The sequence below is a fragment of the Streptomyces sp. NPDC002156 genome (assembly GCF_053593675.1).
On the sequence record NZ_JBSFDA010000017.1, the window covers coordinates 1 to 56,362 of the forward strand.

At 67.8% G+C, this 56,362-nt stretch carries 56 protein-coding genes and 1 pseudogene (1 of these 57 cut by a window edge); 34 read left to right on the forward strand and 23 right to left on the reverse strand.

Annotation, left to right across the window (positions count from 1 at the left end):
- Positions 1-174 precede the first annotated feature (174 nt).
- Positions 175-4,746, reverse strand: coding sequence for an FtsK/SpoIIIE domain-containing protein (locus tag ACWCRB_RS10315; protein WP_450995639.1), 4,572 nt, complete (start codon positions 4,744-4,746; stop codon positions 175-177).
- Positions 4,747-5,061: 315 nt separating this feature from the next.
- Here ACWCRB_RS10315 and ACWCRB_RS10320 point away from each other — a divergent pair, with 315 nt between their 5' ends.
- Positions 5,062-5,361 carry a WXG100 family type VII secretion target gene (locus ACWCRB_RS10320; RefSeq protein ID WP_006380729.1) on the forward strand — a complete coding sequence of 100 codons (300 nt, stop codon included), beginning with the start codon at positions 5,062-5,064 and terminating at the stop codon, positions 5,359-5,361.
- 128 nt (positions 5,362-5,489) lie between these two features.
- On the opposite strand, the gene ACWCRB_RS10325 is transcribed toward ACWCRB_RS10320, so the two are convergent.
- Positions 5,490-6,170: a hypothetical protein gene (locus ACWCRB_RS10325; protein WP_450995640.1), complete on the reverse strand. Its 681-nt coding sequence runs from the start codon at positions 6,168-6,170 to the stop codon at positions 5,490-5,492.
- Positions 6,171-6,244: 74 nt separating this feature from the next.
- Between ACWCRB_RS10325 and ACWCRB_RS10330 the strand changes: the two genes are divergently transcribed.
- The 7 genes from ACWCRB_RS10330 to ACWCRB_RS10360 all read left to right on the forward strand — a co-directional run bounded on the left by ACWCRB_RS10330 (position 6,245) and on the right by ACWCRB_RS10360 (position 10,961).
- Positions 6,245-6,556 carry a type VII secretion target gene (locus ACWCRB_RS10330; RefSeq protein ID WP_319211967.1) on the forward strand — a complete coding sequence of 104 codons (312 nt, stop codon included), beginning with the start codon at positions 6,245-6,247 and terminating at the stop codon, positions 6,554-6,556.
- Positions 6,553-7,845, forward strand: a complete 1,293-nt coding sequence (locus tag ACWCRB_RS10335; RefSeq protein WP_450995641.1) for a putative T7SS-secreted protein — start codon at positions 6,553-6,555, stop codon at positions 7,843-7,845. The genes ACWCRB_RS10330 and ACWCRB_RS10335 overlap by 4 nt, the downstream gene beginning before the upstream one ends.
- A 29-nt stretch (positions 7,846-7,874) precedes the next feature.
- Positions 7,875-8,507, forward strand: coding sequence for a hypothetical protein (locus tag ACWCRB_RS10340; protein WP_450995642.1), 633 nt, complete (start codon positions 7,875-7,877; stop codon positions 8,505-8,507).
- Between the two features lie 61 nt (positions 8,508-8,568).
- Positions 8,569-9,168, forward strand: a complete 600-nt coding sequence (locus ACWCRB_RS10345) for a hypothetical protein (protein WP_450995643.1) — start codon at positions 8,569-8,571, stop codon at positions 9,166-9,168.
- A gap of 65 nt (positions 9,169-9,233) precedes the next feature.
- On the forward strand, positions 9,234-9,803 hold the full coding sequence (locus ACWCRB_RS10350; protein WP_450995644.1) for a hypothetical protein: 570 nt from the start codon (positions 9,234-9,236) through the stop codon (positions 9,801-9,803).
- A 39-nt stretch (positions 9,804-9,842) separates the two neighbouring features.
- Entirely contained in the window at positions 9,843-10,187 is a 345-nt protein-coding gene (locus ACWCRB_RS10355; protein ID WP_450995645.1) for a hypothetical protein, read from the forward strand.
- Between the two features lie 96 nt (positions 10,188-10,283).
- On the forward strand, positions 10,284-10,961 hold the full coding sequence (locus tag ACWCRB_RS10360; RefSeq protein WP_450995646.1) for a hypothetical protein: 678 nt from the start codon (positions 10,284-10,286) through the stop codon (positions 10,959-10,961).
- 119 nt (positions 10,962-11,080) lie between these two features.
- Here the strand turns inward: ACWCRB_RS10360 and ACWCRB_RS10365 are convergent, their stop codons facing one another.
- From ACWCRB_RS10365 to ACWCRB_RS10420, 12 genes are all read right to left on the reverse strand, one after another.
- Positions 11,081-11,695 (reverse strand): hypothetical protein, encoded by a 615-nt coding sequence (locus ACWCRB_RS10365; RefSeq protein ID WP_450995647.1) that lies wholly within the window; start codon positions 11,693-11,695, stop codon positions 11,081-11,083.
- 16 nt (positions 11,696-11,711) lie between these two features.
- Complete coding sequence (locus tag ACWCRB_RS10370; protein WP_450995648.1) at positions 11,712-12,302, reverse strand: hypothetical protein; 591 nt, start codon at positions 12,300-12,302, stop codon at positions 11,712-11,714.
- A 116-nt stretch (positions 12,303-12,418) separates the two neighbouring features.
- On the reverse strand, positions 12,419-13,012 hold the full coding sequence (locus ACWCRB_RS10375; RefSeq protein ID WP_450995649.1) for a hypothetical protein: 594 nt from the start codon (positions 13,010-13,012) through the stop codon (positions 12,419-12,421).
- Complete coding sequence (locus ACWCRB_RS10380) at positions 13,009-13,644, reverse strand: hypothetical protein (RefSeq protein WP_450995650.1); 636 nt, start codon at positions 13,642-13,644, stop codon at positions 13,009-13,011. The genes ACWCRB_RS10375 and ACWCRB_RS10380 overlap by 4 nt, the downstream gene beginning before the upstream one ends.
- Positions 13,637-14,017 carry a hypothetical protein gene (locus ACWCRB_RS10385; protein WP_450995651.1) on the reverse strand — a complete coding sequence of 127 codons (381 nt, stop codon included), beginning with the start codon at positions 14,015-14,017 and terminating at the stop codon, positions 13,637-13,639. Before ACWCRB_RS10385 ends, ACWCRB_RS10380 begins: the two co-directional genes overlap by 8 nt.
- 30 nt (positions 14,018-14,047) lie before the next feature.
- Positions 14,048-15,364, reverse strand: a complete 1,317-nt coding sequence (locus tag ACWCRB_RS10390; protein ID WP_450995652.1) for a hypothetical protein — start codon at positions 15,362-15,364, stop codon at positions 14,048-14,050.
- Positions 15,361-15,669 carry a WXG100 family type VII secretion target gene (locus tag ACWCRB_RS10395; protein WP_450995653.1) on the reverse strand — a complete coding sequence of 103 codons (309 nt, stop codon included), beginning with the start codon at positions 15,667-15,669 and terminating at the stop codon, positions 15,361-15,363. The genes ACWCRB_RS10390 and ACWCRB_RS10395 overlap by 4 nt, the downstream gene beginning before the upstream one ends.
- Before the next feature lie 401 nt (positions 15,670-16,070).
- Entirely contained in the window at positions 16,071-17,291 is a 1,221-nt protein-coding gene (locus ACWCRB_RS10400; RefSeq protein ID WP_450995654.1) for a hypothetical protein, read from the reverse strand.
- A 147-nt stretch (positions 17,292-17,438) separates the two neighbouring features.
- Positions 17,439-18,530 carry a hypothetical protein gene (locus tag ACWCRB_RS10405; protein ID WP_450995655.1) on the reverse strand — a complete coding sequence of 364 codons (1,092 nt, stop codon included), beginning with the start codon at positions 18,528-18,530 and terminating at the stop codon, positions 17,439-17,441.
- On the reverse strand, positions 18,521-19,192 hold the full coding sequence (locus tag ACWCRB_RS10410) for a hypothetical protein (protein ID WP_450995656.1): 672 nt from the start codon (positions 19,190-19,192) through the stop codon (positions 18,521-18,523). Before ACWCRB_RS10410 ends, ACWCRB_RS10405 begins: the two co-directional genes overlap by 10 nt.
- 237 nt (positions 19,193-19,429) lie before the next feature.
- On the reverse strand, positions 19,430-20,572 hold the full coding sequence (locus tag ACWCRB_RS10415) for an acyl-CoA dehydrogenase family protein (RefSeq protein WP_450995717.1): 1,143 nt from the start codon (positions 20,570-20,572) through the stop codon (positions 19,430-19,432).
- A 215-nt stretch (positions 20,573-20,787) separates the two neighbouring features.
- Entirely contained in the window at positions 20,788-21,504 is a 717-nt protein-coding gene (locus tag ACWCRB_RS10420; RefSeq protein ID WP_450995657.1) for a hypothetical protein, read from the reverse strand.
- A 510-nt stretch (positions 21,505-22,014) separates the two neighbouring features.
- Here ACWCRB_RS10420 and ACWCRB_RS10425 point away from each other — a divergent pair.
- From ACWCRB_RS10425 to ACWCRB_RS10465, 9 genes are all read left to right on the forward strand, one after another.
- The gene (locus tag ACWCRB_RS10425) at positions 22,015-22,743 is read left to right on the forward strand and encodes a hypothetical protein (protein WP_450995658.1); all 729 of its coding nucleotides are present in this window, start codon (positions 22,015-22,017) and stop codon (positions 22,741-22,743) included.
- A 16-nt stretch (positions 22,744-22,759) separates the two neighbouring features.
- The gene (locus ACWCRB_RS10430) at positions 22,760-23,650 is read left to right on the forward strand and encodes a hypothetical protein (RefSeq protein ID WP_450995659.1); all 891 of its coding nucleotides are present in this window, start codon (positions 22,760-22,762) and stop codon (positions 23,648-23,650) included.
- Positions 23,647-24,957 carry a CpaF family protein gene (locus tag ACWCRB_RS10435; protein ID WP_450995660.1) on the forward strand — a complete coding sequence of 437 codons (1,311 nt, stop codon included), beginning with the start codon at positions 23,647-23,649 and terminating at the stop codon, positions 24,955-24,957. Before ACWCRB_RS10430 ends, ACWCRB_RS10435 begins: the two co-directional genes overlap by 4 nt.
- A 68-nt stretch (positions 24,958-25,025) precedes the next feature.
- Positions 25,026-25,985 (forward strand): type II secretion system F family protein, encoded by a 960-nt coding sequence (locus ACWCRB_RS10440; protein WP_450995718.1) that lies wholly within the window; start codon positions 25,026-25,028, stop codon positions 25,983-25,985.
- Entirely contained in the window at positions 25,982-26,905 is a 924-nt protein-coding gene (locus ACWCRB_RS10445) for a type II secretion system F family protein (RefSeq protein ID WP_369033606.1), read from the forward strand. The genes ACWCRB_RS10440 and ACWCRB_RS10445 overlap by 4 nt, the downstream gene beginning before the upstream one ends.
- A 58-nt stretch (positions 26,906-26,963) precedes the next feature.
- The gene (locus ACWCRB_RS10450; protein WP_235475647.1) at positions 26,964-27,215 is read left to right on the forward strand and encodes a hypothetical protein; all 252 of its coding nucleotides are present in this window, start codon (positions 26,964-26,966) and stop codon (positions 27,213-27,215) included.
- Positions 27,216-27,270: 55 nt separating this feature from the next.
- On the forward strand, positions 27,271-27,774 hold the full coding sequence (locus ACWCRB_RS10455) for a TadE family protein (protein WP_235475646.1): 504 nt from the start codon (positions 27,271-27,273) through the stop codon (positions 27,772-27,774).
- The gene (locus ACWCRB_RS10460) at positions 27,774-28,211 is read left to right on the forward strand and encodes a TadE family protein (protein ID WP_450995661.1); all 438 of its coding nucleotides are present in this window, start codon (positions 27,774-27,776) and stop codon (positions 28,209-28,211) included. The genes ACWCRB_RS10455 and ACWCRB_RS10460 overlap by 1 nt, the downstream gene beginning before the upstream one ends.
- Positions 28,212-28,216: 5 nt before the next feature.
- Complete coding sequence (locus tag ACWCRB_RS10465) at positions 28,217-28,690, forward strand: pilus assembly protein TadG-related protein (RefSeq protein WP_450995662.1); 474 nt, start codon at positions 28,217-28,219, stop codon at positions 28,688-28,690.
- Between the two features lie 42 nt (positions 28,691-28,732).
- Here ACWCRB_RS10465 and ACWCRB_RS10470 read toward each other — a convergent pair whose 3' ends face one another.
- Complete coding sequence (locus tag ACWCRB_RS10470; protein ID WP_450995663.1) at positions 28,733-29,065, reverse strand: hypothetical protein; 333 nt, start codon at positions 29,063-29,065, stop codon at positions 28,733-28,735.
- A 122-nt stretch (positions 29,066-29,187) separates the two neighbouring features.
- Here ACWCRB_RS10470 and ACWCRB_RS10475 point away from each other — a divergent pair, with 122 nt between their 5' ends.
- The 6 genes from ACWCRB_RS10475 to ACWCRB_RS10500 all read left to right on the forward strand — a co-directional run bounded on the left by ACWCRB_RS10475 (position 29,188) and on the right by ACWCRB_RS10500 (position 36,812).
- Positions 29,188-29,835 carry a hypothetical protein gene (locus ACWCRB_RS10475; protein ID WP_450995664.1) on the forward strand — a complete coding sequence of 216 codons (648 nt, stop codon included), beginning with the start codon at positions 29,188-29,190 and terminating at the stop codon, positions 29,833-29,835.
- A gap of 88 nt (positions 29,836-29,923) precedes the next feature.
- Positions 29,924-34,561, forward strand: a complete 4,638-nt coding sequence (locus ACWCRB_RS10480; protein WP_450995665.1) for a DUF6531 domain-containing protein — start codon at positions 29,924-29,926, stop codon at positions 34,559-34,561.
- A 35-nt stretch (positions 34,562-34,596) separates the two neighbouring features.
- Positions 34,597-35,028 carry an SMI1/KNR4 family protein gene (locus ACWCRB_RS10485; protein WP_450995666.1) on the forward strand — a complete coding sequence of 144 codons (432 nt, stop codon included), beginning with the start codon at positions 34,597-34,599 and terminating at the stop codon, positions 35,026-35,028.
- 26 nt (positions 35,029-35,054) lie between these two features.
- Complete coding sequence (locus tag ACWCRB_RS10490; protein WP_450995667.1) at positions 35,055-35,780, forward strand: hypothetical protein; 726 nt, start codon at positions 35,055-35,057, stop codon at positions 35,778-35,780.
- Between the two features lie 47 nt (positions 35,781-35,827).
- Positions 35,828-36,295 carry a hypothetical protein gene (locus ACWCRB_RS10495; protein ID WP_450995668.1) on the forward strand — a complete coding sequence of 156 codons (468 nt, stop codon included), beginning with the start codon at positions 35,828-35,830 and terminating at the stop codon, positions 36,293-36,295.
- 88 nt (positions 36,296-36,383) lie between these two features.
- Entirely contained in the window at positions 36,384-36,812 is a 429-nt protein-coding gene (locus tag ACWCRB_RS10500) for a hypothetical protein (RefSeq protein ID WP_450995669.1), read from the forward strand.
- Positions 36,813-36,853: 41 nt separating this feature from the next.
- Here the strand turns inward: ACWCRB_RS10500 and ACWCRB_RS10505 are convergent, their stop codons facing one another.
- From ACWCRB_RS10505 to ACWCRB_RS10515, 3 genes are all read right to left on the reverse strand, one after another.
- On the reverse strand, positions 36,854-37,195 hold the full coding sequence (locus ACWCRB_RS10505) for a hypothetical protein (protein WP_450995670.1): 342 nt from the start codon (positions 37,193-37,195) through the stop codon (positions 36,854-36,856).
- 308 nt (positions 37,196-37,503) lie between these two features.
- Positions 37,504-37,707: a DUF397 domain-containing protein gene (locus ACWCRB_RS10510; RefSeq protein ID WP_450995671.1), complete on the reverse strand. Its 204-nt coding sequence runs from the start codon at positions 37,705-37,707 to the stop codon at positions 37,504-37,506.
- Positions 37,708-37,717: 10 nt separating this feature from the next.
- Positions 37,718-38,569 carry a helix-turn-helix domain-containing protein gene (locus tag ACWCRB_RS10515; RefSeq protein ID WP_450995672.1) on the reverse strand — a complete coding sequence of 284 codons (852 nt, stop codon included), beginning with the start codon at positions 38,567-38,569 and terminating at the stop codon, positions 37,718-37,720.
- A 239-nt stretch (positions 38,570-38,808) separates the two neighbouring features.
- On the opposite strand from ACWCRB_RS10515, the gene ACWCRB_RS10520 reads away from it, so the two are divergent.
- Positions 38,809-39,249 carry an ATP-binding protein gene (locus tag ACWCRB_RS10520; protein WP_450995673.1) on the forward strand — a complete coding sequence of 147 codons (441 nt, stop codon included), beginning with the start codon at positions 38,809-38,811 and terminating at the stop codon, positions 39,247-39,249.
- 40 nt (positions 39,250-39,289) lie between these two features.
- A complete protein-coding gene (locus ACWCRB_RS10525; protein WP_450995674.1) occupies positions 39,290-40,180 on the forward strand; it encodes a hypothetical protein in 891 nt (296 codons plus the stop codon).
- Between the two features lie 39 nt (positions 40,181-40,219).
- Here ACWCRB_RS10525 and ACWCRB_RS10530 read toward each other — a convergent pair whose 3' ends face one another.
- Together ACWCRB_RS10530 and ACWCRB_RS10535 are read right to left on the reverse strand one after the other, a co-directional pair.
- Positions 40,220-41,251: a hypothetical protein gene (locus ACWCRB_RS10530; protein WP_450995675.1), complete on the reverse strand. Its 1,032-nt coding sequence runs from the start codon at positions 41,249-41,251 to the stop codon at positions 40,220-40,222.
- A gap of 50 nt (positions 41,252-41,301) precedes the next feature.
- Positions 41,302-41,967 (reverse strand): hypothetical protein, encoded by a 666-nt coding sequence (locus ACWCRB_RS10535; protein WP_450995676.1) that lies wholly within the window; start codon positions 41,965-41,967, stop codon positions 41,302-41,304.
- Positions 41,968-42,294: 327 nt separating this feature from the next.
- Here ACWCRB_RS10535 and ACWCRB_RS10540 point away from each other — a divergent pair, with 327 nt between their 5' ends.
- The 4 genes from ACWCRB_RS10540 to ACWCRB_RS10555 all read left to right on the forward strand — a co-directional run bounded on the left by ACWCRB_RS10540 (position 42,295) and on the right by ACWCRB_RS10555 (position 47,915).
- Positions 42,295-45,339, forward strand: a complete 3,045-nt coding sequence (locus ACWCRB_RS10540) for a BTAD domain-containing putative transcriptional regulator (protein WP_450995677.1) — start codon at positions 42,295-42,297, stop codon at positions 45,337-45,339.
- 39 nt (positions 45,340-45,378) lie between these two features.
- Complete coding sequence (locus ACWCRB_RS10545) at positions 45,379-46,176, forward strand: prepilin peptidase (RefSeq protein WP_450995678.1); 798 nt, start codon at positions 45,379-45,381, stop codon at positions 46,174-46,176.
- A gap of 67 nt (positions 46,177-46,243) precedes the next feature.
- Positions 46,244-47,458, forward strand: coding sequence for a cyclic dehypoxanthinyl futalosine synthase (gene mqnC, locus ACWCRB_RS10550; RefSeq protein ID WP_450995679.1), 1,215 nt, complete (start codon positions 46,244-46,246; stop codon positions 47,456-47,458).
- A gap of 7 nt (positions 47,459-47,465) precedes the next feature.
- Positions 47,466-47,915 carry an imidazolonepropionase-like domain-containing protein gene (locus ACWCRB_RS10555; RefSeq protein ID WP_450995680.1) on the forward strand — a complete coding sequence of 150 codons (450 nt, stop codon included), beginning with the start codon at positions 47,466-47,468 and terminating at the stop codon, positions 47,913-47,915.
- 105 nt (positions 47,916-48,020) lie between these two features.
- Here ACWCRB_RS10555 and ACWCRB_RS10560 read toward each other — a convergent pair whose 3' ends face one another.
- The gene (locus ACWCRB_RS10560; RefSeq protein ID WP_450995681.1) at positions 48,021-49,082 is read right to left on the reverse strand and encodes a chitinase; all 1,062 of its coding nucleotides are present in this window, start codon (positions 49,080-49,082) and stop codon (positions 48,021-48,023) included.
- Between the two features lie 430 nt (positions 49,083-49,512).
- Between ACWCRB_RS10560 and ACWCRB_RS10565 the strand changes: the two genes are divergently transcribed.
- The 4 genes from ACWCRB_RS10565 to ACWCRB_RS10580 all read left to right on the forward strand — a co-directional run bounded on the left by ACWCRB_RS10565 (position 49,513) and on the right by ACWCRB_RS10580 (position 54,456).
- Positions 49,513-49,875 carry a hypothetical protein gene (locus ACWCRB_RS10565; protein WP_450995682.1) on the forward strand — a complete coding sequence of 121 codons (363 nt, stop codon included), beginning with the start codon at positions 49,513-49,515 and terminating at the stop codon, positions 49,873-49,875.
- 18 nt (positions 49,876-49,893) lie between these two features.
- A complete protein-coding gene (locus tag ACWCRB_RS10570; protein ID WP_450995683.1) occupies positions 49,894-52,365 on the forward strand; it encodes a bifunctional polysaccharide deacetylase/glycosyltransferase family 2 protein in 2,472 nt (823 codons plus the stop codon).
- A complete protein-coding gene (locus tag ACWCRB_RS10575; protein WP_450995684.1) occupies positions 52,365-53,693 on the forward strand; it encodes an acyltransferase family protein in 1,329 nt (442 codons plus the stop codon). Before ACWCRB_RS10570 ends, ACWCRB_RS10575 begins: the two co-directional genes overlap by 1 nt.
- A gap of 67 nt (positions 53,694-53,760) precedes the next feature.
- Positions 53,761-54,456 (forward strand): demethylmenaquinone methyltransferase, encoded by a 696-nt coding sequence (locus tag ACWCRB_RS10580; RefSeq protein WP_450995685.1) that lies wholly within the window; start codon positions 53,761-53,763, stop codon positions 54,454-54,456.
- A gap of 36 nt (positions 54,457-54,492) precedes the next feature.
- Here the strand turns inward: ACWCRB_RS10580 and ACWCRB_RS10585 are convergent.
- Both ACWCRB_RS10585 and ACWCRB_RS10590 read right to left on the reverse strand, forming a co-directional pair.
- Positions 54,493-54,834: pseudogene (locus tag ACWCRB_RS10585) on the reverse strand (PASTA domain-containing protein); the annotation flags it as partial.
- 128 nt (positions 54,835-54,962) lie between these two features.
- On the reverse strand, positions 54,963-55,469 hold the full coding sequence (locus ACWCRB_RS10590; RefSeq protein WP_450995686.1) for a GNAT family N-acetyltransferase: 507 nt from the start codon (positions 55,467-55,469) through the stop codon (positions 54,963-54,965).
- A 99-nt stretch (positions 55,470-55,568) separates the two neighbouring features.
- Between ACWCRB_RS10590 and ACWCRB_RS10595 the strand changes: the two genes are divergently transcribed.
- Positions 55,569-56,362: the 5' portion of a geranylgeranyl reductase family protein gene (locus tag ACWCRB_RS10595; protein WP_450995687.1), read on the forward strand. It continues 490 nt past the right edge of the window; only the first 794 of its 1,284 coding nucleotides appear in the window; it begins with the start codon at positions 55,569-55,571; the stop codon falls past the right edge of the window.

The following is a 56,362-nucleotide window of genomic DNA, read 5'->3' on the forward strand; positions in this document are numbered from 1 at the left end:
GGCTAAAAGACCAACCCCGGCCCGCGTTCGAGGACGAGGGCCACCCCCAGCCCGTCCGGCGTTTGAGGACAAGGCCCGTTCAGGCCGAAAGGGGGGTCTGGGGGCGCAGCCCCCAGAAGGATGGGACGGGTAGGGGCGGCGGGGGCGAAAACCCTTACCGCCCGCACCCGCACCTCACCCAGGGATGACAACCGTACGCAACTCCCCATCCCCCAGATGCAACATCCCCTTGCCCGGCGCGACCTGCCCACCCACCATGCTCCGGTTGATGCGCAACCCGATCAGATCCCCGCTCGACGACTCCTGCGGAGACAGCAGAATCCCCCGCCGCCCCTTCTTCGCATCGACCTGCCAGCCACTGAACCCGCTGCAGACGTCCTCCTCGTCACCAGCAATGACCAGCCCAAGACCCCGCTCCGCGCCGCGCGACACGATCTTCTTCATCTGGCTCGCCGCGTCGCAGTCCTCCAGGATCTCCCCGTCGTCGATGAGGACCACGATCGGCTCCTCCAGCGACGCCTGGTCGATGATCTCCTCGAAGTCGTCCTCGTCGATGTCGTCGCCGGTGTACATCTTCAACACGCCATCCGTACCGTCCAGTTGACGGAGCGGCGACTGACGCGGCGCAGCGATGACCAGACGTACACCCTGCGACAGATACGACTGCGCGAAGTTCATCAGCACCGTCGAGCGGCCCGACTTCGCCGGACCCGCGATGACGAACGTAGGCACGCCCGCCGCGAGATCGGGCCCGAAGCCCGTGATGTCGTCGCCGCCGATGCCCACGAGGCCCCACAGGCGGGAGCCTGACGTCTCCGGGTCGCGCATGCCCCACGCGTCCGCGAACGAGATCCGCGACGGCAGGCTGTCGACGCGGAACGGGCGCCGGGAGCGCGGGACTTGGGCGTCCCGGGTCGCAGCCGCCTCGCCGATTGCTGTGATCGCCGCCGCCTGGCCCTGCCCCGTCGTGTCCTCCGACAGCAACGCGAACTGGGTCTCGATACCGGACTCGTTCTTGTAGCCACGGCCCGGCGGAATCTCCTCCGGAACCTTGCGGTGCGGGATACCGAGCGTCGAGAAGTCGCTGCGGTCGGCGAGCCGCAGCCCGTACTTGTCCTCGGTGAGAGTCGCGATCCGGCCGACGAGCAGTGTGCGGTCACCGGTCAGGACCAGGTGGATACCTACGCTCGCACCCTCACGCATCATCGTCGTCAACTCGTCGGTCAGCGACCCGTGGTCGACCTCGCCGAGCGTGGGCACCCAGCCCTCCCACCGGTCCAGCAACACCACGATGTGCGGCAGGCGCTCCTGCTCCGCCGACGCGGCCCGCTGCTCGCCGATGTCCGCGAAGCCCTTCTCCGCCAACAGGTCCTGGCGGCGCGCCATTTCACCCTTGAGCCGGTTGACCAGCCGGATCACGCGCTCGGTCTGGTTACGGCTGACCACGGCACCGCAGTGCGGCAGCCGGCTCAGCGCGTTGAGCGCGCCGTTGCCGCAGTCGATCCCGTACAGGTGGACGTCGGCCGTGGAGTGGGTGCGGGCCAGGGAAGCCGCGATCGTACGGAGGATCTGTGAGCGGCCGCTGCGCGGGGCGCCGCCGATCATCAGATGGCCGAAGGTGGAGAAGTCGACGACGACCGGGCGGCGCGCCTGGGCGGCCGGCAGGTCCTCGATGCCGTACGGGACGGGCGCGAGCTTGCCCGTGCCGTGGTCGGCGAAGGCCGGGACCTCGATCTCGTCGAGCAGCAGCGTCTCGGAGAGCGCGGGCAGCCAGGGGCTGTGCTGGGGCGGGATACCGAGCGACCGGTTGGCGTCGCGTACGGCGTCGACGAGCACCTTGAGGTCGGTGATCTCCTCTTCCTCCCGCGCCTCGACCTTGGGCTTCTTCAGCGCGGCCCGACCCAGATCCTCCCAGGCCAGCGGCCCCGACCAGGGCATGAGCACTGCCGGGTCCGCCGCTCCGGGGCGGCGTCCGCCGACGCGTCCGGACTGGAACGGGACGAGGGAGGCGTGGCCGAGTCGGACGTACGCGCGACCGGGGGTGTTCTTGGAGATGTGCCCGGCTTCGGGGGAGTCGATGACGTCCGACGACTCACCGCCGTCCGTCACCCGTAGCGCGATACGGAGGTTGGTGTTCGCGCGGATTTCCGGGGACACGACACCCGACGGCCGCTGGGTGGCCAGCAGCAGGTGAATGCCGAGGGAACGGCCTCGCTGGGCGATGTTGACGAGTCCCGTGACGAAGTCGGGCAGGTCACGCACCATGGACGCGAACTCGTCGATGACGATGAGGAGTCGGGGGACGGGAGCGTGGGACGACGGATCCCGACGCACGAGATCCTGGTAATCCTCGATGTCCTTGGCGTCGGCTGCGGCCAGGATGTGCTCGCGGCGGTGCAGCTCGGCGCCCAGCGATTCCAGGGCGCGCTCGACGAGGTGGGCGTCGAGGTCGGTCACCATGCCGACGGTGTGCGGGAGATGCACACAGTCCTTGAAAGCGGCGCCACCCTTGTAGTCCACGAGCACGAACGTCATGTTCTCGGGGGTGTTGGCGACGGCCAGCGCGGCCACGATGGTCTGCAGCAGCTCCGACTTACCCGAACCGGTCGTACCGGCGATGAGCCCGTGCGGCCCGTCTTTTCGGATGTCGATGCCGAAGGGCCCGTCGTACGACTCCCCGATGACCGCCATCGTCGACTGCCCGCCCATCCGCCAGCGCGCGGAGATCGCGTCGGGCGTCGGCGGCTCCAGCTGAAGCACGTCGAGCAGCCGACTCGACCCGGGCAGCGCCGAGTCCTCGGTCTCGCCGCTGATGTCGCGCAGCGCGGACAGGGACCGGGCCAGGCGCAGACACCAGGCGGCGGAGACGAAGTCGGGCCGTACGTCGGCCAGTCGCTCCGCGCTCTCCTCCTCGACGCGCAGCCGCAGCTTGTCGGCCCGGGCGCGCTGATCGGGCTCGCTGCCGGTGTTGTGCCAGGCGTGGAAGGAGGGGAACCCGCCCGCGACCTGCGGCTGAGCCTGCCCCTGGGGCTGGTACGCCTGATCGGCGTGCTCCTCGGGCTTGGGCTCCGCCACGACGAAGGCCTGGCACTCACCGGGCAGGAACCGCTCTTCGGCGTCGAGGCAGAGGGCGTACATCGCCACGTCCGGCCCCTCGCGCAGCAGCTTCACCACACCCGGCAGCGACCGCAGCCGCCGCGACCCGTCCCACACCACGACAATGTCCGGGTCGCTGAACGACGCCCGCTGTCCCTTGTTCTGCTCCAGGGCCTTCTTGCGCGCGTCGAGGATCTGCGTCAGTTCGCCGATGCGCGCGCCGACGGTTTCGGCATCCGTGCCGATGAGGACGTTGACGTCCTGCCCGCCGGACGGCCTGGTGTGCGGCAGCCAGCGGACCCAGTCCCAGCTCTCCTGCGCCGTACTCTCGCTCAGCACATAGAACTGGACGTCCATGGGGCTTTGGAGGGCGGCGGTCTGGGCGATGGCCCACCGCCCGAGAGCGCGCGCCGAATCCCCGGGGCCCGCCATACCAATAACACCCAGTGACCGCAGCGACAGCGCAACCGGCGCGTCCTCGATCTTCCAGGTCACCTGACGCCGGTGCTCGTCCTGCTCCGGGTCGTCGAGCACGACCTCGGACGGCATCTGCCCGGTGCCGACCCGCAGCAGCAGATGGTCGCGATCGGTACGCCGCCGCTCCCACAGGCGCGTACGGGGCCCGGTGCCGAGGGAGAGGACGGTGGCCGGGTCGGGAATGGCATGCCGCCGATCCTGCCTTTCGGCCACCAGGGCGTCCTGGGCGTCCTTCTCGATCCGCTCCTTCTGCTCCTTGTACTCCTTGACCTGCTTGGCATGGGACTTGCGCCCGTGCTTCTTGTCCATGAAGTAGTTGGCGAAGAGCATGATCGGGCTGAGGCCGGCCATGATCAGGTAATACCAGCGCCCGAAGATGGCCACGGCCACGATCGCCCCGACGAGCGGCGTCAGCGCCATCAGCCAGGGCAGCGGCCGGGCCTCGAAGTCGCGCGGCGGCGACGGCAGCCGGAACTTGGTCTGGCGGTCGGGGGAGCGAAGGCGGGGCGGCCGGTTGTAGTCGAGGCCGACGCCGTCCTCGGACCACTTGAGGGCGGCGTTGGGCGGGGTGTAGCGGGCGAGTTCGACGAGGGAGTTCCCGATGGCGATCTGGCCGCCGAGGGGCCAGGAGTCCCCCTCGATGTCGGCGATCGCCTTACCGTCGAGAGTGACGCTTTCCTTCTCCCCGTGCACGGCGACTGAGCAGGTGCCATCGGTTGCAACTGACAACGTGAGGGCGCGGGCGGCGACCTCGGGATCGTCGATCCTGATGTACGCGGCAGGCCCGCTGCCGATGTCGTACCGCCCGACCCCCAGCCGGTGCACGAACCCGGCGACGGGCCCGCCGACGACCCGCAGTTCGACGAGCCCGGTCGGCTCCCCCGGCAGACATCCGGCCGGATCCTGAAGGCTGACGACGGCACCTTCGCGCAGCGGCGACCCGAGGACATTGGCGGCCGGATCGACGGCGTACCCGTCCACGTACACAAGGGGGGAGTTGTTGGCGGGCACCTGTCCGTGATGCCCGAGCGGAATGATCTGGGCACCGCTGTGGCCGACCTGTTTGGCCAGTTCCTGTGCGATGTCCCCGACGGTGGACTCGGGATCCGCGTCGAGCACGACGTCGGCGGTACCCCCGCCGAACGGATCGACGACGGTCAGAGTCAGGCGCACGGTTGTCCTCCCCAACGGCCCCCGTGGCCGCTTCCGCATCGCCGGCCACCGTAGGGAGTGACGATATCCGCTCGGTATGACAGAAGGGCAACGGGTAGGGACTGGGCTCTTCCCTATGGTGAATCGGTGACGGAACGGTGTTGAACAGTCTTGTTCCAGAACCGAGATGTCTCCACTCGTGCCACACCCGTAAGCTGCTGCCTCAAGAACGGACGATCACACCGGTTCTGTATGTGTGTGGTCAGTCGGTCGGAACGTTGGAACAGGGAAGCCACGGGGGTTGGCCCTGCGGCACTTTCACGAGGGAGCGGCTTCATGGCCAAGGACCTTGATGTCACATATCAGGACATGCGGGATGCTGCCAAGCATGTCGTGAAGGAGAAGGAAAAGCTCCAGGAGAAGCTGGACGGCCTGCGCAAGTACATCGCGAACCTGGTCGAGTCCGGCTACGTCACGAAGAGCTCGTCGAAGGCCTTCGACGAGAACTTCGAGGAGTTCACGCGCGGCGCCAAGGACACGCTGGACGGTCTGGACGGCATGGGCGACTACCTGACCATGGCCGCGGACAAGTTCGAGCAGATCGACGAGGAACTGGCGAAGTCGGCGAAGAAGTAGCCGAGGCGCAGTTCGGCGGCGCTGTTCAGAGGCGCTGTTCAGGGGCAGGGCCTGCGAGGCGCCCGCTTGGTGCGGCAGCGGATGCTGTACGCACCGGGCGGGCGCGCCCGGTAGCCGTGCTGTCCCCGTCAGTTGTCGGGGAGAGGCTGGCGGAGCACGTGCATGTGAAGCTCGCTGCGGAGCTCCTCCGTATCGACTCGCAGCCAGGATCCGTCACGGAACCGGATCAGCAGCACCCTCGTCTCGAACTCCCCGGAGAACGGGTCGACGAGGGTCGCTTCGGCGGCGGGGATGCGGGCGACGATCTGCATGTGCTTCTCCCGCCCCACGCTGACCCGCTTCGGTGGTGCCGCCAGGACGATCCCGTCCTCGGTGGCGAGCAGCAGTCGCTGGTGGTGGGTGGAGTGGCTGTACCAACGCAGCAGGAACTGCCCGGCGTTGGCGCCCCAGTTCCCGTCGAAGACCTTGTCGAGGCCTTGTTGGACGATGGCGGCGTCCCGGCGCTTGTCCTCCGCCTTCTTGGCCTGCCAGCGTTCCTTCTCCTCCTTCGAACCGAGGGAGCGCTCGACGGCTTGCTCCGCATCGGACAGAAGGCTCAACAGCATGATGAGCGGCATGAACGGCGCCCCGAGCACCGCCCCGACCATGCCCAACGGGGGCAGCCTGGCAGGACGGAGCCGAGGGTTGCCCGCGGCCTGGAGCACGTCCGCCGGCGGCTGCGGGATCTTCTCGATCCAGCACCATTCGCCGGCTTCGGCGTGGATGCCGAGGCGGTCCGTTATCAGGCGCTGCTTGCCTCTGGATGTCACGTCGGGACTCTCCTTGCCGATGCGGAACGGAATCGGTCCGGCGAGAGCGTATCAACTACTGGGAGTTAACACTCATGGGGGACCATATCAAGGCGGATCTTGCCGCCATCAAGAAATGTTCACGTGACCTGGGCAAGATCCATGATGAGTTCGAGCGGAACGGTAATCCCGCGGACGAGTATGGCCAGGCTGTGGGACATGGCGGGCTGAAAGATGCCTTCTCGGAATTCGGGGACACCTGGAAGAAGACCCGAAAGAAACTGATGAAGGAACTTGAGCAGCTGGCCGAGTTCACCTCCACCGCCGCCAAGGCGTACGAGGAAGTCGACCACAAGCTGGCAGAGGCCATCCGGGACGCCAAGGCGCAGGGTAAGGGGAAGAAGTGAGCAGGACGGATGCCGACTGGCCGCCACTGTGGCATGACGACCCGACGCCGGGTGACCCCGAAGAAGTGGCCGAACTGGGGCGCAAGTTGCGCAAGATGGCCGAGATGATCGAGGAACAGTCCCGGGTCATCAAGGCACTTGCTTCCGTGGAGGGTTGGGACAGCGAAGCAGGGAAGGGCTTCCATGAGATAGCCGGCGACACGGCGGACAAGCTGAAGAAGTCCTTCGAGCGCTACGACGAGGCCGCCAAGGCCGTCGGGGAGGACGTACGCGAGGGGAGCTCGGACGAGTTCGCCAGCGAAATGCGTCGGGCGCAGCGGAAGGCGGACAAGGCGCTGAGCGATTATCTCGACGCCAAGACCGACCACGACCTCGCGGACCGCGAGGTGCAGAAGTACGTCGCCAAGTACCCGACTCTCAACATTCCCCCGGCGGAGAAGGACGAGTACGAGCGCTGGGAGAAGAAGCGCGACGACGCTCTTCACCGCATCGGCGGTTCCCGAAAAGCGGTGAAGGAAGCCCGGGAGATCTATGACGATGCGGGGGACAAGGCCGCTCGTCATATCAGGAACGTCGTGCACCACGACGCGGTCCGGGACCCGGGCGGTTTCATGAACTTCCTGGCGGACTGGGCGGACATGTTGTCGAACATCTCGGCCGTGCTGTCCGTGCTCGCGGTGATCTGTGCGTTTGTCCCGCCACTTCAGTTCCTGGTTCCCATTTTCGCGACCCTCGCCGTGCTGGCGAGTGCGGCCGCACTCGCCGGCCATGCGTACGACATGACGGCGCGCGGCGGGAAGGTCGACTGGCTGAAGCTGGGCGCCGACGCGCTGGGAGTGCTGCCCGGGCTCGGCGCGCTGAAGGGGTTCAAGGCACTCAAGGGTCTCAAGGGGCTGTCGAAGTTCAGGGTCAGCGGCTTGGCCGCACTCGACGGTGTCGGGCACAACTTCCTGAACGGGGTAAGCGTCAAGCTGGTCAACAAGGTGCTGGGCAGGACGGCGCGCAATGCGGCGATCGAGGGCAGGAAGATCACCGGCGTGATCAAGGGGGCGGGGCTCGGGAGCGCCCTGCACAGGATGTTCACCGGTGAGAACGGTGAGAGGACCGGCTACCAGGAGCCGCCCAGGAACCCCGCACCCACTGGGACTCCCGTTCCCACACCGGCACCTTCACCCAGGCCCACCCCGACCTCCGTTCCCGGCCCGACTCCCGTTCCTGCGCCGGCACCTTCACCCCCGCCTGCCCCGACTGTCTCGCCGAAGCCGTTCACCGCGGCCCTGGCTGCCTAGAAGAAGGAAGGCAGGTGCCCACCAGCGATATGAGTGACACAAGCGACACGAGCGGCAGCAGTGATTTCGGCGAATGGGAGTTCATCGGACGCCGGGGCGGCGAGGTCGTCACCTTGGTCAGTGGCTCGGTGATCTCCGCTGTCCCCGAGGCGAAACAGGCCGCGGAGAAGGCCCGCCGGGAGCTTCGGTTCGACTTCCTCGACGACCAGGCGGTGCTCGCACTGCTGCATCGACGGCACTCCGACGAAGAGGACATGTTCAAGGCGGGTCTCGTGCACGGAGTGCCTTTGGCGCTCGTCGGCTCCGGGGCCACGGTCTACTGGGGCGGAGTGGCGCAGTACTGGGAAAATTCCGCCGCCCGCACGGTCTTTCTCGCGGTCGCGGCGGCCGTCGTAGGAGTTCAGTTCCTCTTCTTCGTACGAAGCGCGCTGTCGGTCTGGGGCGATCCGGTCCGGCAGAACCTGCGGGCCCGTGCGCGCAGTTACCGGGAGATCGCGCACATCGCCCGACGCAGAGGCGCCGACGTCCCGGCGCACTACCCGCACTACGGCCCTTATCCCTTCGCGGCGAAATTCCATCCCGAGGCGGACGACCTCGGACAGCCGGAGGGCTCTGAAAGCTCTGGACGTTCTGGGAGTGAAGGTTCGGATGACGACCGCTGACACCGTAGACGAAGCCCGACGCAGCCTCGCGGGTAATGGCGGCGTGGAAGTTCGGTGGATCATGCCCGAGGAGGGTTTCTTCGAGCTGCCCTTCGAGGCGGACGACCTGGACGAACTCGCGGACCAACTGGTCGAGTTGGCCAAGCGGACACTGCCCGGTGCCGATGAGGAGGTGCAGCTGCAGTGGGCTGCGATGTGCGCGGCGAACTACGACGACTTCGTAGAGGCGGGTGTGCAGTACGCCGGCTTCGTCACGACGGAAGTCGACGGTGTCCGCTGCACGGCCACGGTGAACGTCAGCCTCATGGACCTGGATGAGCGGGCCGGCAGCAATCCCGCGGGTTTCATAGCATCCACGATGCGGCACCTGGGGCTCGGCCAGATCGGCGAAGTGCAGCTCCCCTGCGGGCCAGCGGTGACGTGTGTCGGCAACCGGTCCGCCGACGTTGACGGCAGCCTGACGGAGTCGGGCCAGAACGAGCCGATATGGACCTCCTTCATACAGGTCCAGGTTCCCCTGGACAACGGGACCGCGTTGGTGCTGGAGATGGGAACGCCGACGATCGAAGGCTGGGACGTCTTCTCCGCCATGTTCGCCGGCATCGTGAAGAGCGTGCGCTTCTTCGACGACCAGGGAGCCATGCTGGTGATGCCGGGGTGAAGGAGTCACCGGAGGCCGATGCCTCGACCTCGGTGAGTAGTTCCTCGAAGGATTCCTCGCCACCGGTGAGTAGTCCCTCGGGGGACGCACCGGTGGGCCTTCCCCGGGACTACCGGCTGCTGGTTCCGCGGGAGTGGTTCCGCATCGACCTCACGCAGGACCGCTGGCGTGGTCAACTCAAGACCTTCGTGGACCATCAGGCGGAGGGCCGACATGTCTCCGCAGAGCTCACACGGAACGTATGGACCACACTCCGCAACACCGCGGAAGCCGGCCGGGCGCGCGGCGCAATGGAGTTCTTCCTGCTGACGACCTCCCAGGACGGCAGCATGCCCGCGTCACTCCTGGTGTCATTGATGCCGCTGGGCGAGACGCCGGCCGATCCGCGGAAGTACGCGGCATGGCTCGACATGCGCCGCCCCGAAGGCCGCGCACGGGACCAGGTGTCGGTGGTCGATCTCCCGGCGGGCCCTGCCGTACGGGTCCTCGGCGCCACAACACTGAACGTCCATGTCTGTATGCCGGGCGGGGTCGGCTACTTGACGCTTTCCTTCTCGGCGCCGGTCACTGGGATGGTCGGCCCGATGGAGCGGTTGTGCGATGCCATTGCGGGGTCACTGACGTGGGTGGTGTGAGGGGCTGGAAATCAGTACCCCGATGGCTTTGACAACGCGTTGGGGACCCTGGAGATCGACCTCATCCATCCCGATGTGTCGGTGCCCCGGAACACCCTGGACTGGCTGACCGAGACCTTCGGCGCCCACGACTTCGGGCCCCCGCTGATCACCCGTACGGAATTGCCCACCGGGCCCGCGGTCCGAATCCGGCAGGGCTTCGCTTCGGATGGAGCCTCACCCTGCAGCCTGGGCGTCCTGCTGGAGACACTCACGTACGGAGTGCTGCCGACAGGTGCCGATAGTGCGGTGGTCTTCCTCATGTCCTGGACCGTGCCGGGAATCGCCGACGACATGGAGGAGGCCGCGGCCGGAATGGTGAAGACGCTGTCGGTGGCGTTCTGAACCCACCGCCTGCCGCTGCTCGGACGAGAAGGCGCCGGTGGCGTGACAGGCTGGCGCGATGACCGGCGAAGGACCGGTCCGAGTGCGGGGAAGAACATGGCGGCGAACGCGTCCCGGGCCGACGTACAGCCAGGGTCTGTGGATGAGGGTTCCTGGCGGCGGATCGCGATGATCCGCTGGTCGCTCTGCAGCCTTGCTTGCGCCGGCGGCTCCGCAGGACTGGCCTGGCTCGTCCCGGTGGTGCCTCTGCCGAAGCTGTTCGGCGGCGTGGCTCTATTGCTTGCCTGGCTCCTGCTGCCGTTGGCGACGGTCCTGGTCCCCGTGCTCTGGCTGCGCAGGGTTCCGCGCAAGCGGCGAAAGGTCGCGTGGCAGTTCCTCGTGCCTGTTGTCGCGGGGGTGGTATTGGGCGTGCTCGGCAAACAGGCGGGCGATCAGGCCGCTCTGGCGGACCGCGGCCGGTGGACCGAGGCCGTGGTCGTGCACAAGGACGAGCGCAAGACCGACCAGTGCACGATGCGGGCGTCCGGCGGGCGTGAGATCTCGCCCTCGCTGTCGGAGGGAGACGGCTGCGCAGAGTGGGTGTCGGAGGGGGACACCCTGCCCGTCCGGTACGACCCCGAGGGCGTCGCGAGCCCGGTCGAGGACGTGGACACGACCTCGTACGGGATGCTGCTCGTCTATCTCATCGTGGCGGCCGTGGTGATGGGTACGTGGGGTGGCGTACGGCAGAGCCGATGGGACCGGGAGTACGACGCCACGGGTGAGCGGGAGTGACGCGCTTCGCGCGGGTGATGGCGGCGCGTGCGAGACGTCGGGCGGAGCGGCGGGTAACTCAGGCCGGACCTTCACACACGTCCGCCTGACCGCGCCCTACCGACGCGCGTTCTCTCAGTTCAGGGAATCCAGATCGCCAGGGAGTGCGCGAGGTTCTCCAAGTCCTCGGAGGCACTCATGAGGCGCGGGATGTCCTCGATCGCCGTCCACATCACGACGTCGGCCCCGTGCTCCTCGACCTGCCACGCATAACGCACGCAGGCGAGCAGATGCGGCGAGTCCTCCTGGGGGACATACCGGAAGGTCGTCAGGCCTTCCCCCAGCCGCTCCGCCTTGAAGGGCTTGACGACCGGAGGCTCGACGGCATCCGGGTCGTCCGCCAGGGTCAGCGCCCGAAGAGTCTCCTCGCGGGGGCGCTGCGCCGGCCCGATGGCCACGCAGACCGGGATCGGGAGGTCGGTGGGGTGGTCGAGGTGGAGGAAGAGCCAGTGCTCCGAGTCGGGTGGGCAGAAGGATTCGGCGCAGCGGGTGAGGGTGGTGGCGACGAAGTCCACGCCGTTGGGACCGGGGTCGAGCTCGCGGTCCAGCCACAAGTCCTCGGCTGCTTCGTGGCACCACGCCTGGATGTCGTCCCACTCTTCCATCGGCGCCAAGGGCCCGCCGCGCGGCGGAAGAATGACCCACGGATAGGCATCGACGTGCTCGATGTCGATGATCGGCCAGAATTCGCTCATCCCCGCCTCCACACGGTCACACCTGCTTGTTGATTCGGATACTCCGGGCGAAGTCGTCGATGGCGTCGAAGGAGGCTTCAAGGAGCGTGGGGTCGTCGTAGTGGCCTTTGAGGACCAGGTCGATGTTGTGGGCCGGGTCGTTCCAGGCGTAGGTCACTGAGAGCATGAGCGCGCCATCCGGGCCGGTCCAACTGCGCAGGCAGCGCAGGCCTTCGCCGAAGTGCGGCGAGACGAAGGGGACTGTCTCCACGCGGTCGCCGGCGATGGCGCCGGTCGGGTCGGGCTCGGCCAGCATGCTCAGGTGTAGCGGGCTGTGCTCCTCGTCGCAGGCGAACTGTTTGGTGAAGAAGACCAGCGGAGCGGCCTGAGGTGGCATTGGGCCGAAGACGAATGCCTGGTCGGCGCCCACGCGGTCGTGCAGCATCGCGGCCGAGCCCTCAAGGAACTTCTTCATCTGCCGCTTCTCACGCCAGGTGAGTTTGCGCCGGTGGAGCAGTGCGCTCGCGTTGAGTTGGAGGTCCAGCCACTGCGCGAACTCCAACTTGGTGACGCCCAGCGGCATGTGGAACCAGAGGGCCGGATCGGAGTGGGTCTCGACGATCATCATGTGTAGCTCCAACGGAATGTCAGCCACTGGGCGGGGAACGGTGTGCGGGATCGGCACGGTGTACCGCACCCGCCAAAGGGCGGCACCTCGACGCCCTTCTCCACATTCGGCTGCACTCACTCAGGGTTCGGGTCGAGCCAGACCGTGCCGGCGAATTCGTCCCAGACGTCGATGAGGGACGTGAGCCAGCCGATGTCGCTCGTCACGGTGCGCAGGGACGCGTAGAGCTGGAGGTCTTCCAGCCACCAACCGTAGTTGAGCGACACGCTCAGCTGATCTCCGTCACCGAAATACCGCAGGCAACGGACGCCTTCGCCCAGACGATCAGAGTGGAAGGTGTCGAAGTCCGGCGGGCGGGCAGGGTTCTCCTCGTCCGCCTGGACGAGTTTGAGGAGACCTGAATGGTGGTCCTCGCCGCTGGGCTGGGCGGCCAGCGCGTAGAAAGGCTGGGGGATGCGGCGCGGGTCGCCCCCGTAGAGAAAGACCTGATCCGCCGGAATGGCCGGATGCGGATGCGCCTCAAGGAGTTGTCGGAAACGAGCCGTGAGTGCCTTCTTGTTCGGGCTGTTCCACCACTTCTTGTGTTTTCGGAACATGATCTCGGCACAGGTCTCCGACCAGTCCTCGATCTTGTCCTGGTCGAGTTCCGTCCAGTGCAACGGCATGAAGAACCACTCGGTGGGGTCGGCCTCGGTCTCGAAGAAGATCATGCGTAGCTCCAGCGGAAGGTCGTCATCACGGCATCGAAGACGTCCACGAGAGCCTCCGAGAACTCGCTCTCCGGATTCCCGTCGCCAACGGTACTGAAGGCGATGGTCAGCCACCCGGGCGTGGGGTTGCCGGGAATCGGCAGAACGTACTCCACGCGCCGCGAGGGATATTGCACCTCGGAGTCGTCCGGAGGCGGCACGATCCGCTCGATCCGCTTGCCTTCTGAACCGTCGACGTCGACGGATTCGTTGTCACCACGGTCGGCGGCGAGGAGGTTCAACACCTGGTCGGCGTCGACACCAGCTCCTGCACCCGCGATCGGCGCGGAGATGACGAACGATGCCGGTACGTAGGTGCCGTAGATGCGTTCCACCGGCAGATACAGCATCAGGCCATTCGCCTTGGCGGCCTGCTGGGCGACAAGCTTGAGCTGCTTGAACAACTCCATGCGGGCCTTGCTGATGTCGTCCTTCGGCAGATCCTGGGGGAGATTCTTGATCGAGCGGTCGATGATCTTGAGGATCGCGTCGTTCGTGGAGTCGCTCCGGAGCGGGATGTGATCCCAGCCGGGCGGCGGAACGAGGTTGTATCCGACCGCCGTCGAACTGCTCCGTTCATCCAGTTCAGGCATGGCTCGACCTCCCCGTCAGCCAGGCTCCCAGCACGAGGAGCGGGGTCACCAGCGCTGCGAAGACGCCTGGCCAGAAGCCGGTGGCCAAAGCGGCGAGGGTGAGGACGACCGACAGTGCCAAGGGCTGCGTCAGGCCTTCCGGGCGGTCGGAGTGCCGTGGATGACGGATGAAGATCCACAGCAGCGTGAGGATCGCTACGGACACGATGCCCCGCTGGAGCCAGTAGAGGGATTCCTTCGCGGGGTCCGAGAGCCTGGCCGCCATGGCGACGATGACGATGGATGCCAGGCCGCCGATGATGCACAGCTTGGCGACGGCGATCACTCCACCACCGAGGCGTTCCAGGAATCCGGTTGATGCGTTTGAGTTCATGGGTTGCGGCTGTCTCTTCCGGTGGGCTCGCTACCAGTGCGTGTCTTCGGGGAGCTTCCAGAGTTCGCCCTTGCCGTCTTCGTACGGCGCGTAGAAGGGCTTGTCCGGAAGCACGGGACTCTGGCCGAGTGCCTTGTCGGTGGCGTCCGCCGCGGCACCGAAGCTGGCCGCGCCGACCGCCACTCGATAGTAGTTCTCCGACTTGCCGATGGCGCTCGCGGCATCGGGGAAGGTGTCGGCGTTACGGCGAATGTTCTCAACCAACGCACGTGCGTCGGAGTCGCCAAGTCCCAGACGTTCAAGGCGATTGAGAGGCGTCGCGGCCTCGTCGGACACTCGGCCGGCGTTGTCCAGGATCTCGCGCCGCATCCGGTTGACCGTCTGACGGCCGAACTCTTTCAGGCCGTCGTCAGAAGTCTCGGCAATTGCTCGCTGGATGCCTTCCCGAACTGCTTTGTTCGCGCGTACCGCGTCTTTGAGGCGGTTCGTGCGCTGGGCGCTCGATGCGACCTTGACGAGCTTGTTCGCGTTCTTCAGCTTCGACAGCATCCCGAGACCGGCGCCGAAGGTGACGAGGCCGATGCAGTCGATGAAGACCTCTGCGAGGCTCGCCTCGCCTGCCAAATACATGATGAATCTGGAGGCGGCGATGAAGATGCCGATACCGAGGACAAAGAGGTTGAGTCCGGGCACGAAGAGAGCGATGAAGCCGGCGACCGTGGCAGCCCAACCCATAAAATCGAGCACCCACTTGATGGCTTCGATATTGTCGTGGATCCACCCCTTGGCATCGTCCCACCAGCTGTCTTCGATGACATCGTCCAACTGATCGCGAATCTTGCCCGCATAGTGCCCTGCGCGGTCATCGCGATCACCCTTGATGCGATCGAGCTGATTCCGGAACCTCTGCAGGGGATCTTCTCCTGCCTCGCTTCCGGAGGTCTTCTTTGCGTCCTTTCCGTCGGACCCCTTCTTGGCCTTCTCGGCGTCGAGTTCTTCCTGCTCCCTCTTCGCGTTTGCCAGGACCTTGTCGGCCTCGGTCTGGAAGTCCTCGAGTTCGTTCGCCCAGTTGGCCAGATGCCCGTGCACGCGCTCGTAGCGTCCGGCTAGCTCGCGCATGTGCTTCTCGAGTACTTCCGATCCCTCGCGAAGCTTGCTGGCGTACTTTCCCTTGAGCTCGTTGTCGTTCTTGATCTCCCGAAGCAGCTTGGCCTGTGCGCGGAGGTTTTCCGCGACGCCGACCATGTGCTTCACCTCGTCGCGGATCTCCTCCGGGTCGCCGGGAACGGGATCGGAGTCCGCGAGCGGGTGCCAGTCGCGGGGGCGGGGCTTGGATGTCGCACTCACTTTTTCTTCTTCCCGGCCTTCCGCAGCTCATTGGCAAGCTGGGCATCCGCTCCTGTGAACCCGTCGATCGTGGACTTGACCAGCTCGCCGACCGTCTCGACGCTCTTCAACATCTTTGTCCGGTAGTCGTCCCAGTTGTCCACAAACTTGCCCATGGCGTCGGCTACTTCACCACTGCCCCAGTACGGCCGCATGTCGTCTTTGCGGTTGTCGAGGTTCGTGAGCTCTTTTTGGATCCCCTTGAGTCGGGTTTCCGACTCCACGAGGAGGTCGACATTGACGATGAGATCCGAGTCGTTTGCCATCCGAGTCGTTCAGCTCCTCCGAGGTCGAAGCTTCAGATCAGGCATGGGAGGAGGGGTGCGAGGTGGCGGCACCGCAGGTAGACGGCAGTGGTGGTGCTGTTTCGGCGGGCGCGGCAGCAACGGGCAAAGAACAGTGCTTCAAGGTGGGCTCCCCGTGAGACAAAGTTTCAGTCAAGAGCACTGACGGTAGCGGTGGGGCTGGAGGTTTCGCCAGTGCGAACCTGCCTGAGAACGTGGGTGATTCGGGATGAAAGGGGTTGCTTGGTGGTGGGCTCTGTTTCCTGATCGTGATCGTGCGCAAACGGGCGACGACCACCGGGTGCGCTGGAGTGTGCCGCGTTCGGGCTGGCGCTGCTGTGAGTTCCGATTCGCTATCGCGGCGCCTCGGGGCGACGCCGCCGTTATGACGTCAGCACCTGCACGCCGGCACCGGCGAGTGAGTCCGCGATGGCTCTGACCTCGGTTGACCTGAACTCGACGGCTTCTCCCGAGTGAAGGAGTACGTCCACCGAGGGGGCCAGCCATGCGACACCGCTGGCGACGAGGACCGCCCCCTGTACCTCCGCGACCGGCAGGTCGAGCGCGGCTCCGTCCACTCCGCGAAGGTGCAGGGTCCCGGTATCGACTACCAGGGCGCCCGTGCGCGAGGGGCCGACGTCCCAGGCTGCTGCGGTCGGTGTCGCGTTCTGGTCCTCCGGCTCGCCCAAGCCGTAGCGCACCGGGTGCACGACGGCTCCTGCCGCGAAGGCTGCGGTGAGGGAGTTCGCGGCGGAGTCGAGTTCGGCTCGCTCACGCCGGCGGGTGAGAGCCACCTTGGGCAGTCCCAGCGCCAGGACGGCCAGCGCCACCAGGCCCGCAAGGGCAATGCCGAGGGCGTTCTCGGGGCGTACGGCGACGAAGACGAGGGTGACGATGATGGCGGGGCTGAGGACGGCCGCGTAGAGCAGCGCGGGGTGGATGCGTACGCTGCCCAGGAAAGTCGCCGGCGACTCGGTAGCGGACGATGGTGCCTGTGTGAGCTGCGTGCGATGCAGCTCCCGCCTGTGCGCACGAGCGCGGATCACTCGCTCCCGCTCGGACCAGCCGTACCGTCCCGCGTACTTTCTGATCGGGCTCCAGACGAAGACCCCTGCGACGATCAGGACGGGCAGGGTCGCGAAGGCATTCCGGTCGGGCAGACCGGCGAGGACAGCCGCTGCGAGGACGACCAGGAGTACGAGCGCAATGCCCGCGTAGAAGAAGCGCCCGTGCGGATAACCCTGCGTGCCATAACGCGCGGGGAACTCCGAGTCGTGCCCTCGGTCGACGGCCGCCCACTGTCGCAGCAACTCGAAGCGTCGGGTGGATCGCTGGCGCAATGAGCGCAGGACGAGCAGGGCCGGTACCGCGAGGACAATGATCAGGATCACGCCCAGTACGGCCGCCACCGCGATGTCGGTGGCCTCGCTGGTGTCAGAGGCGGCGGCATCGATCACCATCGCGGGAACCGCCCCGGCGACGAGCGTCACCACGCCGGCGCACAGGAGGAAGAAGAGAGCGCGGCCCCGCGAAAGATCCTCACGGATCAACACGCCGAGCGCGTCCGCCTGCTCGCGCAACCGGGAAGCGGGATCCGGCCACATGTCCGCAACGCTGGGGGACTTCGGCAGAGACGATGCGGCTCGCGGTGATGAGGTGCGTGAGTTCATTGCGTGGCGCCTCGGTTCAGCCCCAGAAGGGAATCCGCGGCCGGTTCCAGGAAGGCGAACCGGCCGCGTCTGTCCGTCCGTTCAGCGGTTGACGGCCTGGATCTCCTGGACAGTGATCGCCTGTTCACTGCCGAACGTGCCGTTCGGGAGGTCGCCGCCCGCGCCGCCGGTTCCGGTCCAGGCGATGTCCCAGGTGATGGTCGCCCGCAGGTTGTACGTTCCGTCGCCCGAGGAGCGGAGGTACTTGAGCCCGCACGGTGGGGTCTGGCTCGCCTTGCCCTGGGCGTAGGGCTCGCCGATGGAGCCGTCCGCGTTGATGACGCACTCGCCGGAGGCCGGGTAGGTCTCGGCGTCAGTCGTGCCCGGTTCCAGCTTCAGGGACACCGGCTTGGCTGTGGTCGTGGCCTGGATGTTGAAGCCCGGGACGTTCAGGGCCGCCGTCGCCTGGACCTCGTCGAAGACGGCCTTGTCCAGCCAGGCCCAAGTCGGCAGGTTCACCTTGGTGTTGGCCGCCGGGGCGAGGGTGACCTTGGTGTCGGGGAGCTGCATGTGCTGGTAGGCGAGGCCCGCGAGTATCTCCGGGCTGATGGCCTGTTCGTGCTGGGGCGGCGGGGCCTCGCCGTTGTCGACCCAGAAGGGGAGGTCCGTGCAGGATGTCCGCTTGAGGACATCCGGCTCGTTGGGGTTCTCGACAGCGGCCCAGAACATTCCCTCGCCGTCCTTGTCGACGTTGTAGTCCTTGTAGCCGGGGGTGTCGGTCCAGCCGTAGTCGTCCTCGTAGTGGCGCTGGACCTCGCCGATCGCCGAGCTGGCGGTGCCGCCCATGCCGGGCTTGTTCAGGGCTTCGTCGAGGCTCCCGGACATTTCTTTTTTGAAGTCCTTGGCGCCGAGGTACGGGGCGTACCAGCAGGGCGGGGGCGTCCAGTTGACGTCGGCCGACGTCACGTTGCCGGTGGCGCCACCCTTGGCGACGGATCCGGAGTACTGGATCTTGGCGGCGGCGTAGATGCCGGTGTCGTCGCTGCCGCCCGTCTGCTCCGTGTCGCCGCCCTTTCCGTCGCCCACACCCGTTCCCGCGTAAGCGGATCCTGTGAGGGTGAGGGTGAGGGTGCTGAGAGCCAGCGTCAGCGCTGCTGCGGCGAGGCGTGGACCACGTGAAGCCTTCACTGGCACTTCGCCGCCTTCTCCTCGACGTACACGTTCGACGCCTGCCACAGGTCGGTACCCGTAGGGTGCTTGACCATGATGATTTTGAAGTAGCTGAAGTCTGTGATGCTGGGGTCGGTCGTGAGGACCTTCCTGGTCCTGATCTCCCTGCCGTAGAACTTGGTCGAGTCGGAGCAGAACGCCACTTCCACCGACTTGCCGTTCGCGGCGGACCGAGTGGTGGCGTCGTAGTGGCGCCGTGTGCCGGTGACAGTCCAGCCACCTTCGATATAGGCGTCGATCTGGGTGTTCGCGTACTTGAGACCGTCGCCGCTCGCGTAGGCGGCGACGGCTGCGCTCTTGGTCGTGCCCTTGTCGACGCCCTGGTAGATGGCCCGGATGTAATTCGCGGCGTCATCCATCGCCGCCGCCTCGTTCTTGTCCTTCGGCTTGTCCCAGTCGAAGACCAGATCGATGTCCTTGGGCAGCGACACGTCTACCCCGTCCGGCTTGTCCTCCGCCGGTGCTCCCGAGGGCGACGCCGACTCCTTCGGCAAAGCCGACGCCTGGTCAGCTCCGGCGATCTTGTCGTTGGCGGTGGACTTGTCGTCACCGCCGCCGCAGGCCGTCAGCAGTAGGGCTGCGGTCGCGGTTAGCGCGGCAGCAACGGGCAAAGAGCGGCGCTTCAAGGTGGGCTCCCCGTGAGATGTCGATACAGCTGAGAGCCCTGACGGTATCTGGGGGGCTTGTGGTCCTGCCAGGCAGGACTTCCTTCAGAGGGTGGGTGTTTGTGAATCTTTTAGTGCAAATTCCATGCGTCCTGTGTCCTGATTGTGTCCACCTGGAGATGCGCCTGGCCCCGGACCGTGGGCAGCGTCCGGGGTCGCGTGTTTCGTCCGTCTTCGCGGCAGCTATCGGGTATCGGGCTAGAGGAACGGCGTTCCCGCGTCCAGCCCCGACAGCACCCGTCCGTACAGCTCCAGGTTGGTCGTCGGGTTCACGAACGAGTGGAGGCTCAGGGCGTGGATGTCACGGACCGTTCGCTGGATGGGGACCTCGCGGTGCAGGGAGGACGCGCCGGAGGCGGAGGCGAGGAGGTCCACGGCCTCCTTGCAGAGGCGGGTCGTGTAGCCGCTCTGGGCTCTGATCCTGGCTCGTTCCTCCGGGGTGTACGGCGTCCCTGTCGCTGCCCTTGACTCGATCTTCGCTACGAAGTCGGCCGTCAGGAGTTCGGCGCACGAGATCTTCATCGCCGCCTCGGCCGCCTGGAGGTGAGTGACCGTCGCCTCGCTCTGGCGTTCGTGGAAGGTGTACGTGATACCCCGGCGATGGATGCGTTCCGTGAACTCGGTCAGTGCCGAGCGGGCCAGGCCGAGGGCGTTCGGGGGTGTCCAGGCGCAGAAGAGGAGCAGTACCGGCATGCCGTAGAAGGGGTCGTCGGCGTTGGTCTTCGACGCGATCGTGCCGTCCAGGAGGGGGCCGACGGGTAGGACGCGGTGCGCGGGGACCACGACTTCTCGGGCGACCACGCTGTTGCTGCCGCTGCCGGCCAGCCCCGACACGTACCAGTCGTCCAGGATCTCCAGGTCGGTCATGGGGATCGCGGTCCAGAGGAGGGTGGGAGGCCGGGGTGGGGTCTCGGACGACGCCCTGGAATCCGGCTCGACTCGGACCGTCAGCAGGTGCCAGTCCGCGTCCTGGCAGCCCGTCGCGAAGGCCGAGGTGCCGTTCACGACGTAACTGCCGTCGGGGCGCGCGACCGCCGTCGCGTCCGGGATGAGGGTGCCGCCGACCCGTACGTCGGGGCTGGTGAAGATCTCGTCCTGGGCCTCGTCCGGGAAGAGCGCCGCGATGTACGCGCAGCCGACCTGGATCAGGGCCATGAAGGCGGCCGAGCCGCACGCGGCGGCTATCTCGGTCAGGGCGTCGACCTGGGTGTGCAGCGGGGACTGGTAACCGCCGTACCGCCGGGGGACGTTCATCCGGTAGACGCCGGCGTCCGTCAGGGCCGCGACCACCTCGGGTGTCACCCGCCGCTCCTGCTCCGTGCGGGGTGCGTGCTCGCGGATGAGTGGCTGTAGCGCCCGTAGGCGGTCTACGAGGCCTTCTGCGGGGCCTTCTGCGGGGCGAGGGGGAAGGGGAGGAGGGCGGGTTGTTGGCGGAGCCATGGCTTACCTCCGGGCGCGACGAAGTCTTCACCGTCGCGCGGCGCGGATTGGCTGTCAACAGGCCTTGCTGTAGCAGGAGTTGTGGTTCGTGGAGGGGGCGTGACCGGTGTGCCGGATCAGGCGAGTTTCGCGTTCTGTGCCTTCACCAGGGCCGCCGGGATCACTCCGTTGCCCAGGCTTCCCTGTACGAACGCGGTGGTGTTCAGCGTGAAGTAGTTGGCGATCGTGTCGCCGAAGCGGAAGGTCTGGGTGCGGAGGGTCTGGGTGGCACCCCGGTACGTGAACGTCGTGGCCGTGGCCAGGGATTCGTCGCCGCCGGCGGGGGCCGTCTCCACGGTCACCGAGTCGTACGTCGTGGCCCCGGCGGACGACTTCGCGGTGAAGCCGCCGCCGCATGCGCCGGCCGCCGTGGTCAGCCCCTTCATCGCCGCTTCCGCCTTGCCGGTGGCGTAGGTGGCGAGCGTGATGTACGTGAGCATGCCCTTGTCCGAGTTCGTGACCCGTACGAGTGAGGCCTCCGGGGTGCCGATGGGCAGCTCGTTCAGCGCGTACGCCAGAGGGGCGCAGTTCGTGCTGTCCGAGGTCAGGGCGGACTGGGACTTGGCGAGGGCGTCGTTGGCGGCGGGCTCCGTGATGCTGAAGCCACCGGCCTCGGCCTTGGTGACCAGGAGTTGTGCGACCCGTTCCGCCGGGCCCGCCTGCTTGGTCTGCGAGGCCGAGGCGGACGCCTTCGGTTTGTCGGCGGTTTCCTTGCCGTCCTCACCGTCCCCTGAGCAGGCGGTCAGCGCCGCCGCCAGGCAGAGGAGGGAAAGGGGCAGTGCGGTTCGCTTCATGGGGGATGTTCCTGCGGTTCTCTGCTTGACGTGTCGTTCCCGAGGGAGGGCGGTCAAGGATCATGGCACGGTCGCTCCGGGGGTGGCCGGGCGTCGCGTGAGCGAATCGTGCAGGCCTCATGGCCGAGCCGTGGCGACCGGCGGTCGTGGTGGCCGGGGCCGGGTGGCGTGCAAATGTCGGGTCGGCAACAGATTCGCGCGTGCACAGCAGGTGCCGTAACCGGATCGCCGCGCTCAACGGGGAACCGTACGACCGTAGTTGCACGTGAATAACGTTGTGCCCGGCGCTGTTCACGATCCAGAACGCGCCTTGAGGGGCTTATGTGCGGCTGATACGGTGCCATGGCTTGACACTCACTCCAGCGCTGGCTAATTGGCCGGGTCGGGCGGTACGTCCAGCAGTAAGGGCGTATCGCGTGCATCGCGTACATCGTGCGTATTCGCGAGTGAAGTGTCCTATTTGGCACTTAAATTGGCAGAATTTTTCTTGGGTGTACGGGGAGCTGTTGCGTGAAGATCCAAGAGCGTACGGGTGCGGGCGGCGGCCGTTCCTCGGTACCCGCTCAGCCGATGACCGGTGAGCGGCTCCCGGCGCCGCCTCGCGAGCGCAAACCGGCTCTTGCCGCTCTTGCGGTGCTTCTGATTCTGGTCGGCGCGCTGGGCGCGACGATGCTCGTGCTGCGGGCGGGGGACCGGATCGAGGTCGTCAAGGTGACCGACGAAATCCCGGCCGGGGGCTCCGTCACCAAGGCCAACACGACGTCCGTCATGGTCGCGGCCGATACCGGCATCAACTATGTCGAGTGGACCCAGCTGGACACCCTCAGGACCCTCAAAGCCAGGACCACGATCTACCCGGGCACGGTCGTCATGGGGCAGATGTTCGGCTCCGACGAGGGCGTCGCCGCCGGTCAGGCCACCGTCGGACTCTCCCTCAAGGAGGGGCAGTACCCGAACGGACTCAAGGCCGGAAGCTTCGTCGCCGCCTACCGCGTCGGCTCCACCACCGGCTCCGGTTCCACCACCGGCTCCAGTGGCTCCTCCTCGTCCGGCGCCAGCACCACGCTGATCGTGGACAAGGCGAAGGTCACTTACGTAAAGCCGGCGGCGAGCAGTGGCGACGTCATAAGCAGCACCAACCTCCCCGTCACCCTCACCGTGGACAGCACCAAGGCCGCCGACCTCGCTCAGGCAGCTGCCGCAGGCCAAGTGGCTCTCGTGCTCATCCCCAGCAGCTGAAGGCGGCCCCAGAACCATGGCGCTCATCGTTCTTGCCGCCGACAAGGGTTCCCCCGGCGTGACCACCGCGGCCGTCGCGCTCGCGGCGGTCTGGCCGCGGCGGGCCCTGCTCGCCGAGACCGACCCGGCCGGCGGTGACCTCGTGTACCGCAGTGCCGCCGCGCACGGCGGGATGCTCAACCCCAACACCGGCATGCTGTCCATCGCCGCGACCGCTCGGCGTGGGCTCGTTCCCGATCAACTCTGGGACCACGTACAGCCGTTGAGCGGTGGGCTCGAGGTGCTCGTCGGGCTCGGCATCGCCGAGCAGGCTGCCGGGCTCGCGGGACTCTGGCCCACTCTCGGCAGTGCCTTCGCGCAGCTCGCCGACTCCCCGAACGCGCCCGCCGACGTCATCGCCGACTGCGGACGCATCAGCGGGGACACGCCTGTCGTCGAACTGTTCCCGCATGCCGCCCTCGTGCTGCTCATCTCGCGGACCGAGCCCGAGGCCATCGCTCGCGTGCGCGACCGTGCCGCCGCCCTCTCCACCAAGCTGCACGGTGGTCCGCGCGGCGCCGCCAGCCTCGGTACGCCGTTCATCGGGGTCGTCCTGATCGCCGATCCGAACAACTCGGGCAAGCTGGTCAACCAGGTCAACGACATGCTCGTACACGCGCAGACGGGTGCCCGGGTCGTCGGCACGCTCGCCGAAGACCCCGCCGGGGCCGAGCAGTTGGCCGGGCGCAAGCGCGGGCGGCTCGACAAGTCGATGCTCATCAGGTCGGCCCGCAAGGTGACTTCGGATCTGTACCAGCAGTACGGCGCCGCATGGTCCGTACCCGGCCAGGCGCAGCAGATCCAGCAGCCGGGCGGCCAACAGCCCGGCCACGCGGGCTACTCCGGCCATGCCGGAGCCGGCCGATGACCGTTGTCGACCACTCGCTGGTCAAGCGGTTCCGGCAGGACGCCGGTGACCGGATCTCCGAGCAGCGTCGGCTCGACCAGGCCTCCAACGTCACGCCGATGTCCGGCGAGGACGAGCGGCAGTACGCGCGTGCCGTCATAGCCCAGATCCTCGAGGACTACGCCCGGACCGAGATCAACGCCGGGCGTACGCCGCTGGATGCCGAGACCGAGGAGCAGTACGCGGCCGCCGTGCACGCCGCGCTCTTCGGTGTCGGGCGGCTGCAGCCACTGCTCGACAACGTCGACGTCGAGAACATCGACATCAACGGGTACGACCAGGTCTTCGTCGGGTACTCGGACGGGCGTGAGGTTGCCGGTGATCCTGTCGCCGAGAGCGATGAAGAGCTGATTGAGCTCATTCAGGTTCTTGGCGCCTACTCCGGGCTCTCCTCCCGGCCCTTCGACTCCGCCAATCCGCAGCTCGACCTGCGGCTGCCGGACGGGTCCCGACTGTCCGCCGTCATGGACGTCACCCGGCGGCCGGCGCTTTCCATTCGTCGTGCGCGCATGGGGAAAGTCTTCATCTCCGATCTTGTCGGCAACGGGACCGTGACCCCCGAAGTCGCGCACTTCATGGCCTGTGCCGTGCGCGCCCGGAAGAACATCATGATCGCGGGTGCCACCAACGCCGGTAAGACGACGCTGCTTCGGGCCCTCGCCAACGAGATCCCGCCCCACGAGCGCCTCATCACCGTCGAGCGTGCGCTGGAGCTGGGCCTCGACCAGTTCCCCGAACTCCACCCCAATGTCGTGGCGTTCGAGGAGCGGCTGCCCAACTCCGAGGGCCAGGGCATGATTTCGATGGCCGAGCTGGTGCGGCGGTCGCTGCGTATGAACCCCTCGCGGGTCATCGTCGGTGAGGTGCTCGGCGACGAGATCGTGACGATGCTCAACGCGATGTCGCAGGGCAACGACGGCTCGCTCTCCACGATCCACGCCAACAGCTCGCACGAGGTCTTCAACCGTATTTCCACGTACGCGCTCCAGGCGACGGAGCGGCTCCCCATCGAGGCCAGCCAGATGCTCGTCGCGGGCGCGGTGAACTTCGTCGTCTTCATCACGCGGCGCAACAACTTCCATACGGGAGGCCGGCTCCAGCGCATGGTGACCTCGGTCCGTGAGGTCAACGGCGTGGACGGCCGAGTGCTGTCCAGCGAGGTCTTCGCCGAGACCCCGGACGGCCGCATCGTGCCGCACGCGCCCATCTCCTGCCTCGACGATCTGGTCGCGCACGGGTACCGGTTGCCCGGCGGGAACTGGGGGTGACCATGATCAACACCAACATCGACGGGTACGGCGACACGTACTCGGCGGCCGTCGGCTCGCTCGGCTCCATGGGCGGGCTGTTCTCCACCGAGGTCCTGTACTCGCTCGTGGCCGGTATCGCCGTCGGCGGCGGGCTCGCGCTGCTCGCGATCGCGATCCGCGGGCTGCCGGCCAAGCCGGAGCACGAGAAGCAGAAGGCCAGCGAGCGGGCCAACGAACTCATCCGGTTCGCGGGGCAGCGCGGTTCGCTCGCCGCCCTCGTCGGACTGGCCGTGCTGGTGCTCACCCGGTGGGCGGTGGCCGGTATCGCGGCCGGCGTCCTCGTCTTCTTCTGGGACCGTCTCTTCGGTGGCGCGGCGGAGGAACGGGCCGGCATGCGGCGCGTGGAGGCCCTCGCCTCCTGGACGGAGTCGCTGCGCGACACGATCGCCGGTGCGGTCGGTCTGGAGCAGGCGATCCCGGCGTCGGCGCGCGCGGCGGCACCGGTACTGCGTCCGCATCTGGACGCGATGGTCGACCGGCTCCGCTCCCGTACCCCGCTCCCCGAGGCGCTGCAGCAGCTCGCCGACGAGATCGACGACGCGTCCGCCGACATCATCGTCGCGGCGCTCATCCTCAACTCGCGGCTGCGCGGCCCGGGTCTGCGTCAAGTCCTGGGCGCGCTCGCCAAGTCGGCGCGCGAGGAGGTCGACATGCGGCAGCGCGTCATGGCGCAGCGGTCGTCGACTCGGCGGTCCGTACAGATCGTTGTGGCGGTGTCCGTCGCCTTCGTCCTCGGACTCGCCATCTTCAACCGGGAGTTCGTCGAGCCGTACGGCACACCGATCGGCCAGGTCGTACTCGCCGGTGTCTGCGGTCTGTTCGCGCTCGGCTTCTGGTGGCTGCGCAAGCTGTCGACCATCGAGACACCCGAACGCTTCCTCGTACGGGACGACGCGTCCGTGAAGTTCGTACGGCCGCCCCAGGTGCCGAACCCGGGTGCGCAGGGACAGCCGCCGTACGGCGCCGAGGAAGGGGTACGCCGATGAACGACCTGACCATGCCCGTGCTGGTCGGCGCCGTCCTGGGCCTCGGTATCTACGTCCTCGTACGGGCGTTGATGCCGTCGAAGCGGAGCGCTGTCGCGCAGGTCGCGCGGATCGACGCGATGCGGGCGCGGGGAGCGGCGTACGAGTCGGCTCACCGCACGCAGGACGCCGGGCGGATCGGTTCGTTCCGGGCCCAAGTGGGCGTCCGGGTCTCGGACTTCTACTTCCAGCAGGGCTGGGAGCAGCGGTCGCTGCGGGCCGATCTGGCTGTCCTGGACCGGAGTTGGGAGAACTTCCTCGCGACGAAGGTGCTGCTGGGGGCGGCCGGTCTGTTCTTCGGCCCGTTCCTGTTCGCCATCGTCTACACGCTGAGCATGGCCAGCAGCCCGGCCGTCCCGGTCTGGCTGGCGCTGCTCTTCGCGCTGGTCTTCTTCTTCCTGCCCGACCTGGAGGTACGGCGGGACGCGGCCGACAAGCGGCGTGACCTGCGGCGGGTGATCGGGGCGTATCTCGACCTGGTGTCGATGAGCCTGGCCGGCGGCCGGGGTCTGCCCGAGGCGCTGATGGCGGCGGCGGAGGTGTCGGACGGCTGGGCCACCCAGCGCATCCGCAACGCGCTCGCGGACGCCCGTATCACCGGTACCAGCCAGTGGCAGGCGCTGGGTTCGCTGGGCGAGGAGCTGGGTGTGGAGGAGCTGAAGGATCTGTCGGCCTCCCTCGCGCTCGTCGCCGACGACGGAGCCAAGGTCCGTGAGTCCCTCGCCTCCCGCGCCGAGACCATGCGGCACCGCGAACTCGCCGAGATCGAGGGCAGCGCGGGCGAGAAGTCCCAGTCGATGCTCGTGGCCCAGCTGCTGCTCTGCGCCGGCTTCCTGGTGTTCCTGATCTACCCGGCGGCCATGCGGGTGTTCCAGGTCTGAGTCGTTTCCGTACTGCCCATGCCCCAAGATTCTTTTTGATTTGAGAGGACAACTCACCATGAACGGACGGAACTTCAGCACCGGGATCCCGGCAATGGACTTCCTGGTCACCTTCTTCCAGGCCCGGGTGGAGCGCGCGCGCTCCGGCGAGCTGGACCGCGGTGCGTCCGCGGTCGAGTGGGTCATCATCTCCGCGGTCGTCGTGGCGATCGTCGGCGTGGTCGCCGCGATCATCAACACCGCGCTGAGCGACGGCGCCAACAAGGTCGGCGACTGCATCAAGGGCGCCAAGGCGAGCGGCACCTGCTGATCGTCGTACGAAAACGGGGTGTACGGGGTCGAGTCGGTTGACGGGGTTGTTGCTCGTGGGTGGCGCAGGCAGATGGGTACGCCGAAGGGTGGAGGCCGCACGGGAGTCGGCGTCCGCCCGCGGTGACTCCGGCACGTCCGGCGCCGGTAGGTCCGGGGCCGGCAGGTCCGACTCCGGCATGACCGCGATCGAGTTCGTGCTGCTGACGCCCGTACTCTTCTTCATGATCTTCGCGACGGTGCAGTTCGCGCTGTACTTCTTCGCGGACCATGTGGCCCAGGCTGCGGCCCAGGCCGGCGCCCGCAAGGCCCGTGCCATGGCGCACGACCAGCCGGGAGCCTGGCGGGGCGAGGCGCAGGACGTCGTGGACAGCTACATCCAGCAGCTGGGCCCGAGCCTGGTCCTGTCGCCGAACGTGACGATGCTCCAGCCCGAGGTGAACACGGTGGGCGTGGAGATCACGGCACGGGTGCCCACGGTGTTCCCCGGGTTCGATCTGACGGTGCACGCGCAGTCGGTGGGGCCGGTGGAGCGGTTCGTGCGGGAGGGGGAGAACTGATGGACTCGCCTTCTGATGTACGGAGTCGCGGTGTGCGGGAGTACGGCGACCGTGGCCTGTCCACCATCGAGGTGGTCATCCTCGCCCCGGTGATGATCATGTTCATCCTGGTGCTGGTGGCCTTCGGGCAACTGGTCGACGGGCGGGGGGCGATCGACGGGGCGGCGCGGGACGCGGCCCGTTCGGGCTCATTGCAGTGGGAGGAGGGCCTGGCCATGGCGGAGGCCCGCGCGGCTGCGGAGGCCGACCTGACGGACATCTGCGACGGCCCGGTGACCGTGACCAAGACGAGCGCCGGCTTCGCGGACGCGGACCTCTTCTCGGTCGACGTCAGCTGCGAGGTACGGGGTCTGGCCATGCTGGGCCTGGACATCCCGACGCGGCTGACGGGTTCGTTCACGTCGCCGCTGGACCCCTTCAAGAGGAAGGCAGGGTGAGCCGGATGGACAGCGCTGTCGGAGCGGTCGTGGGCACCTGGTTCAGGTCGCGCCGAGCCCGCCTGGACGACCGCGGCTCGGGCGCCGGCGCCGTGATCATCTTCGCCCTCCTCTTCCTCTCCCTCTCCGCCTTCGTGATCGACGGCGGCATGTCCATCTCGAAGCGGGAGCGCGCGGCGGACATCGCGGAACAGGCGGCGCGTTACGCCGCCCAGGACATCGACCTCGAAGCCCTCTACGGCAACGCGGCGGGCGGCGCCCCGATCAACTTCCAGAACTGCGACGCTCGCGTAAAGGCCTTCGCCCAGGAGATGGGCATGTCCGCCGCGGACACGGGCGCGTCCCACTGCGTGGCGGCCAACGCCGACGAGGTGCAGGTCGAGGTGCAGTTGACGTACTCGCCGGTGTTCACAGGGCTGTTCTACGGCGGGGATGTGACGGTACGGGGCGAGGCGGTGGCGGAGAACGAGGTGGGGTGAGGGGGGTACGGGGCATGTGTCCCGGTGCCCCCACCCCTTAGCTCACTTGCCGCCGCCACCCCTGGTGTCCTTGGTCGTCATCTTCTCGTTGACCTGCTTGGCCAGTTCGTCGTCCAGCTTCTTGAACTCGCGGACGACGGCGTCGGACATGCTGGCGAGGGCGTCCAGTTGCTGGGTGATGTCCTCGCGCCCGTCCTCCCAGTTGGACTCGAAGTCCTCCAGCGCGTCGTTCACGCTGCCGTCGCCGATGTCGTCCCGGTAGGACTCGAAGAGCTTCTTGGTGTGGTTCAGCCGGGTCTTGATGGAACGCAGCCGACTGCCGTAGTCCTCCAGTTCGCTCAGCGGGAGCGTGAGGTCGGACTTGCCCTTGCCCATGTGTGAGTCCCCCGGAGTGCCTCGTAGTCTGATCAGCGTCTGATCGGCACCGTACAACGGAACGGTGCCCGCACGGGCGAACGAGTGAACCAGTGAATGAGTCAACGGGGTGGAGTGAGGACATGGCTCGCTACAGCGAAGCGCAGACGGTCGAGCGAGGTGGGTTCCGGATCAAGGTGCCCGAGTCGTGGTGGGAGTTCGACGTGCGCCCCGAGTCGCGCGACGACTCCATCCGGCGGATGGTGGACGAACGGGTGCGGCAGCGCGAGGAGTTGGCCCCGTACCGCGACACGTACACCGCGTTCCTGCGGAAGGCGGCGGCGGACGCGTGGAAGTCGGGTGCGCTGTACTGCGGTTGCATGGCCGAGAGCTTCGGCGGCGACACCCCGATCACCGGCTCGGTGACGGTCTCGATGGTCGGCGGCCGGGCCCAGGACGGCACACCGCTCTCGACCGAACCGGCGGTCATCGCGGCCCAGTTGGCGGTCAAGGAGGCGAAGCGGGAAGGGGACAGCTGGCGGAAGGTGACGACCGTCGACATCCCCGGCGTCGGCCCGGCGGCGCGTACGTACGGCGTCGAGGACATCGCCGTACCGGGCGACGAACTCGGCCGCACCATCCGGGCTGTGCTGATGCAGACGTTCATCCCGGTGCCAGGCCAGGGGGGCAAGGTGGCTCTGGTGGCGGGCAGCAGCCAGGTGCTGGACCTCGCGGAGTCGTTCTTCGACATCTTCGACGCGATCACTTCGACGTTCCGGTTCGCTGATTAGCCGCTTCACATCGAACGACCGTTCCTTGTAGGTTCACGTGTGCACACGGTTGTTGGTGGCGCGTATGTGACGTGACGGGGGTTGCGGCATGGCGGGGTATCGGCCGGCGGATTGGCATGTCCTGGATCTGGACAAGGACCCGACGCCCGGGGATCCGCACCGGGTGCGTCAACTGGCCCGTACGTTGCATGACTTCGCGGATGATGTCGCGGATGCGTTGCGGTTGATCAAGGGGATGGCGTCGGAGAACGAGACGTTGGAGTGGGCGGGCAAGACCGCTGAGGTGTTCCAGGACGAGTTCGCGGATGTGCCGAAGAACCTGAAGAAGCTGAAGCGGTCGTACGACCTGTGCGGTGACGCGCTGGTGGATTACTGGCCGAAGCTGGAGCGGGCGCAGGCGTTGGCGGACAAGGCGCTGGCGAAGGGGCGGGAGGCGCAGGCGGACCTGTCCTCGGCCAAGTCCCGTCTGTCGTCGGCCGATTCGTGGGTCACCCGTGCCACGAAGGAGTCGGACAAGTACAAGGACGATCCGACCGGCAGCAAGGCGACGGAGCCGCCGGACGAGGCGAAGGTCCGGGCCGCCACCCGCGATGCCCAGCACGCCAAGTCCGCCCAGAGCACGGCCCAGTCGGACGTCGACGGCGCCCAATCGGCCCTGGACGCGGCGAAGAAGATGGCCGAGGACGCGCGGAAGATGCGCGAGGACGCGGCGGGCGAGGCGAAGCGGAAGATCGACGAGGCCTCCGACGCCGGTATCCAGAACCGGAGTTGGTGGGAGGAGGTCGGGGACTGGTTCACCGACAACTGGGACAGCATCGTCGCGGTGTGCAAGATCGTCGTCGCGGTCGTGGGCATCGTCGCGATGATCATCGGGGGGCCGATCCTGGGCGCGATCGTGCTGATCGCGGCGCTGGTCGTGCTCGCGGACACGCTCTACAAGTATTCCAAGGGACAGGCGTCCCTGTGGGACGTGGGCCTGGCCGCACTCGACTGCATACCGGGCATGAAGGGGCTGACCACCCTCGGCGGCCTCGCCAAAGGCATGAAGGTGTTCGGCAAGACGGGCCTCAAGGGCATGGCCATGGGCCTCAGGGGGCTGGGCAAGGGCGCCAAGGGTGCGATCGCGGACGGCGCCAAAGGCGCGTACAACCGGCTCAAGTCCAAGATCTTCGGCTGTGGCGACCCGGTCGACGTCGCCACGGGTGCGATGTATCTCCAGCAAACCGACATCGAGTTGCCCGGTGTGCTGCCTCTCAGTTTTGTCCGCCGAACCGCCTCGAACTATCGCAGCGGCTGGTGGTTCGGACCGTCCTGGTCGTCCACGCTCGACCAACGGCTTGAGGCGGACGAGGAGAACGTCGTCTTCGTCACCGATGACGGCATGCTCCTCGCCTACCGGCGCCCATCAGCGCCGGGAACCCCCGTGTTCCCGGAACAAGGACCTCGTTGGCCGTTGACGCTGCTCGACGGCGACGGCGACGGCGACGGCGACGGCGACGGCGGCTACCGGATACACGACCCTGATTCAGGACACACTCGCGAATTCGCCGCCCCAGCCGATGGCCTGGCACTCCTGCGGAGCATCACCGACCGGAACAGCAACGTCATCGCCTTCGACCACGGGCCGGACGGAACGCCACTCGCCATACGGCACTCCGCCGGACACCACCTCGCCTTCACCGTCGACGAGGGCAGAGTCACGGCGCTGCGGCTGGTCGGCGCCGGCCAGGACGGATCCGACGTCACCATCAGGCGCTTCGCGTACACGGACGGCCAACTCACGGACGTCGTCGGATCATCCGGCGTGCCCCTGCGCCTCACGTACGACGAACGGTTGCGAGTCACGTCCTGGACGGACACCAACGGCAGCTCGTACAGCTATGAGTACGACGATCGGGACCGATGCACGGCTCAGGGCGGAGAAGCGGGCCTTCTCGCCTTCACGTTCGCCTACGACGGTGTCGACGCGCACTGGCCCGACCACCGTGTCACCACAGTGACGAGCCCGTCCGGAGCGGTGAGCCGATACGTCGTCAACACCGACTGCCAAGTGGTCGCGGAGGCGGATCCCCTGGGCGGCCTCACCAGGATGACGTACGACGCCGACCATCATCTCCTGTCGCGTACCGACCCGCTCGGGCGTACGACGAGTGTGGTGAACGACGATCAGGGCCGTCCTGTGGCCGTCGTGCGTCCCGACGGCGCGCGCACCGAGTACACGTACAACGAACTCGGTCTCCTCAGCGCCATCACCCTGCCCGACCACAACACGGTGCGCTGCCAGTACGACGAGCGAGGCAACCGCACCTCGATCACCGACGCGGACGGCGCCGTGTTCCGGTACGCCTACTCGGCGACGGGGCACATGCGCGGGCTCACCGACCCGCTCGGACACCTCACCACGGTCCGCACCGACCCGGCCGGGCTCCCCGTCGAGATCGTGGATCCGCTCGGCGGAGTCGTCCGCCATGAGCGGGACGCCTTCGGCCGCACCATTCGGCTGACGGACCAGCTGGAAAACGTCACTCGCCTCGAATGGTCCACGGAAGGCAGGCTCACACGCCAGACCGACGCGGACGGTAGCGAGGTATGGGAGTACGACGGAGAAGGCAATTGCCGACAGCACCAGGACGCCGCCGGTCACGTCAGCACCGATGAATACGGTCAGTTCGACCTGCTGACGGCGCGGACGGATCCCACGGGAGCCCGCTTCACCTATACCTACGACACTGATCTGCGTCTGACCCAAGTCACCGCGCCCACCGGCGAAGCGTGGCGGTACGAGTACGACGCCGCCGGACGCATGGTTTCCGAAACGGACTTCGGTGGCATCACCACCGCTTATGCCTATGACCTCGCGGGGCAGCTCGTCGCTCGCACGAATGCTCTCGGGCAGGTCGTGCACAGTGACCACGACGTTCTCGGACGGATGATCCGTAAGCGGGCGGACGGAACGAGCACAGAGTTCCGCTATGACCTCTGCGGTCGCCTCATGGAGGCGACCGGCCCGGATGCGACGATCAGCGTGACCCGGGATCGCGCAGGCCGGCTCCTGGCGGAGACAACGAACGGTCGGCGTCTTGCCCACACCTACGACCCGGCCGGGCGACGTCGTACACGCACGACTCCCAGTGGCGCGGAGAGCTGCTGGAGCTACGACACGGCGGGCAGCGCCGTCGAACTCGTCAGCTCCGGTCACACCATCCGGTTCGACCGCGACCGCGCAGGCCAGGAAATCACCCGCCGCATCGGCGAGAGCACGGTCGTCTCGCATACGTACGACCCGCTCGGACGCGTCACCTCCCAGTCCCTCGTCCAGGACGGACACACGAGGAGCCTGCGCCGGTACACCTACCGACCCGATGGCCACCTGGCGGGAATCGAGCGCCTCCACGGTGTGCCGAGCCGTTACGAGTCGGACCCGCTCGGACGGATCACGGCGGCCACCGGCCCACAGGGTCCCGAGCGTTACGACTACGACTCCCACGGCAATCAGACCGAGGCGTCGTGGCCCGCCGCATTCCCCGGGCAGGAAGCCCTGGGAGAACGGACGCATCGAGGGCTGCGCCTGGAACGCGCCGGAGCGATGCGATACGAATACGACGCGCAGGGCCGCGTCACCCTCCGTCAGAAAACACGACTGTCACGCAAGCCGGACACCTGGCGCTACGAGTGGGACGCGGAAGACCGGCTGACGGCCGCCACGACTCCGGACGGTACCCGCTGGACGTACCGTTACGACCCGCTCGGGCGCCGTATCGCCAAGGAACGGCACGCCGCTGAGCACGCGAGTGTCGCCGAACGCACGGAGTTCGTCTGGGACGGCACCACCTTGTGCGAACAGACGACCACGTCCTTCCAGCAGCCCGACCCCGTCACGCTGACCTGGGACCACCAGGGCATCCACCCCATCACACAGACGGAGCGAATAACCGACGCGGGTACACCGCGAGAAAAGCAGGAAGAGCAAGAAGAGCAGGAAGAGATCGACCGGCGTTTCTTCAGCATCGTCACCGATCTCGTCGGAACCCCCACCGAGTTGGTGGACGAGGAGGGGGACACCGCCTGGTACGCGCGATCCACCGTGTGGGGTACGACGGTCTGGAACCGTTCTGCCAGGGCGTACACCCCGCTGCGCTTCCCCGGCCAGTACTTCGACCAGGAAACGGGTCTGCACTACAACCTGTTCCGGCACTACGATCCCGAAACGGCCCGCTACCTGACACGTGATCCGCTGGGTCTGGCGGCCGGGTCCAACCCCGTCACCTACGTGCACAACCCGCTCACCTGGGCCGACCCGCTGGGGTTGACCCCCTGTGAGGATGCGGCCAAACAGGCCGCCGCGCGCAAGGAGACGGTGCTGGGGAAGGAGATACCCACACGTTCCGAAGGCTCGGTGGGCAGCGCCACGAGCCACGACTACAAGAAGACGTTCTTCGCTGCGAATCCGGATCTCGAAGGGAAAGTTGTCGTACACCACGCAATTGAGCAGCAGACACTCAAGCGATTCCCTGGCCTTTTCTCGGCCGATGAGATCCACTCTCTCGAAAATCTTCGTGGAATCCCCAAGGGGGATATCAACAGCAGGGTCCATCTCAGTCAGATTCGCATCGAATGGAATCAGTTCTACAACAGTCACCCGAATCCCACGAGGCAGGAGGTTCTTGATCAAGTCACGCGCGTCGATGATATGCTTGGCAACTGGTTCAACCCGCGCGTCCGATAGCGGTGTTCACGTAAGCAGGGAGATGGGTCCAAGAAATGTGGCGTGAGATTGTCGAAGAGTTCACATCGGCGGAGCCGCGCGATCCCGCAGAACCAAGCGCTGTCGACCGTATCGAAGAGGCCCTCGGGCAGTCACTCCCTCAAGACCTCCGCAGCTTCCTGCTGGAGACAGACGGATTGGGCGGAGCGTACGGCACCGACGTCGTCTGGCCTGCCGAGCGCATCCTGAGCGACAATCTCTACTTCCGGAACGACACGCAGTTCCAGCAGCTTTACATGCCTTTCGACTCGCTCATTTTCTTCGGCGACAACGGCGGGGGAGACCAGTTCGCCTTCGTGCGGAAACCGGAACGCGACGACGTGTTCGTCTGGGACCATGAAACGGACGGCCGCAACTTTGTTTCCGCCGGCCTGGGGAGCTACTTGCGCAGCGCGCTGGCGAGCGGCGGGGAAGACTGGTACCGATAATTTTGTCCCGGGACATTCGCGCCGTAGTGACAGGCTTCCGTGGCGCCGAGCCGCTTCCCGGCCTGCCTGACAGCTGGCACTGGTCGCCGGCGCCCGGGATCGACTTCGCCGGGTCGCTGTCCGCTGACGGAAAGCGGCTGCTCCAGCTGAGCGGCCGCGACTCCTACGACCAGGCCCTCGCCGTCAGCACCCTTCGCTTCACCCGAGAGCACGAGGACGCGATCTTCGCCCGCAATTCCTTCCTGGGCGCGCTCGACGGCTTCGAACCGCCCGCCGGACACCGCTTCGACGCGGTGGTGGGCATCGCGCCCGAGGTCCACCGCTTCTACCGAGTCGAGAATCCGGACCTGACCCCGCACGTCCGGCTGACCTTTCCGGCGTACGCCTGCGAGTTCTCCGGCGCCGAAACGCTCGACGAGGCCATCACCCGATACCGCATGCTGCGCCTGAACCATCTCGGCCGCTCCCCCCTCCCCTTCCTGAAGATGCGGTACGCCAACACGCGCACCCGGGGCAGGAGCACGAACCCCGGCCGCGGCTTCACCGAGCCGGCGCGGCTCGTGGAGGAGCTTCGGCTGATGGACGGCGGAACCGGGAGCTTCGTCGAGTTCGAGAACCGGCACGGCGATGTGTGGCGTGCCGAATGGCACGGTGCCTGGTTCGTCGCCGAGTGGAACAACCAGAACGGCACGCCACAGCAGACGGAACTCGACGAACTCGTCGAGTTCGCCTCCGCGAGGCTGTACGACTGAGTGATCGGCGTCCGCCGCTGAACGACAGGTAAGGACGAAGGTTGGATATGACGTCCGAGTACGACTGGGAGAGCGGCAAGGGCCTGCTGGGTATCGACGACCCCGCCGAGTGGGATGCCGCGTTCGAGCGCGGCGAGGATCATCTCGGTACGGCGGTGATCGGGTTGGCGTTCAACTGCACGCTGGTCGAGGCCTCTCCGCGCATCAAGAGGGCGATGCAGTTGCCGGACCGCGGTCAGCGCGGGTTCGCGTTCACCGCGGCGGGCGCTGCGGCGCGGCTCAACGGTGAGCTGACCCCGGAGCTGTACGCCGCACTGCGGGCGGAGGGCCATCGCGGCTTCGCCGAGACCGCCGTCGACGACACCCTGACGTTCGTGCCGTTCCGGCAGCTACCGCCGTGGTTCAAGTGGCGGTGGCTGCTGGTCACGGTGCGGGACAAGCTGGACGCCTGGCGGCTGAATGCCACGTACGTGGCCGAGGACGCTTGGAAGGCCCTGCGCCGACGTCGCTCTTGAGGGAGACGAGGGCAGGTGGCTGTGGGGGTGTTCGCCGTCCGCCTGCGTCGGCTGTGTCGACCCGTCGAAGATTCAGGATCGAGACAACGTGAGCAGCACCTTCAAGTACCGTCTCCGGAGCCCTCTCGGTGGTCTCGCCGCCGACCTGACGGCGGAGTACGCCCCTCTGGGCGCTGGTGAGGAATTCTTCCTGCAGGTTGATCGACACGTGCGCCTCTCGCTGCCCAAGGGTGTCAACTGGCGGGACGCGTGCTGGCTGTCCTTCGGTCTGGCGGCTCATGCGCCCGATCTCGTGTCCCGGAATCCTGAAGGAATTCTCGTCCGAGTGACTTCGCTCGATTTCCCGCCTGCTCATTTCCGGTCGGAAGTTGCGGCATTGGCCCTGGACGGCTGGGTCCGGCAGGAATTTGCCCTGCCCGATCGCGGGTTGCGGGCTGTCTTCGACGCGGAGGAGAGAAGCTACCGGTTCCAATGGGGAGAGCATGTCGAGCCGTTCTCGGACGGCCTTCCGGAGTGAATCCCGAGAAGATGTGAGGCTGAACGGTATGTCCGAGCAGGTCAGCACCACTTCGGGAGCTCGCCGACGTATCGGTGGGCAATCTTCTCGCGCACCGACACCAAGACGTGGAACGCTTGCTCGCCGGTACCCGAGCTGTCTGCCGATTCAGCGACGCGGCCATGGCGATCGTCGACGAGCTGGGCCGGTTCCGTGACCATGAGGTGCCAGCGGCGTTCCTGGTCCTGTGGTCCGCGGGGATCACGGCTGCCATCGCCGCCGGTACGGAACCACGGCAGGGAGCGGCCGGGGTTGCCGAAGTCCTCGGCATCGCAGCGGACTTGGCGGACGCGACGGGCGGGAGTGCCCCGGTGGATGTCTTCAGGATGTGGCGAGTTGCTCATCTGCCGGGCATCCTTCGCCCCGAGTCGGATGCGCCGGGGAGTGGAAGAGCGGGCTTCCGGGCGTACGACGAGATGCTGGAGGAACTGCTGGGGAACATCGGTGTCTGGAATCCGTTGCCCGGACTGCGCTGTATCGCGGCCGGACCGGCGCCCGTCGCATACGGCTGCTGCGGCGCTGTGCGCTCGGCCGTCTGCCGCGATGCCGATGCCAATGCCGGGTGCGATCCGCGTACCTGGTTCTCGTCGGTGTCAACAGCACGCCAGCATCGGCGCGCGGCGTCACTGCACGGTCACTTGGTAGGCCGTGGTCAGGTGGCCGTGCGCGAGGTGTCGGCCTTGAGGACGTCGACGAATGTGGCGAAGGCTCGGGACGGGAAGGTGAGCGTCCCGTGGTCCGGGTCTTTGGAGTCGCGTATGGCGACGCGGGTGGGCAACTCCGCTATCTCTACGCAGGTGTTGCCCTCGGCGCCGCCGGAGAACGTGGACTTCCGCCAGTTCAGTGCTTGAGCCATGGGGTGCTCCTCACAGTTCCTTCGACAGGCGGTGGATGAAGTCCCGGGACGCCACGGGGTCCAGTGTCGCCCCCTCCACCTTACGGAAAAGTGTTCGAAGCGTGCTCAGTTGGGGTTCCGCGTCGATGAACGTGGTGTCGGCTGCGCCGTCCCGGAACCCAGTGTCGAGTTGGGGCACCGGACCACCCATGTACATCATCGAGGCGCCGGCACCGCCGAAGCCGTCCTGGTCGGTGGGGATGACGCGCACGGTGGCCTGCCCCTGTTCGATCTGGTCCAGGATCTGCCGGAGTTGAGCACGGGAGACGTGGCGGTCGCCCACGCGGATGCGTAGAGCGAACTCGTGGACGATCGTCTCGTACGGGGTGGGGTCGTCGCCTTCGATGACCGTACGTCGCCGCATGCGATGCTCCACTCGGGGCGCCAACTCGCTCTCCGGCAGCTCCGGACGCATGTATCCGAAGACGGCTCGGGCGTAGTCCGGGGTCTGGAGGAGCCCGGGAACGTGGGTGACCACGACCTCGCGCAGGAAGGTCGCGTGGTGCTCCGCCTCGGCCACGTCCAGGTTCACCGGCGGCAGAACTCCTCGGTACTCCTCCCACCAGCCGCGCGTGCGATCGGTGGCCATCGACACCAGGGCGTCGATCAACGCCTCGTCCGTACAGGCGTAGTGGGCTGCGAGGCGGCGTACGCGTTCAGCGCTCACGCCCACGACTCCGGACTCGATCTGACTCATCTGGACCGAGTCGGCCCCGAGTAGTGCTGCGGCCTCGCGGGCCTTCATGCCTGTTGCCTCGCGCAGTTTGCGCAGTTCAGTGCCCAGCCGCACTCTGCGGGCCGTGAGATGCCTCTTCGGCGGCACCGATCCCCCCTCGTTGTTTCAACTTCGCCGTGTGTATGCCCCGTTCGAGGGTCAGAGTATGGCAACGGGTTGCTTTTTCCTAAAGTTAGGAAATACCGTCGGTGATGCGACGCACACGCTGCGGAATCGCCGGGATCCCGGAAGCGCACCACTCCGTCCTGCCACGACGGCTGCGGCACGGCCACCGCCCGCACCCCCAGCGACCAGGCAACTCCCCTCGCCAGCACAGGAGTTAACGCATGCCGGAATCCAAAGGAAACGACCTCGCCGGGAACGAACCCTGGGAGTACGTCCTCCACATCCCGCACGACCTCCGCGCGGTCACCGTGTGCCGCCGTACCGTCCGCCTCGTCCTCACGATGCACGGCCTGATCCGCCTCACCGACGTCGCCGAGCTCCTTGTGACGGAGCTGGTCAGCAATGCCGTACGCCACACCAAGGGTCCGGTGGCCCTTCGTCTGCGGATGCGGGACGGCTTCCTGCGGGTCGGGGCGTGGGACGCCGACCCCGAACCGCCCATGCCGCCGCCCTCATCAGAGGCGTTGACGCAGCTCACGCACATGGAGGAGGGGCGCGGCCTGACCCTGGTCAGTTCCTGCGCCGACCTGTGGGGCTGGCAGCCGCTGGCCAGGAACGGCCTGCGAGGCAAATACGTATGGGGTGACCTCGTCGCGGCCTAGCTCGTTGACCGAACCGAACGGAAGATGGAAAGGAGAGCGGATGGTCGGCTCGTCGCACGAAGGCCTGCACCGGATCTGCCAGAAGGACCCGGCGAGTTTCACACGCACCCTTCAACGTGTGCTGCACATTCCGATCCCCGAGCCGCGTGACTTCGCGGTGCTCAACGCGGATCTGACCGAGATCGAGCCGATCGAGCGACGCGTGGACACGTTGCTGAGAGCGGAGACGGACGAGGGTACGTACCTCTTGGTCGTCGAGTCGCAGGGAAAGCAGGACGAGAGGAAGCGGGGCAGTTGGGCGTACTACCTCAGCTACCTGCACGCGAAGTACCGCTGGGAGCCGGTGCTGATCGTCCTGACCCAGAGCAGATCCACGGCCCGCTGGGCGGCGCAGCCGATCCGCCTGGGCCTGCCCGGCTGGCACTCGCTCACGGTACGGCCGCTCGTGCTCAGCCCGGAGAACGTGCCGCTCGTCGTCGACCAGGCCGAGGCCGAGCGGGATGTGTTCCTCGCCGCGTTCTCCGCGATGACGCATGGTAGGGGCCCGGGTGCCGCTGCCATACTGAAACCGCTGGCGGCAGCGCTGGAGACCACCGACCCCGAAGGCGCGGGGATGCTCGCGCAGTTTGTCGAGTCATGTCTGGGCGATGCTCAGGCCAAGCAGATCTGGAAGGAACTGATGATGCCGGTCAACTACTTCTTCCGGCACGAGGTCGCCGAGAAGGTCCGGGAAGAGGGTCGGGAGGAGGGCATCGAGAAGGAACGTGCGTCGATGGTCCTCCGGATCCTCGACTGGCGCGGTATCGCGGTGCCAGACTCTGTGCGTGACCGAGTGGAGGCCTGCTCGGACCTGGGCCAGCTCGAAATCTGGGCCCAGAGAGCGGTCAACGCGACGAACGCGGATGACCTGTTCGCCGGCGGTGCGGGCTGATCCGCCCGGGCCGCCCAGGCCGTTGGGACTCGGCCCGCGTCACCGGTTGACCGACTGGATCTCCTGGACGTCGATGTCCTGCGTCGTCTCGAGCGTGCCGTTCGGGAGGTCGCCCCCGGTGCCGTCGCTGCCCTGCCAGGTGATCTCCCAGGTGACGGAGGCCCGCAGCTGGTAGGGGGTGCCGTCGGTCGCGCGGAGGTAGGTGATCCCGCACGGCGGGGGATCGGATGCCCTGCTCGCCTCGTACGGCGTGCCGATCGAGCCGTCCCCGTTGATCGTGCAGTCGCCCGAGGCCGGGTAGGTCGTGGCGTCGGTCGTGCCCGGGTCCAGGTGGAGGGCGACCGGCTTGGCCGTCGTTTCCGCCCACAGGCCCGTGTTGGGGAGCGCGGCGCGGACCTTGACCTCCTGGAAGGTGCCCTTGTCCAGCCAGACCCAGGTGGGCAGGTTGACGGTGGACTTGGCCGCCGGCCTCAGCTCCACCTCGGTCTCGGGGACCTTGATCTTGTCGTAGGCGTACTCGGCGAGGGTCTTCGGGGTGGGCATGTTCGGGTCGTTCGGGGTCTGGCCCGCGTCGACCCAGAACATGATGCGGCCGCAGTCCCACGAGTCCGGGTCGCCGACGTCAGGCGCGACCCCACGCCAGAAGTAGCCGTTCTTGCCGAGGTTGTAGTTCTCGTAGCCCGCGGCGGAACTGTTGGTGGGGGAGCTCAGATCGAAGTTGTCCGCGGGCTTGCCGTCCTTGTAGTGGTCCGTCCACAGCTCTTTGCCCCACCACGACTCATGGATGCCGACATCGCCGCCGCCGTCCGTGTCCACGAACGTCTTGAGCTGCGCGGGCGTGAACTCGGGCTCGTACCAGCACGCCGGGGGCTTCCAGTTGGGGTCGAGCGTGGCGACGTTCCCCCGCTTGCCGCCGCCGTCACCGCCACTCACGTACTTGATCCGGATATGGGAGACCGAGGCCGACAGACCCCCCTTGCCGTCGGTGCCCCCGGTGGACTCGTCGGGCGGCGGCACGTTGGTGTTGGTCGTCGGCCCGGCGGCGTTCGCAGTACCTACTGACAGCAGCACGGACGCACATGCCAGCGCTGCGGACCACGGCAGAACTCGACGCGTGGACGTCATCGCCGGCACCCCTTCACGCGCCCTTGCACCTCGATCTGCAGAACCTTCCAGATCTTCTGGGACGCCTGCGGCGGCTTCATCAGCAGGCGGAACTCCTGATAGTCGTCGAGGCTCGGTTCCGTGTACTTGATCTTGTTCGTCTTGACGTTCTTGCCGTAGAACTTGCTCTGGTCACGGCACATCGTCACGAGGACACCGCCGGAAGAGCCCACGTCGTCGGTCTTGGCCTCGTAGTAGCTGTCGGTTCCCGTGGCTGTCCATTCGCCGTCCAAATACGCCTGGATCTGCTCCTTGGCGTATTTCGTGGCATTTCCGAGCGAGTAGAACTCATATGCCGGGTCCTCGGCGTCCTGGGCGGTGATGCCGTGGTTCAAGGCCAGGATGTAGTTCTTCGCATTGTCGAGGGCTGCCGCGTGCTGGGCGTCGGACGGTTGAGTGACGTCGAACTGGACCTTCAGATCGCTCGGCAGGCTCAGGTCCGGTTGGCCGGCAGCCACCGGAGCAGAAGCAGAAGCCGACGCCGAAGCGCTCCCCGCCCCCGACTCCGCCCCCTTGATGTCATCCGGCGACGAGTCACCATCACCCCCACCGCACCCGCTGACCAGAAGAGCCGCTGTCGCGGTGAACGTAGCTACGGTGACGGACAGGGCGCGGCGGGCCACGGTTGATCTCCCCCGGGGTTGGCTTGTGTACGGCAGAGAACGAAGCTATCAGCGGTGCGTAGAGGGCATTTGCGTGCCGCCAGGGGATTGTGTGGGGACCGTGAGGAGTGTGTCGTGGCGGTTGCGAACGGTACGTATGCGGGGTGCCGTCGGAACCCGGCGTCCACCCCGCCCCGGACCTCGCCCCGGACCTCGCCCCGGTCCCCGGCCCGGACTTCGCCCCACCGCCCCCCACGCCCGAAATAAGATCCCGATAGGCTCAGCACACCCCCGCCACACCCCCGCGCCCTCTCCCACCCCACACGACACAAACCCAGGACACCCGCCATGCCGCGACGCAGCACTTCAAGCCGGACGGGAAATCCGACGGGCAGCCCGACGGGAGGCTCGTCGGGATCCGGGACTCCCCGGAACCGGACTCCGCAGCCTCTGCCCCGCCGGCGGCGGAGTTTCGGTGACTTCGTCAAGGCGTTTCTCGCGTTCGTCGCCCTCGTCGTTCTGCTCGTCGGGGTGCCCTACGCGCTCGCCGTGACGATCGGCTGGCCCTTCCCGGACGGCATGCCGTCCCTGGACTGGCTGCAGGAAGAGATCACGGTCAACACCTTCCTCGGTGTGCTCGGGGTCATCGTGTGGATCGCCTGGGCGCAGTTCACCGCGTGCGTCCTCGTCGAGATCAAGGCCGCGCTGTCCGGCGTCGGAATGCCTGGCCGCGTGCCCGGGGCCGGGCCCAGCCAGCTGCTCGCGCGGCAGCTCGTCGCCGCGCTGCTGCTGGTCGGAGCCACCGCCGCGTCCCTCACACCCGGGCTCTCGCAGCTCGGTAACAGTTACGGCGACAACCAGCGGGGCACCGTCGCCTCCGCCCAGGCCACGCCGGGCGGTTCACTGAGCGGGATCTTCGCGCAGCAGCAGGAGCAGGCGGCCGACACCGCCGCCGCGATCGGCCGGCAGGCCGCCGACGCCGCCAGCCATGCCGAGGTCGGGGGCCCGTCGGTCAAGGCCGAGAACACGAAGTACTACCGGATCCAGCCTCCCGAGGGCCGACACCACGACTCCCTCTGGGAGATAGCCGAACGGCACCTCGGCGACGGTCGCCGGTACGGCGAGATCTACCAGCTCAACAAGGACCGTGTGCAGCCCGACGGTTCACGCCTCTCCGAGGCCAGCCTCATCCGGCCCGGCTGGATCATGCAGATGCCCGGCGACGCCCGCGGCGGCGACCTCGTGGACATGTCCAGCACCGCCACCGCCCCTGACGCCGGCCCCGCCGTCTCCGCGCAGGTGCAGCAGCAGATCAACACGTACGCCCAGGCCGGCGGTGACCACGCCCAAGGCACAGGCGGCGGCACCGCCTCCCTCGACACCAACACCACCCGCATCAGTGTCCCCAAGCAGCAGAGCCCCGCCGCAACTCCCGCCGTACACCACGAGCAGCACGCGGCCACGGCCACCGAAACCGCCTCCGAGTCCGCCTCCGACGCCGGTTTCTCCTTTGGCCTCCCCGAAGCCCTCCTCGGCGCCCCCCTCCTCGCCGCCGGTCTCCTCGGCGCCCTCGGCCGCCGGCGCCGGCAGGCCCTGTGGCAGTCCGCGCTCGGTGCGGTCGGCGGGCGGCGCGGCATGGAGCCGCCCACACCGACCGGCGCCGCCGCCGATGCCCAGGACGCGCTCCTCATCGGCGCCGACCCCGAAGGCGTACGCCTGCTGGACCGCTCGCTGCGCGGCCTCGCCGCCTCCCTGGCCGGGGAGTCCCGCCCCCTCCCCACCGTCTACGCCGCCTGGCTCAGCAACGGTGACCTGCATCTGCAACTCGCGCAGCCTGCCGGGAAGCCCCCGGCCCCGTGGCAGCTCGGCCAGGACCAGACCTTCTGGCTGCTGTCCCGGACCGACGCCGAGCGGTACGAGGATGTCGACACCGCCGCTCCCTACCCGGGGCTCGTCAGCCTCGGGACGATGGACGACTCGCGGCTGCTGCTCAACCTGGAGTCGGTGCCCGGCATCGTCTCCCTCAGCGGCAGCGAGTCCGACCGGGCCGCCGTATTCGCCTCCGTGGCAGCCGAGTTGGCCACCAACGGGTGGTCCGACCGCATGACCATCACCCTCGTCGGCTTCGGCGAGGACCTCACGCCCCTCGCCCCCAACCGGCTGCGCCACCTCGACGACATCGAGGCCCTGGTGGAGACCATGGAGGCCGAGACCCGGCAGCGGCGCGGGGCACTGGGTGCGGCCGGCCACGACTCCGTACTCACCGGCCGCACCGGGCCTGCCCAGCACACCCGTTGGGCCCCGCACCTCGTCCTCCTCGCCGCCTCACCCTCCGCCGACGACGCCGTCAAGCTCGCCGAACTCGCCGCCGACGCAAGCCGGTTGGGCATCGGATACCTCGTCGGCACCGACAGCGGTGATCTGCCCGGCGCCGCCTGGGAGATGGAGATCACCAGCGAGGGCAAGCTCCTCGCGCCGCTCCTCGGGCTCGAACTCGACGCCCAGACCCTCCCCGTCGCCCAACAGCGGGCGATCGTCGAGCTGTTCGTCAACGCCGACCCCGAGCGCACCCCCGAAGGGCCGGCGGCCACGCCCCCGTTCCTCGTCGACATCAGCGAGCAGGGACGGCCCGCGGTGTACGCGCGGCTCGTGGGGCCGTACGAGATCATCGGCCTCGACACCCCGGACGGGGAGCGCAGCCCGCTCCAACACGAGGCGCTCGCCCTGCTGTTGCTGCACCGCGAGGGCGTGCACCCGCGCGTGCTCGCCTCCGCGCTCTGGCCGCGCGGCGTCACCGACGACGTACGCGAGGCCCTCCTCGAACGGCTCCGCGTCTGGCTCGGCGCCGACCCCGACGGCACCCCCCGCCTCGCCACCGACGCCAACGGGCGGCTCACGCTCGCCCAGTCGGTCGTGTCCGACCTCGACGTACTGCGCTCCCTCTACCACGAGGCCACGCAGGGCAGGGGCGTCGACAGCCGGGTCGTCCGCGGACGGCTGCTCACCGACGCGCTCGCGCTGGTGCGCGGACCGCTGCTCGCCGACCGTCCCGAGGGCCGCTACGGCTGGCTCACGCACGAGATCATCGACGCCCAACTCCCGCTCCTGGTCGCGGACATCGGGCTCGCGCTCTCCGAGTTCCACCTCGTGAAGAACCGCGCCGAGCGAGCCATCGAGGCGCTGAACGCCGCCCTCAACTCCGCCCCCGGCGACGAGCGCCTGTGGCACGAACTCCTGCGCGCCACCCACACCACCGGCGACACGGACAAGCTCCAGCAGCTCGCCGCCGACCTGATCCGCCGCAGCGGCGCACGCGGCCTGCCGCCGCGCACCGAGGCCCTCCTCGACGAACTGCTGCCGACGTGGCGCGACGGCACAGCGGCAGTGGGATGAGCGTTGTGGGAATGAGAGTTGTGGGATGAGAGCTGTGGGATGAGCATCGACCAGTTGCTCGTCGTGGTCGCCGCGCTGTGGGGCGCGGCGGCCGGGACCCTCGTGCCCCGCGCCGCCTACCGGTTCGCGGTCCCGCCCGAGGAGCCCTGGCAGGCCAGCTGTCCGCAAGGGCACGCGCTGGGTGGCTGGCTGGGCCGGGCGCGGTGCGCGGTCTGCGCAGGAGGCGAGCCCACCCGGGACGCCGGGCACCTCACGGCGGACGCGACAGCACCCTCGTACGACAAGAGCGCCTCGTACGGTCCCAGCACCCCCCTCCTCGCCCTCGCCACCGCGCTCGTCTGCGCCGCCCTCGCCGCCGCGACCGGTACGCGGCCCGAACTGGGGGCCTGGCTGCTGCTCGCGCCCGTCGGGGTGCTGCTGGCGGTCGTGGACTTCCGGGTGCAGCGGCTGCCCGACCTGCTGACCCTTCCGCTGGCCGCCGCCGCCCTCGTCCTGCTGGGCGTGGCCGCGCTGCTGCCCGAACACGCGGGCGAATGGCTCACCGCGCTCTTCGGCACGCTGCTGCTCGGGGGCGCGTACTTCGTGCTCTTCCTCATCAGCCCCAACGGCATGGGCTTCGGCGATGTGAAGCTCGCCCTCGGGCTGGGGGCCGTCCTGGGCTGGTACGGCTGGGGGAGTGTCGTGCTCGGCACCTTCGCCGGATTCCTGTTCGGCGGCCTGTACGGGCTCGCGCTCGTCGTCGCACGGAAGGCCGGCCGCCGTACGTCGATCCCCTTCGGCCCGTTCCTGATCGCGGGCGCCTTCGTCGGGCTGCTGATCGGCGCGTACGCGGCCTGACGTGAGGCCTGGCAGGGCGCTGACGTAGGCTGGAACGGTCCGCCCCACGCCTTCGAAGGGACGCCCGGTGACCGAGAACGCCGACCTTGTGCCGTTTGATGTCGCAGCCGTCCTGGACCGTGCCGCCGCGGGCGGGCGGATCACCCCCGAAGAGGCGCTCCACCTCTACCGCGACGCCCCGCTGCACGCGCTCGGCTCGGCCGCCGACGCCGTACGCCGCCGCCGGTACGCGGGTACGGAGCACATCGCGACGTACATCATCGAGCGCAACATCAACTACACGAACGTGTGCGTCACGGCGTGCAAGTTCTGCGCCTTCTACGCAGCCCCCAAGGACAAGGCCAAGGGCTGGACCCGCGACCTCGAAGACATCCTGCGCCGCTGCGCGGAGACCGTCGAACTCGGCGGCACGCAGATCATGTTCCAGGGCGGCCACCACCCGGACTACGGCGTCGAGTACTACGAGAAGCACTTCGCCGCGATCAAGGCCGAGTACCCGCAGCTCGTCATCCACAGCCTGGGGGCGAGCGAGGTCGAGCACATGGCCCGGATCAGCAAGGTCAGCGTGGAGGAGGCGATCACCCGTATCCACGCGGCCGGTCTCGACTCCTTCGCCGGCGCCGGCGCGGAACTCCTCCCCGCGCGCCCCCGCAAGGCCATCGCGCCCCTCAAGGAGTCCGGCGAACGCTGGCTGGAGATCATGGAGACCGCGCACGGGCTGGGCGTCGAATCGACGTCCACCATGCTCATGGGCACCGGCGAGACCAACGCCGAGCGCATCGAGCACCTGCGGATGATCCGTGACGTACAGGACCGGACGGGCGGCTTCCGCGCCTTCATCCCGTACACCTACCAGCCCGAGAACAACCACCTCAAGGGCCGTACGCAGGCCACGATCTTCGAGTACCTGCGCATGATCGCCATCGCCCGGCTCTTCATGGACAACATCGCCCACATCCAGGGCTCGTGGCTCACCACGGGCAAGGAGGCGGGCCAACTGTCCCTGCACTACGGCGCGGACGACCTCGGCTCGATCATGCTGGAGGAGAACGTCGTCTCCAGCGCCGGCGCCAAGCACCGCTCCAACCGTATGGAGATCATCGACCTGATCCGCAAGGCGGGCCGCGTCCCCGCCCAGCGGACCACGACGTACGAGCACATCGTCGTCCACGACGACCCGGCGAACGACCCGGTCGACGAGCGCGTCATGTCCCACATCTCCTCCACCGCGATCGAGGGCGGCACGGCCCACCCCGAGCTCAAGCTCCTGGCCTCCAACTAGCCTGCCTGTGCTGACGATTCACGCCGCCGACGAGGTACGGATCGGCTGGGACGAGGCCGCGCTGAAGGCCGGTGCCGTCGTGGTCGACGGCACGAGGATCGCCGCCGTGGGCCCGCTGGCCGAGCTGACGGAGCGTTTCCCGGAGGCGAGAGTGCGCCAATGGCCGGGAGGCGTCCTGGGCCCGGCCCTCGTCCACGAGGGCCCCCTCCCGGACGCCCCGACCCCACGCGAACGCGTCCACGCCGTACTGAAGTCGGGCGCGGTGGCGGTCCTGGAGGCGTACGTCACCTCCCCCGACCTCCGCTCAGCCGCCGCGCGCAACGAGGTCCTCGTACTCCGGCACACGCGAACCCCGGAAATCGTGGAGGGCGAGCGAGCGGACCTGGCGGTGTTCGACGGGGAGGGCACGTGCGTGGCTACGGTTTGCGCAGGACGCCTGGTCCACAGGCGTAGATAGGGCTTGTCATGCGCGTCGGGCCAGGGCGAAACGGACCCGTCTTTTAGGGGCGCGGGGAACTGCGCGACAAGCCCCCACCGCCCCGCACCCGACAAACAACCAATCTCACCCCGAAAACGCCACCCCAAACGCCCCCGCATCCTGAGAAACCCCACTGCAATCGGTCGCCGCATCATCAGACGCCGAATTCCCGTCCTCACACTCCTGATCCCGAAATGTCGACCACATAGACACCCACGCAACCCCCTTCTCCTCCGCGAACGCCCGCACCTCCGCCGCATCCGCCAGCGAAAACGTCTCGTTGTCGACATCGTTCACCCCGATCATCGACGTCAACGCCATCCCCTTCCACGCCCCCTCGTCCGACAACCCGAAGATGTCGGCGAGCTGATCATGCGTGGCCGTCGCGGACGTGAGCGCGTACTGCCCCATGTCGTCGGTGTACTCACTCCCGTAGTTCATCGTCATGATGTTGACGGTCGACACCTGCACGGAGTTGTTGTTCGCCGAGTCGAGCAGGGCCACGCTGTCGTCGTCGAGGCCGCTCGGCATGACGGGCAGGGTGAAGGAGACGCTGACGTCGCTCCGCTCCTTCTGCAGCAGGGCGATCGCCTTCGAGCGCAGCTCGACCGAGGCGGAGTCGGTGAGCGCGTCCCCCTCGACGTCGAAGTCGGCCTGGGTCGAACCGGCCGCGTCCAGGGCCGCGCCATAGGCCTTGGCCAGCGCGGACGCACTGTCGCAGACCTCGGCCAGCTCCTTGCCGGAGGCGCCGCCGAAGGAGACGCGGACCGAGCTGCCGCTCGCCGTGAGCGCCGCTATGCGGGACTTGACGGCGGAGTCGCCGATGGCCGTCGTACCGTTCCACTTCGGCGTACAGGTCGTACCGTCCGAGATCACGAACGCGAGGTTGTACGACGTCGGCGAGCCCGCGCTGTCGTTGCCGTTCGCCTCGGTGGCGCTGACGTACGGGGCGAACCCGGTCGTCGAGGCAGTGCTCTCGGAGGACGAGGCGCTCGGCGAGGCCTGTTCGGAAGCGGCCTCGGAGGGGGCCTCGGACGCGGCGTCGGAGCCGCTGTCCGCATCGCTGTCCGAGCCCGAAGAGCACCCGGCGCAGGTCAGCGCCACCAGACATGTGAATCCGGCGGCCGGCCTCAGGAAACGCCTCATGGCGCATGCACCCGCTTTCGTGATTTCCGTCTCAGGATGGAAACGTCTCAGGATGGAAACAAAGTGTGTTTCCGAAGTGGATCCGGAGTGGAAAGGTCTCACACGAGGCTGTCCTTCATGAGGGTGATGAACGCACAGCGGACTCATGGACAGCGCACCGTGAAGGGCGCGAATGGGGCAAGTAAGCCGGACAATCGAGCCCTTTCCATCAGGGGCGGGTTGCGCAGGCTTCCGGGGAATCTCTCAGAGGATGCACAGGTTAAGGAGTTTCTCATGGGCGTCTCACATGAGAACCAGAGTTTCAGTCACATAAACGCCTCCTAATGTCCGGGGAATGCATTCCGAGCCTGCCATCGAAAACCGTGCCGCCAGTCGCGGCGGCCGTCGCCGTAAGAGCGGCAACGGGTCCGACGGGTCCGCAGAAGGTCCCGTGTTCGTTGACAACTCCGGCCGCCGGGCGAAGCTGCTCCGCCGGTTCGGCACCTTCGTGGGCGTCGTCTGCCTTGGGTATGCCGTCGTGCTCGGCATGGCCTTCATGGGCTGGGGCACCTCGCTCACCCCGTCCTCGCTGCTGCCCTTCGGGGGCGGCGGCCCCGGCGGCAGCCAGGGACCGGGCGGCAACCAGCAGCCGCAGGGCGGCATCGGAGCGGCCCCGACGGGCGCTCCCACCGGAGCCGCCACCCCGCCCGCCAAGCCCTCCGGCGTCCCGCCGGCGGGCGTTGCCACGGGCGAGCCGCCCGCTTCGGCACCGACCGCGACCGCCACCGCGTCCGCCTCCGCGGCCGCCAACTGACCGGAACGCAGCCACCACATGACTACGACGACCACCTCGCGCGGCCGCAGGCGCGCCCCCTCGAAGGTGCAGCGGGCCGCAGGCAAGGCCGCGGCGCTGCAGAAACCGCGAGTCATCCTCGCCATGCTGCTCCTGCTCGCGCTGACCAGCGTGATGCTGCTCGACGGCTATCTGCGCGCGGAGGTCGGCGGCGACCAGCGCGTACGCACCGGCGCCAGTTCGAGCGACGTCCCCGACAAGGTCATCGACGGCGGGCCGATCCTCAGCTTCCGCAACGGACAGGCCGTGAGCCAGTCCGTGCCGGACAAGACGATCGCGCTCACCTTCGACGACGGCCCGAACCCCACCTGGACGCCCCAGATCCTGGAGATCCTGGAGGAGTACGACGTCCCCGCCACGTTCTTCGTGGTCGGCTCGATGGTCTCGCGCTACCCGAGCATCGTGAAGACGATGGTCGAGGACGGCAACGAGATCGGCATCCACACCTTCACGCACGTCGACCTCTCCTACCAGAGCGACGCCCGCGTCAACCGCGAGATGCAGCAGACCCAGCTCGCCCTGGCGGGCGCGGCCGGCATCACGACGACGCTGTTCCGGGCGCCGTACTCGTCGGAGGCGGACGCCATCGACAACTACAGCTGGCCCGTCTACAAGAAGCTCGGCGAGGAGGGCTACACCAGCGTCTTCGTCGACACCGACAGCGACGACTGGAAGCGCCCCGGCGTCTCGAAGATCATCAAGTGGGCCACGCCGGAGGACGGCGAGGGCGCCTCGGTGCTCTTCCACGACGCCGGCGGTGAGCGCTCGCAGACGATCAAGGCGCTGCCGACGTACATCAAGAAGATGAAGGCGGCGGGCTACACCTTCACCACCATCAGCGGCGCGATCCAGCAGGAGCAGTCGAGCGCGCAGCAGGCGGCCACCGGCACGGCCGCGGGCTCGGACGCCAGCGCCAGCCCCAGCGCGAGCGCCACCGCGGGCACGGACACCGCCACGAGTGCTCCCAGCACCGCCGAGGGCCAGCAGCCCGGCGGCGCGCCGGCCGGCCAGCAGGGCAACGGGCAGCAGCAGGGCAACGGCCAGCCCGGCACGGGTCAGCAGGGCTACGGCCAGCAGGGCTACGGCCAGCAGGGCAGCGGCCCGGGAGGCGGGGGGACCGTGAACCTCCTCCAGGCCGCCCATCGCACCGCCACCGGCGCGACCCTCTACGAGGGCAAGGCCCTCATCGCGGCCGTCGCCGTCGCCGAATGGGCGGTACCGGGCCTCGCGACCGGACTGGCGGTGGTCGGCTTCGCCGTCATGGGCCGGTTCGGGATGATGCTGATCCTCGCCCGCCGCCACTACCGGCAACGCAACCGGAAACGCGGCAAGGGCGGCAAGTTCAGCTGGGGACCGACGGTCACCAGGCCGGTGACCGTGATCGTGCCCGCGTACAACGAGAAGGAGTGCATCGCCAACACCCTCGAGTCACTGGCGAAGAGCACCCACCCGATCGAGATCATCGTCGTCGACGACGGCTCGGACGACAACACGTCCCAGATCGCCCGCGACGCCGCCATGTCCTTCGGCATGACGAACGTACGGGTCATCCGCCAGGAGAACGCGGGCAAGCCGGCCGCCCTCAACAACGGTGTCCGCAGCGCCAGTTACGACATCGTCGTGATGATGGACGGCGACACCGTGTTCGAGCCGGACGCCGTGCACCAGCTCGTCCAGCCCTTCGCGGACCCCGAGGTCGGCGCGGTCGCGGGCAACGCCAAGGTCGGCAACCGCAACACGATCATCGGCGCCTGGCAGCACATCGAGTACGTGATGGGCTTCAACCTCGACCGCCGTATGTACGACCTGCTGCGCTGCATGCCCACCATCCCGGGCGCGATCGGCGCGTTCCGCCGCGACGCGGTCCTGGAGGTCGGCGGCATGAGCGAGGACACGCTCGCCGAGGACACCGACATCACCATCGCGATGCACCGCGCGGGCTGGCGGGTCGTCTACCAGGAGCACGCCAGGGCCTGGACGGAGGCGCCCGCCTCGCTGAAGCAGCTGTGGAGCCAGCGCTACCGCTGGTCGTACGGCACGATGCAGGCCCTCTGGAAGCACCGCAAGTCCCTTACGGACAAGGGTCCTTCGGGCCGTTTCGGCCGCGTGGGCATGCCCCTGGTGGTCATCTTCCAGATCATCACGCCGATCTTCGCCCCGCTGATCGACGTGTTCACCGCCTACTCGATGATCTTCATCGACTTCCAGGCGGCCCTGCTGGCCTGGCTGGCGGTCCTCGGCATCCAACTCGTCTGCGCGGCCTACGCGTTCCGCCTGGACCGCGAGAAGTACAGGTATCTCCTCATGATGCCGCTGCAGCAACTGGCGTACCGCCAGATGATGTACCTCGTCCTGATCCACTCCTCCATCACCGCCCTCACCGGCGGCCGCCTGCGCTGGCAGAAACTGAAGCGCACGGGCGAGGTAGGCACCCCGGCGGGGGCGAACTGATGAGCTGGGGGACGGATCAGCAGGGCTACGGCCAGAACGCCGACTATGGCAACAACTACGGCTACGGCTACGGCAACGGATACGAGTACGACTACGGCCAACAGCCGTACCCGCAGGAGCCGTACCCCCAGCAGTACGTCGACTACGGCCAGCCGGACCCCGCTGTGGGCAGTCGTTCCGCAGGGCGGAACGGGTGGGCACAGCCGACAGCGCCGGGCACCGCTGAAGCCGACGCCGAGGAACCCAACCTCAACGACACGAAGGAGACCCCGCTCCCGCCGAAGGCGAAGAAGCCGGCGGCTCGTGACCGCTACTTCGACACCCTCCGCGCCGTCGCCCTCGTCCGCGTCGTCACCTACCACACCTTCGGGTGGGCCTGGGCCGGCATGGTGTTCCCCTCCATGGGGATCATGTTCGCCCTGGCCGGCACGCTGATGGCGAAGTCCCTGGAACGCCCGGCCCTCAAGGTGATCAGGAGCCGGGTCCGCCGGCTCCTGCCCCCCTTCTGGTTCTGGGGCTTCTTCGTGATCGTCGCGATGATGGTCCACGACTGGATGCCGGGCTGGCAGATCGTCTTCTGGATCGTGCCGCTCGGCGATCCGCCGGGCAACGCCTGGGGCCAGCAGGCCTGGGAGATCCTCTGGTACCTGCGCACGTACCTCTGGTTCGTCCTGCTGTCCCCGGTGCTGCTGCGGGCGTTCCGGCTGGCCCCGGTGGCCGTCCTGCTCCTTTCCCTGGCCCCGATCGTGGTGTTCCACAACTTCTGGGAGCCTCCGGACAACCGCTTCGGCAGCGCCCTCACCGACCTGGCCACCTTCCTCTTCTGCTGGATGCTCGGCTTCGCGCACCGCGAGGGCGTCCTGCAACGGCTCAAGCCGGCGCTGGTGGTCATCCTCTCGCTCGCCGCCATCGGCTTCGGCGGCTGGTACGCCTTCACCCACCAGGCCGAGACGGGCTCCTACGACCTCGACGACATCCCGCTCGCGCAGGCGTTCTGGTCGGCGGGCTTCGTGACGCTGCTGATGTACGCGAAGGCCCACTTCGAGATCGACTTCGCGGGGCTCACCCGCTTCAAGCGGCTCGACCGGATCGTGACGATCTTCAACGCGCGCGCCGTCACGCTCTACCTCTGGCACGAGATCGCGCTGGTCCTGGCCGTCCCGCTGATCGACCAGTTCTGGGACATCCCGGCCTTCGAGAAGTACCTGCCGCTGGACAGCCAGTGGTTCATGTTCGGCGTCGGCTGGATCCTGATCGCCGTCTTCATCCTGCTCTGCGGCTGGGTGGAGGACGTGGCAGGCAAGAAGAAACCGAAACTGCTGCCGTAGGCCGCGCACGCCTCCCCGCGCCCGTGCCGCCGGGAGGCCGTGAGGTACGTACTGCCACAATGGGCACGTGACCCGCGCATCCCTGAACAAGCAGCCGCACGAAGTCGCCTCGATGTTCGACGACGTGGCGGAACGGTACGACCTCACGAACGACGTGCTGTCGTTCGGCCAGGACCGCGTGTGGCGCAAGGAGGTCGCGAAGGCGGTCGACGCCCGCCCCGCGCAGAAGATCCTCGACCTGGCCGCCGGCACGGCCACGTCCTCCCTCCCCTTCGCCCGCACGGGCGCGTACGTCGTCCCCTGCGACTTCTCCCTCGGGATGCTCAGGGTCGGCAAGCGCAACCACCCCTGGCTGCCCTTCACGGCCGGGGACGCCACCAAGTTGCCTTTCAAGGACGACACCTTCGACGCGGTGACGATCTCCTTCGGGCTGCGCAACGTCCAGGACACCGACGTGGCGCTGCGCGAGCTGTACCGGGTCACACGCCCCGGCGGACGGGTCGTGATCTGCGAGTTCTCACACCCGACCTGGACGCCCTTCCGCACGGTGTACACCGAGTACCTGATGCGCGCCCTGCCCCCGGTCGCCCGCGCGGTCTCCTCGAACCCCGACGCGTACGTCTACCTCGCCGAGTCCATCCGTGCCTGGCCCGACCAGCCGGCCCTCGCCGAACTGCTGCGCGGCGCGGGCTGGTCCAAGGTCGCCTGGCGCAACCTGACGGGCGGCGTCGTGGCCCTGCACCGGGGCTTCAAGCAAGCCTGACCCCCACCTCCCCGCATGGGGCTCGACACGGGATCCGATCGCCTCGAACGCTTCCCCGGGCCGGTCGTGCTCGCGCTTCAGCCCACCCGTGGGCGGCTTCGGCACGCGCGGCTCACGCACCCCCGCGCCCCCGCCGCCCTCCCCGTCCCCGAAGTCGAACCACACGGTGACGACGGCACCGCGCGGAATCTCGACGCCGGGCGACGGGTACTGCCGTACGACGTAGTCGACGACGGCGAGATGGAACTCGGGCCGGTCGGGCGCGGCGAGCAGCACCCCGTGTGCTCTGGCCCTCTCACGCGCGTCCATGGCCATCAGGCCGACGAGCCTCGGCACGCGCGCCTCGGGCGTGTTGGGTGTTGAGTGCACAGACGTCACCCCCAGCGGTACCGGCAGAGTAACCCCGGCCGAGTACCGCCCGGAAGCGCTAAGTATTTTTCTGCGCCAAATAACTACTGTGCGTCATAAATCTGGATCTCTGTCGGGGACCAATCGGTCGAAGCCGGTCAGAGGTCAAGTCGATAGCAGTGCCCCTCCTGCTTCGACACCGGCGTCCTGAAGACCTCGACGAGCCGCATGCCCAACCGCCGGGTGACCGCGATGGACCGCTCGTTGCGGGCGTTGACCATCGCGACCACGCTGGGCACGCCCGCCGCACGCACCCGCTCCAGGGTCAACTCGGCCGCCGCGGTGGCGTACCCCTGGCCCCAGTGGGCCCTCCCGAGCCGCCAGCCGATCTCGATCTCCCCCTTGGGCCCCCAGTCCTGCGGCCACGGCTGGGCGCCCGTGAAGCCGATGACCTGGTCCGACTCGTCGAGCATGGTCCAGAAACAGAACCCGTACTCGGCGTCGTGCCGACGCTGGCGCGCGGTGAGTTCCTCGTAGGAGGACAGTTCCGCCGACTTGCCCCCGTGGAACTCCATGACATCGGGGTCGTCGAAGACGCGGTGCCACGCGAAGGCGTCCTCGTCGGTGGGGACACGCAGGCGTACTACGGGGAGCGCTCGGTTCACTGGGCAGCCCTTCAGCCGGGTGATCAGTACTGCTGAATAGACTGCCCATGTCCAGTGCCGGTCGGCACACAGATTTGAGAGTCTTGGGGAGAACCCGCCGTGACCGAGCCCCTCTCCGAAAACACCGCCGATGTCATCGTGGTCGGGGCCGGGCCAGCCGGTTCCACCACCGCCTACTACCTGGCGAAGGCCGGACTCGACGTGCTGCTGCTGGAGAAGACCAGCTTCCCGCGCGAAAAGGTGTGCGGCGACGGCCTGACACCCCGGGCGACCAAGCAACTCGTCGCGATGGGCATCGACATCTCCGAGGAGGCCGGCTGGCTGCGGAACAAGGGCCTCCGCATCATCGGCGGCGGCGTCCGCCTCCAGCTCGACTGGCCGGAACTCGCCTCCTTCCCCGACTACGGCCTCGTCCGCAAGCGCGACGACTTCGACGAACAGCTCGCCCGCCAGGCCCAGAAGGCGGGCGCGCGCCTGTACGAGCGCTGCAACGTCGGCGCCCCGATCACCGACGACCGCACCGGCCGCATCACGGGCGTGCACGCGAAACTCGGCGAGGACAAACGCGAGGTCACCTTCCACGCCCCGCTGGTGGTCGCCGCCGACGGCAACTCCACCCGCCTCTCCCTGGCGATGGGCCTGCACCGCCGCGAGGACCGCCCGATGGGCGTCGCCGTCCGCACCTACTTCACCTCTCCCCGCCACGAGGACGACTACCTGGAGTCCTGGCTGGAACTCTGGGACCGGCGAGGCGCCGAGGACCGGCTGCTCCCCGGCTACGGCTGGATCTTCGGCATGGGCGACGGCACGTCCAACGTAGGCCTGGGCGTCCTGAACACCTCGGACTCCTTCAAGGAACTCGACTGGCGCGAGGTCCTGAAGGCCTGGTGCGC

Bases quoted from the DNA above. Each gene is read 5' to 3' on its own strand.
- ACWCRB_RS10475 (WP_450995664.1), top strand. From the start codon at position 29,188: ATGGCTCGCTACAGCGAAGCGCAGACGGTCGAGCGAGGTGGGTTCCGG.
- ACWCRB_RS10545 (WP_450995678.1), top strand. From the start codon at position 45,379: ATGAGCATCGACCAGTTGCTCGTCGTGGTCGCCGCGCTGTGGGGCGCG.
- ACWCRB_RS10465 (WP_450995662.1), top strand. From the start codon at position 28,217: ATGGACAGCGCTGTCGGAGCGGTCGTGGGCACCTGGTTCAGGTCGCGC.
- ACWCRB_RS10330 (WP_319211967.1), top strand. From the start codon at position 6,245: ATGGGGGACCATATCAAGGCGGATCTTGCCGCCATCAAGAAATGTTCA.
- ACWCRB_RS10400 (WP_450995654.1), bottom strand. From the start codon at position 17,291: ATGTGGCCGGATCCCGCTTCCCGGTTGCGCGAGCAGGCGGACGCGCTC.
- ACWCRB_RS10485 (WP_450995666.1), top strand. From the start codon at position 34,597: ATGTGGCGTGAGATTGTCGAAGAGTTCACATCGGCGGAGCCGCGCGAT.
- ACWCRB_RS10435 (WP_450995660.1), top strand. From the start codon at position 23,647: ATGACCGTTGTCGACCACTCGCTGGTCAAGCGGTTCCGGCAGGACGCC.
- ACWCRB_RS10495 (WP_450995668.1), top strand. From the start codon at position 35,828: ATGACGTCCGAGTACGACTGGGAGAGCGGCAAGGGCCTGCTGGGTATC.
- ACWCRB_RS10420 (WP_450995657.1), bottom strand. From the start codon at position 21,504: ATGAAGCGAACCGCACTGCCCCTTTCCCTCCTCTGCCTGGCGGCGGCG.
- ACWCRB_RS10340 (WP_450995642.1), top strand. From the start codon at position 7,875: ATGAGTGACACAAGCGACACGAGCGGCAGCAGTGATTTCGGCGAATGG.
- ACWCRB_RS10430 (WP_450995659.1), top strand. From the start codon at position 22,760: ATGGCGCTCATCGTTCTTGCCGCCGACAAGGGTTCCCCCGGCGTGACC.
- ACWCRB_RS10450 (WP_235475647.1), top strand. From the start codon at position 26,964: ATGAACGGACGGAACTTCAGCACCGGGATCCCGGCAATGGACTTCCTG.
- ACWCRB_RS10525 (WP_450995674.1), top strand. From the start codon at position 39,290: ATGGTCGGCTCGTCGCACGAAGGCCTGCACCGGATCTGCCAGAAGGAC.
- ACWCRB_RS10510 (WP_450995671.1), bottom strand. From the start codon at position 37,707: ATGGCTCAAGCACTGAACTGGCGGAAGTCCACGTTCTCCGGCGGCGCC.
- ACWCRB_RS10575 (WP_450995684.1), top strand. From the start codon at position 52,365: ATGAGCTGGGGGACGGATCAGCAGGGCTACGGCCAGAACGCCGACTAT.
- ACWCRB_RS10540 (WP_450995677.1), top strand. From the start codon at position 42,295: ATGCCGCGACGCAGCACTTCAAGCCGGACGGGAAATCCGACGGGCAGC.
- ACWCRB_RS10440 (WP_450995718.1), top strand. From the start codon at position 25,026: ATGGGCGGGCTGTTCTCCACCGAGGTCCTGTACTCGCTCGTGGCCGGT.
- ACWCRB_RS10520 (WP_450995673.1), top strand. From the start codon at position 38,809: ATGCCGGAATCCAAAGGAAACGACCTCGCCGGGAACGAACCCTGGGAG.
- ACWCRB_RS10445 (WP_369033606.1), top strand. From the start codon at position 25,982: ATGAACGACCTGACCATGCCCGTGCTGGTCGGCGCCGTCCTGGGCCTC.
- ACWCRB_RS10365 (WP_450995647.1), bottom strand. From the start codon at position 11,695: ATGAGCGAATTCTGGCCGATCATCGACATCGAGCACGTCGATGCCTAT.
- ACWCRB_RS10395 (WP_450995653.1), bottom strand. From the start codon at position 15,669: ATGGCAAACGACTCGGATCTCATCGTCAATGTCGACCTCCTCGTGGAG.
- ACWCRB_RS10560 (WP_450995681.1), bottom strand. From the start codon at position 49,082: ATGAGGCGTTTCCTGAGGCCGGCCGCCGGATTCACATGTCTGGTGGCG.
- ACWCRB_RS10505 (WP_450995670.1), bottom strand. From the start codon at position 37,195: ATGAGCAACTCGCCACATCCTGAAGACATCCACCGGGGCACTCCCGCC.
- ACWCRB_RS10370 (WP_450995648.1), bottom strand. From the start codon at position 12,302: ATGATGATCGTCGAGACCCACTCCGATCCGGCCCTCTGGTTCCACATG.
- ACWCRB_RS10345 (WP_450995643.1), top strand. From the start codon at position 8,569: ATGCCCGAGGAGGGTTTCTTCGAGCTGCCCTTCGAGGCGGACGACCTG.
- ACWCRB_RS10460 (WP_450995661.1), top strand. From the start codon at position 27,774: ATGGACTCGCCTTCTGATGTACGGAGTCGCGGTGTGCGGGAGTACGGC.
- ACWCRB_RS10320 (WP_006380729.1), top strand. From the start codon at position 5,062: ATGGCCAAGGACCTTGATGTCACATATCAGGACATGCGGGATGCTGCC.
- ACWCRB_RS10375 (WP_450995649.1), bottom strand. From the start codon at position 13,012: ATGATCTTCTTCGAGACCGAGGCCGACCCCACCGAGTGGTTCTTCATG.
- ACWCRB_RS10480 (WP_450995665.1), top strand. From the start codon at position 29,924: ATGGCGGGGTATCGGCCGGCGGATTGGCATGTCCTGGATCTGGACAAG.
- ACWCRB_RS10470 (WP_450995663.1), bottom strand. From the start codon at position 29,065: ATGGGCAAGGGCAAGTCCGACCTCACGCTCCCGCTGAGCGAACTGGAG.
- ACWCRB_RS10385 (WP_450995651.1), bottom strand. From the start codon at position 14,017: ATGAACTCAAACGCATCAACCGGATTCCTGGAACGCCTCGGTGGTGGA.
- ACWCRB_RS10360 (WP_450995646.1), top strand. From the start codon at position 10,284: ATGGCGGCGAACGCGTCCCGGGCCGACGTACAGCCAGGGTCTGTGGAT.
- ACWCRB_RS10570 (WP_450995683.1), top strand. From the start codon at position 49,894: ATGACTACGACGACCACCTCGCGCGGCCGCAGGCGCGCCCCCTCGAAG.
- ACWCRB_RS10380 (WP_450995650.1), bottom strand. From the start codon at position 13,644: ATGCCTGAACTGGATGAACGGAGCAGTTCGACGGCGGTCGGATACAAC.